We start from the raw sequence: 55,865 nt of genomic DNA, 5'->3' as shown, positions 1-55,865 counted from the left end.
GCGTCGACCCGGCACAGCAGCCGGGCGACGGCATCGGCGAACAGCGGGGAGACGTGCACGGACGTGCGGAAGTGGCCGGCCGGGCCCTCGGGCCGGCGGTAGAAGCCGTCCGGGCCGTAGAGGGCGGCTTCCGTCGCCGTCCGCCAGCCCTGCCACTCGCCTGTCGTCTCACCCGTCACCGGCTCAGGCTAAGCGCACAGAGGAACGGAGCCTCCACCTTGCGGAGTATGCGCGCGGGGTGCGGATCGGTCCTCCGGTTGACCCCTGCACGCATCGCGCTTCCCTACTCTGGGTTACGTGCAGCGCCTCTACGACTTCCTCCGCAGACACCCGACCGGGGTCGACACCTTCTGGGCCGTCATCCTGTTCGGGATCTCGGTCGCCGGAGGCATGGCCGTCCACGGTCAGGACGGCCGGGGTACCGACTCGCCGGCGCTGATCGTTCCGATCGTGCTGCTGCTGTGCCTGGTGATCGCGCTGCGTCGGCGCACGCCGGAGAAGATGCTGCTGCTGACGATCGCGCTGGGCGTGGCGCAGGTGGTGCTGAACGTCGAGACGACGCCCGCCGACTTCGCGATGCTGGTGATCGTCTACACGGTGGCCGCGACCGGCGCCCGCTGGGCCTCCCGGCTCGCCCTGGGCGTGGGCCTGTGCGCGGCACCGGTGGCGCAGCTGCGCTGGCCTGAGCAGCACACGAGCGCCGCGGGCAATGTGGCGATAGTGGTCTTCCAGACGGTCCCGTTCGCGCTCGCCTGGGTGCTCGGCGACTCCATCCGCACCCGCCGCGCCTACTTCGCGCAGCTGGAGGAGCGCAACGCCCGCCTGGAGAAGGAGCGCGAGGCGCAGGCGAAGGTCGCGGTCGCGGCCGAACGCGCCCGGATCGCACGCGAGCTGCACGACGTGGTCGCGCACAACGTGTCGGTGATGGTCGTGCAGGCCGACGGCGCCGCCTACGTCCTCGACACCGCTCCCGACCAGGCGAAGAAGGCCCTGGAGACGATCTCGTCCACCGGCCGTCAGGCCCTCGCCGAGATGCGCCGCCTGCTCGGCGTGCTGCGCACCGGCGAGCACAAGGAGGTCGGCGAGTACGTCCCGCAGCCGGACGTCGAGCAGATCGACGAGCTGATCGAGCAGTGCCGCACCTCGGGGCTGCCCGTCGACTTCAAGGTGGAGGGCACCCCGCGCCCGCTCCCCAGCGGCGTCGAGCTCACCGCGTACCGGATCGTGCAGGAGGCGCTCACCAACACCCGCAAGCACGGCGGGCCCAACACGGGCGCGAGCGTGCGGCTGGTGTACTTCGACGACGGGCTCGGCCTGCTCGTCGAGGACGACGGCAAGGGCGCACCGCACGAGCTGTACGAGGAGGGCGGCATCGACGGCCAGGGGCACGGCCTCATCGGCATGCGCGAGCGGGTCGGTATGGTCGGCGGCACCCTGGACGCGGGTCCGCGCCCCGGCGGAGGATTCCGCATCAGCGCGCTGCTCCCGCTCAAACCGGCGCATTGACGTCGACGCACGCCCCCTGTTGACACCTGTAACACCCCTGTATACGGACGTAGACGGACATGGAAGAGGCCCCGATGACGATCCGCGTGATGCTCGTCGACGACCAGGTGCTGCTGCGCACCGGGTTCCGGATGGTGCTCGCCGCGCAGCCGGACATGGAGGTCGTCGCGGAGGCGGGGGACGGCGTCGAGGCCCTTCAGGTGCTGCGTTCGACGGCCGTCGACGTCGTACTCATGGACGTGCGCATGCCCAAGCTGGACGGCGTGGAGACCACACGGCGCATCTGCCAGGAGCCGAACCCGCCGAAGGTGCTGATCCTGACCACCTTCGACCTCGACGAGTACGCCTTCTCCGGGCTGAAGGCGGGGGCCTCCGGCTTCATGCTCAAGGACGTGCCGCCCGGGGAACTCCTCACCGCCATCCGCTCGGTGCACAGCGGCGACGCCGTGGTGGCCCCGTCGACCACGCGCCGCCTCCTGGACCGGTTCGCGCCGATGCTGCCGAGCGCGGGCAAGGAGCCGCAGCACAAGGAGCTGGAGCGGCTCACCGACCGCGAGCGCGAGGTCATGATCCTCGTCGCGCAGGGCCTGTCGAACGGCGAGATCGCGGCCCGGCTGGTGCTGTCCGAGGCGACGGTGAAGACCCATGTCGGCCGGATCCTCACGAAGCTGGGTCTGCGGGACCGAGTGCAGGTGGTGGTCCTGGCGTACGAGACGGGGCTGGTGCGCGCGGGCGGGCACGGGTGATCCACACGCGCGTGACTCCCGTGTAATCGCCGCCCACTAGGGTCTGCGCATGCTCCTGTGGATCAACGGCCCTTTCGGGGGCGGCAAGACACAGACCGCGCACGAGCTCCAGCGGCGCCTGAGGGGCAGCGTGATCTGCGACCCCGAGCACGCCGGCTTCGGTCTGCGCCGTACGCTCCCGCCCGAACTGCGCGGGAACTTCCAGGACTTGGTCTCCTGGCGGCAGGGTGTGGTCGAGGTGCTCGACCTGGCCCTCACCAAGCACGACGGGGCCGTGATCGTGCCCATGACCATCACGGACTCCGGCTACTTCGAGGAGACCGTCGGCCGGTTGCGGGAACTCGGCCACGACGTACGGCACTTCACGCTCCTCGCCCAGCGCGAGACCGTCCTGCGGCGGCTGCGCGAGCGCGGCTTCGGGCACCTCCTTCGGTACGTCGCCGGGAAGAACGCCGGCCTGGGACGCGAGACCTGGGCCGTGCAGCAGCTCGACCACTGCCTGGAGCGGCTGCAGGAGCCGGAGTTCGCCGAGCACCTGTGGACCGACCACTCGACCGTGCCGAAGACGGCGGACCGCATCGCCGTCCTGGCCGGCCTGACGCTGCGGCCGAACAACGAGGGCGCCCTGCGGACGCGGCTGCGGCAGGCACGGGTGGGCGTCAAGCACATCCGCTTCGACTGAGGCCACTACCGGCGCCGGCTCGGAGCAGGCTCCCGCTCAGCGCAGGATGCCCTCCAGGAAGTCGCTCCCCAGCCGCGCCACCACGGATATGTCCAGCTGGTGCTGGACGTACCGGCCGCGACGGCGTGTGGTGACCAGGCCTGCCTTCTTCAGGACGCCGAGGTGCCGGGATATCTCCGGGGCCGTCATGCCGTGCGCCTGGGCCAGCTCGCTCGTGGTGTAGGCGCTGCGGGCCAGATAGCGGCACATCCGCATCCGGACCGGGTGGGACAGCGCGGTCATCCCGCAGGGCGAGCTGCTCCACGGACGGCGGGGCGGCCAACTCCGGGGAGCCGACCGGGTAGTGCAGCACGGGCTGCCAGCCGGGCCGGTACAGGACGGCGAGGTGGGGCCAGCCGAGACTGGTCGGTACGAGGAGGAGCGCGCCGTCACCCGTGGTGGTGCGGCCCACGCTCAGCTTGTCGACCGTGATCTCGGCGGCGGTTTCGTCGAGTGTGACCGCCGGGGACGCGGCGGACAGCGCCTCGGCCAGGCCCTTGCGGCGCAGGAGCTCGGTCTTGTGGCGGGCGTCCGCCGTGAGCTGGTGGCGCAGCCGGGACCAGGCCTCCGCGAAGAACGCCTCGTCGCAGTCCTCCAGGAACTGCCGCAGCCAGGCCCGGATCCTGGGCGGGTCGGTCAGCAGCAGCTCGGTGAACCGCTCCTGGCGCGGGCCGCGTGCGGCGGCCAGGTCCAGGGCGCGCCGGCCCTGCTCGGCGTCGACGAGCCAGCCCGCCCCGACGCCGTACGACATGGCACAGCTGAACTCCAGTGCCGCGTCGACGAACTGCTCGTCCGTCAGCTTGTCCAGCAGGTCCAGCTCCTCGGCCAGCGTGGCACCGGGCACGGCGCCGCCCGGGAGGCCCGCGTACGGCAGGAACAGGTCCGAGAACGTCGTCCTCCACAGGAAGTCCGCGTCGCACATCCGGTCGGCCAGATGCGGGTCGAGTCCGGCGCTCACGCCCGTCACCCAGCCCTGGAGCCCCGGGTGGTGTCCGGGCTCGGACAGCGCGTGCAGCGCCATGCCGAGCTCGGCCAGGGGTGAGGGGACGATGGCGACCCTCTCCGGCCGCAGCCCCGCGATGTCGATGCGCACGCTCATGACCTCATGGTGCACCCCGCCACTGACAACGCCCTCCCCGATTGACGGCGCCCGTCAATCCACGCGACTTCCCCGTCGTACCGGCGCAACCTGGGATCACCGGGGCAGCCGCGGAGCCCACGAATCCCTGTCGCCACGTCCCGAAACGTCTCGAAAAGGCGAACCGCCATGAGCATCACGCAGCAGTTCCTCCTCGACGCCTACCGCGCCCGGCAGCTGGGCGAGCCCGTGCCGCCCGCGCCCGGCGCGCACGACTGGCAGGTCGCGCGCGAGTGGCGCGACTACCGCCAGTTCCGCGCGGTCGTCGCCGAGCACCCGGCCCACGGGCGGATACGGCAGGCGCTCAGCCGTTGGCTGCATCTGCGGCCGCGCTCAGCCGGCTGACCGGCCTGGCCACCTTCTATGCGCCGCCCGCCTCCTCCATGAGGCGGGCGACGAACTCCGCGACCGCCGCCTTCACGCCGTCGGCGGTCCACTCCAGGGCCTCGGCCCTGACGTACACCTCGGTGAACGCCAGGCCGGGGCCCTTCGCCTCCCAGCCGTTGGTGAACAGGAGCGTCCTTGTCTCCTCGCCCTGCCGGATCGCCGCCTCCGAGACGACGTCGACGTCGTACGGCAGCCAGACCTGGAAGTCGTGCGTGTGCGGCCGCTCCGGGTGGACGCGCACCCAGGGCACCCCGGCCGCGGCGAACCCCTCGCGCAGTGCCTCGGCGACCACGCGCGCGTGGGCGACGTAGTCGGGCAGCCGGGGCAGCTCGCGCTCCAGGCCGGCGAGTGCCGACAGCACCGTCGGGAACTGCTGGAAGACCTGGCCGCCGTACCGGTGCCGCCAGGCCTTCGCCTCGTCGATCAGGGTCCTGGGACCGGCGAGCGCGGCGCCGCCGTAGCCGCCGAGGGACTTGTAGAACGACACGTAGACGCTGTCCGCGAGGCTCGCGATCTCGTCCAGCGGGCGGTCGAAGTGGACGGTGGACTCCCACAGGCGCGCGCCGTCGAAGTGCACCACCGCGTCGCGCTCGTGCGCCGCCTCCACGACCTCGGTGAGCTCCTCCCAGGAAGGCAGCACGAAACCGGCGTCCCGGAGCGGCAGTTCGAGCATCAGGGCGCCGAAGGGCTCGTCGAGGCCGCGTACCTCGTCGGCGGTCGGCATGCGCGGCTCGCCGGTGACTCGCACCGGGCGCAGGCCGCTGACCTGGCTGAAGGCGTCGCGCTCGTGCAGCACGGGGTGGGCCAGCGGGTGCAGGGCGACGGCCGGGTCGCCGGTGCGGCCCGCCCAGCAGCGCAGCGCGACCTGCTGGGCCATCGTGCCGCTCGGGAAGAACGCGGCGGCCTCCATGCCGAGCAGCCCGGCGACCTTCTGCTCCAGGGCCTCGACAATGCCGTTGCCGTAGATGTCCGACGTCTCGTCGAGGTCGTACACCTCGTCGAGGCCGTCCAGCAGCGCCAGGCGCTCCCGGAGCGTGTCCAGGAAGCCGGGGCGCGCGAACACGCGCTCCGCGCCCCGGTGCGCGCTGATGCGCCGCGCGCGACGGCGCTTGAGCCGCTCTTCGTCCGGTACGTCCTCGACTGTCCGCTCGCCCTGCTCCGCCGCATCGCTCATGACCCGGATCATGCCTGGCGCAGGCCGGCGCGGGCACCCGGATTTCCACAGGCTTTCCCGGGCCCCGACGGCGTGCGATAACCCACAGCCTGTGGACAACCGGACGCCCTGTGAATCGATCGCGTTAACATGACGAGAAATCGTCCGGTACCCGGAGCGGACTGGAACGGGAAGGCCGCCGTCGCGTGAGTACAAGCCAACTGCCAGACCCCAAGGACCGTCCCGCGCGGCTCACCGTCGGCGTCGTCGGCGCCGGCCGCGTGGGTCCCGCACTGGCCGCGTCCCTCCAGCTCGCCGGACACCGCCCGGTGGCCGTCTCCGGGGTCTCCGAGGCGTCCAGGAGGCGCGCCGCGCAGCTGCTTCCCGACGTCCCGGTCGTGCCGCCCGCCGAGGTGCTCCGGCGTGCCGACCTGGTCCTGCTGACCGTCCCGGACGACACCCTGCCCGGCCTGGTCGAGGGCCTCGCCGAGACCGGGGCCGTACGGCCGGGGCAGCTGCTCGTGCACACCTCTGGGCGGTACGGCGCCAAGGTCCTGGACCCCGCCCTGCGCGCGGGCGCGCTGCCGCTGGCCCTGCACCCCGCGATGACCTTCACAGGCACGCCTGTGGACGTCCAGCGCCTCGCCGGCTGCTCGTTCGGTGTCACCGCGCCCGACGAACTGCGGCTGGCGGCCGAGGCCCTCGTCATCGAGATGGGCGGCGAACCGGAATGGATCGCCGAGGAGCGCCGCCCGCTCTACCACGCGGCGCTCGCCCTGGGCGCGAACCACCTGGTCACGCTGGTCGCGCAGTCGATGGAGCTGCTGCGCGAGGCCGGCGTGGAGGCGCCCGACCGGATGCTCGGCCCGCTGCTGGGCGCCGCCCTCGACAACGCCCTGCGCTCCGGCGACGCGGCCCTGACCGGCCCGGTCGCGCGCGGGGACGCGGGCACCGTCGCCGCGCACGTCGCGGAGCTGCGCAGGCACGCCCCGCAGACCGTCGCCGGCTATCTGGCGATGGCCCGCGCCACCGCCGACCGCGCGCTCGCCCACGGGCTGCTCAAGCCGGAGCTCGCCGAGGACCTCCTCGGAGTGCTCGCCACCGGGACCAACGGCGCCGAGGGAGACGCCCGATGACCACCACCCTGCTGCGCACCGCCGAGGAACTGCACGCACGCACGCGTACCGGCCGCCGCGCCGTGGTGATGACCATGGGCGCCCTGCACGAGGGCCACGCCACCCTGGTCCGCACCGCGCGCGAGATCGCCGGACCGGACGGCGAGGTCGTCGTCACCGTCTTCGTGAACCCCCTCCAGTTCGGCAAGGGCGAGGACCTCGACCGCTACCCGCGCACCCTGGACGCCGACATCAAGGTCGCCGAAGAGGCAGGCGCGGACGCCGTGTTCGCACCCTCCGTCGACGAGGTCTACCCGGGCGGCGAGCCCCAGGTGCGCATCAGCGCGGGCCCCATGGGGGAGCGCCTGGAGGGCGCCTCGCGCCCCGGGCACTTCGACGGCATGCTCACCGTCGTCGCCAAGCTCCTCCACCTCACCCGCCCCGACATCGCTCTGTACGGCCAGAAGGACGCCCAGCAGCTCGCCCTGATCCGCCGCATGGTGCGCGACCTGAACTTCGGCGTGGAGATCGTCGGCGTCCCCACCGTGCGCGAGGAGGACGGGCTCGCCCTCTCCAGCCGCAACCGCTATCTCTCGCCCGAGGAGCGGCGCACCGCGCTCGCCCTCTCACACGCCCTGTTCGCGGGCCGCGACCGGCACGCCGCCCAGGAGGCGCTGCGCGCGCGGGCGCGCGAGGTGCCCGCCACGCACGCGCGTGCCGAAGCGCTCAGCGCCCTCGGCGAGTCGCGCGCCGCGGCCGACGCGCACGCCGTCGCCAAGTCCCTCCCGGCGTCCACCGCGTCCGTCGGCGCGGATGCCTCGCGGCGCACCTCCTACGGCGCCCCCTTGGCCGTACGCGCCGCGGCCCGCCTGGTGCTCGACGAGGCCGCGCGCCTGTCCCCGCCGCTCGAACTGGACTACCTCGCCCTCGTCGACCCGTCCGACTTCACCGAGATCGAGGACGACTTCACCGGCGAGGCCGTCCTCGCCGTCGCCGCCCGGGTCGGGACGACCCGGCTGATCGACAACCTTCCACTCACTTTCGGAACCCTCGGAGCCGCCTCGTGACCAGCACAGGCATACGACTGCACGCGCCCGCCCCCGGATGGTCCATCAACGCGGACGTCGTGGTCGTCGGCTCCGGCGTCGCCGGACTCACCGCGGCCCTGCGCTGCGAGGCCGCCGGCCTGAAGACCGTCGTCGTCACCAAGGCCCGCCTCGACGACGGCTCCACCCGCTGGGCGCAGGGGGGCATCGCCGCGGCCCTCGGCGACGGCGACACCCCCGAACAGCACCTGGACGACACCCTGGTGGCCGGCGTGGGCCTGTGCGACGAGGAGGCGGTACGGATCCTCGTCACGGAGGGCCCGGACGCCGTACGCCGGCTCATCGCCACCGGCGCGCACTTCGACGAGTCCGAAGAGGGTGCCCTGGAGCTCACCCGAGAGGGCGGCCACCACCGCCGCCGGATCGCACACGCGGGCGGCGACGCGACCGGCGCGGAGATCTCCCGCGCGCTGGTCGAGGCGGCACACGCGCGTGGCGTGCGCACGATCGAGAACGCGCTCGTCCTCGACCTGCTGACCGACACCGACGGCCGTACGGCGGGCGTGAGCCTGCACGTCATGGGCGAGGGCCAGCACGACGGCGTGGGCGCCGTGCACGCGCCCGCGGTCGTCCTCGCGACCGGCGGCATGGGCCAGGTCTTCTCCGCGACCACCAACCCGTCGGTGTCGACCGGCGACGGCGTGGCACTCGCCCTGCGAGCGGGCGCGGAGGTGAGCGACCTGGAGTTCGTGCAGTTCCACCCGACCGTGCTCTTCCTCGGCCCGGACGCCGAGGGCCAGCAGCCGCTCGTCTCCGAGGCCGTGCGCGGCGAGGGCGCGCACCTGGTCGACGCCGACGGCGTTCGCTTCATGGTCGGGCAGCACGAACTGGCCGAGCTCGCGCCCCGGGACATCGTCGCCAAGGGCATCATGCGGCGCATGCAGGAGCAGGACGCCGAGCACATGTTCCTGGACGCCCGGCACTTCGGCGCCGACATGTGGGAGCACCGCTTCCCGACGATCCTCGCCGCCTGCCGCGCCCACGGCATCGACCCGGTCACCGACCCCATACCGATCGCGCCGGCCGCCCACTACGCCTCCGGAGGCGTGCGCACCGACTCCCGGGGCCGTACGACCGTCCCGGGCCTGTACGCGTGCGGTGAGGTCGCCTGCACCGGCGTGCACGGCGCGAACCGGCTCGCTTCCAACTCCCTCCTCGAAGGCCTCGTCTACGCCGAGCGCATCGCCGCCGACATCACGGCGACGCACGCCGAAAGCGGCCTCCACGCGCGCGTGCCCGAGCCCGTCGATCACCCCCAGGTGCCCGCGCACCCGCTGCTGGCCCCCGAGGCCCGGTTCGCGATCCAGCGGATCATGACCGACGGCGCGGGCGTCCTGCGCTCCGCCGACTCCCTCGCCCAGGCCGCCGACCAGCTCCAGCGGCTGCACACCGAGGCCCGCGACGCCCTCGACGAGAACGGCAAGACCGCCGAGCCCGGCGTCGACACCTGGGAGTCCACCAACCTCCTGTGCGTGGCCCGCGTCCTGGTCGCCGCCGCCCGGCTGCGCGAGGAGACCCGGGGCTGCCACTGGCGCGAGGACCACGCCGACCGCGACGACACCGCATGGCGCCGCCACATCGTCGTACGGCTGAATCCGGACCGCACGCTCGCCGTACACACCACCGGTACCCCAGACTTCCCCCCGACACAGCAGCCCCAGCAGCGCCACCAGGAGCAGTGACAGAAGTGAGCACCCCCGACCTTCCCCTCGCGTCGAACGGCGGCTGCGGCGACGGCTGTGCCTGCGGCGCGGACGTCGACGCCGAATACCTGGAGTGCGGGCTCGATCCCGCGCTCGCCGAGCTCCTGGCCGACGCCGGACTCGACCCCGTGGAGGTCGAGGACATCGCCAACGTGGCCATCCAGGAGGACCTGGACGGCGGCCTGGACGTCACGACCGTCTCGACCATCCCCGAGGACGCCGTCGCCACCGCCGACTTCACCGCGCGCGAGGCGGGCGTCGTGGCCGGACTCCGGGTCGCCGAAGCGGTGATCTCCGTGGTCTGCGAGGACGAGTTCGAGGTCGAGCGGCACGTCGAGGACGGCGACCGCGTCGAGGCCGGGCAGAAGCTGCTGTCGGTCACCACGCGCACGCGTGACCTGCTCACCGCCGAGCGCAGCGCCCTCAACCTCCTGTGCCGCCTGTCCGGCATCGCGACCGCCACGCGCGCGTGGGCGGACGCACTGGAGGACACCAAGGCACGCGTGCGTGACACGCGCAAGACCACGCCGGGCCTGAGGTCCCTGGAGAAGTACGCGGTGCGCTGCGGCGGCGGTGTCAACCACCGCATGTCGCTCTCCGACGCGGCCCTGGTCAAGGACAACCACGTGGTCGCCGCCGGCGGCGTCGCGCAGGCCTTCAAGGCCGTACGGGAGGCCTTCCCGGACGTACCGATCGAGGTCGAGGTCGACACCCTGCACCAGCTGCGCGAGGTCGTGGACGCCGGTGCCGACCTGATCCTGCTGGACAACTTCACGCCCGGCGAGTGCGAGGAGGCCGTCGCCCTGGTGCACGGCCGGGCCGCCCTGGAGGCCTCCGGCCGGCTCACCCTCGACAACGCGCGCGCGTACGCCGACACCGGCGTCGACTACCTCGCCGTGGGCGCCCTCACCCACTCCTCGCCGATCCTCGACATCGGTCTCGACCTGCGAGCGGCGGAGTAGGTAATCCCCATGCTGCTGACGATCGACGTAGGGAACACGCACACCGTCCTGGGCCTCTTCGACGGCGACGACATCGTCGAGCACTGGCGCATCTCCACGGACGCGCGCCGCACCGCCGACGAACTGGCCGTGCTGCTGCAGGGCCTGATGGGCATGCACCCGCTGCTCGGCGACGAACTGGGCGACGGCATCGACGGCATCGCCATCTGCGCCACCGTCCCCTCCGTGCTGCACGAACTGCGCGAGGTGACCCGGCGCTACTACGGCGACGTGCCCGCCGTCCTCGTGGAACCGGGCGTGAAGACCGGTGTGCCGATCCTGACCGACAACCCCAAGGAGGTCGGCGCCGACCGCATCATCAACGCGGTGGCGGCCGTCGAGCTCTACGGGGGACCGGCGATCGTCGTGGACTTCGGTACGGCGACCACCTTCGACGCCGTCTCCGCGCGCGGGGAGTACATCGGCGGCGTGATCGCCCCCGGTATCGAGATCTCCGTCGAGGCGCTCGGCGTCCGGGGCGCGCAGCTGCGGAAGATCGAGGTGGCCCGGCCCCGGAGCGTCATCGGCAAGAACACCGTCGAGGCGATGCAGTCCGGCATCATCTACGGTTTCGCCGGCCAGGTCGACGGGGTCGTCAGCCGTATGGCGCGGGAACTCGCGGAGGACCCCGACGACGTCACGGTGATCGCGACCGGCGGCCTCGCGCCGATGGTCCTGGGCGAGTCCTCGGTCATCGACGAGCACGAGCCCTGGCTGACGCTGGTCGGGCTGCGGCTGGTGTACGAGCGGAACGTGTCCCGTATGTGACCGCCACGGGCGAGGGAGCAACCGGGTGGCGCGGCTGCGCCACACCGCCCTCCTATGTCGAGTTTGTCTGATTAGCGCGTATCGTCGCCGCATGCCCACGCCATACGGATCCCGCGGCGGCATGGCGTTCGGCGCGGAGGAGCTGCGTGTGCTCCGCCGCGCGCTCGCCCTCGCCCTCCACCCCAGCCCCGCCTCGGCCGAGGACGTTCAGGACTGCCTCCGCCTAGCCGAGTCCCTCGACGAGGCGATGCGCGAGGGTGCCCGGCTGCGTGCCTTCCTGGTGGCCGACCTCGCCCGCTACCGCGCCGCCCTGCCCGGCACCGCCGCCGGCTACCTCACGCTCCTGGAGGAGGCGCTGGGCGCCGCCTACCGCCCGAACCCGGACGACCTCGCCGCCCTGAGGGCGCTGCGCGGCAACCCGGTCGCGGCGGCCCTCCTCGACCGCTGCCAGATCCTCGCGGAACAGGACGTACGCGCCCGTCTCGCGCGCGGAACGGCCCGCCAGGCCTCAACGGTCGTCCCCGCCTCGCGTACGCGCCTCACGGCCCTTCCCGGCGGCCTCTCGGGCCCCGTGGCCGGGGACGCCGACCAGGACCCCGCCAAGAAGCCGGAGCGCAGACCCGCGGAGAAGCCGGCCGCCCCCAAGCCGGCTCCCGCGCCGCCCGCCCCGAAGCCCGGCCGCCCCATCCCCACCCCGGGCGAGGTCTTCCCGCGCCGCAAGCCGGCCCCGCCACCCGCGCCGAACCCGCCCCAGGAACTCGCCGCGGGCTGAACCGGACGTCCCGGGGGCCGAATGCGCCGAACCCCGCCATCGGCCCCGTTTCGGGGCGTGGCTAACCTGGACGCATGGACTACGTCTCCGCGCTCGTGCCCCCGGTCGTCATGGCCGTGTTCTTCATCGGCGTGATCAGGGTGATCGTGAAGACCCAGGGCGGGGCCAACAAGGCCAAGGAGGACGCGGCCGTCGACGCCGCCATCGCGCGCGCGGAGGGCGTCCACCAGGGCTCCGCCAGGACCGAAGGCTGACCGCGCCCGCCACGGGCGGGGCCGGCAACGGCGTACGGCTCTCGTTTTCCGAGCCGTACGCCCTTTTTGTTGCCGTTTGCCGGTGAAAGTGCACGTCCGGCACGCCAATGCCGAGTTCTCCCACTATTGTGCTGAGCTGTGCCTCGCCCATTGGGAGAACTCGAAGACGCGGTCATGACGCGGGTGTGGAAGTGGAACCGCCCGGTGACCGTTCGAGAAGTCCTGGAAGACCTTCAGCAGGAACGGTCCATCGCGTACACCACGGTGATGACCGTTTTGGACAATCTCCATCAGAAGGGCTGGGTGCGCCGTGAGGCGGAAGGCCGGGCCTATCGATATGAGGCGGTCTCCACCAGGGCCGCCTACGCCGCCGCCCTGATGAACGACGCCTGGTCCCAGAGTGACAACCCGGCGGCCGCTCTCGTCGCGTTCTTCGGGATGATGAGCGAGGAACAGCGACAGGCCCTGCGTGACGCCGTACGGATCGTCCAAGGGCCGGAAGAGGCGGCGGAAACATCCGGGCCCGCGGATGGCGAGGAGAACCCCGGCTCCGCACCGGACGGCGGCGGGCGATAGCGTCCGCTCATGTCAGTGCAGAGCCCCGAAGGCCCCGAAGTCAGCGCTAAAGCCATCACCGTCCGGCGGGCCCGTACCAGCGATGTCCCGGCGGTGCGCCGACTCCTTGACACGTACGTCCGTGAGCGCATCCTGCTCGACAAAGCGACGGTGACGCTTTACGAGGACATCCAGGAGTTCTGGGTCGCCGAACGCGACGACAACGCCGAGGTCGTCGGGTGCGGCGCCCTGCACGTGATGTGGGAAGACCTCGCGGAAGTCCGCACTCTCGCGGTGAAGCCCGGTCTCAAGGGCGCCGGAGTCGGGCACCAGGTTCTGGAGAAGTTGCTGCACACCGCGCGCTGGCTGGGAGTTCGCCGCGTTTTCTGTCTGACCTTCGAAGTGGACTTCTTCGGCAAGCACGGCTTCGTCGAGATCGGTGAGACCCCTGTCGACACCGATGTCTACGCGGAGCTACTGCGTTCCTATGACGAGGGCGTGGCGGAGTTCCTCGGTCTCGAACGGGTGAAACCGAACACCTTGGGCAACAGCCGGATGCTTCTGCATCTGTGATCGCCGATCATCGCTGCGTATTCCGCGCCCCATGCCCAGGCTCCCTATGTCCGAAACGCGCATGTTTCCGGGCCGGAGCCGGGCTGTCGGTCTCTCCCGGGGGTTTGTGTTTTTCCCGCAAAAGCGGTTTGCTTTCCGACGTACTGCAGTACTGCATATAACAGGGGACGGCGAAACGGCGGACGCCGCAGACCCCAGGCCCGCAAGTTATGGATGAAAGGAAATCCGGTGGCACAGAAGGTTCAGGTCCTTCTTGTCGACGACCTCGACGGCGGCGAGGCGGACGAGACCGTTACGTTCGCGTTGGACGGCAAGACGTACGAGATCGATCTCACGACCGCCAATGCGGACAAGCTCCGTGGCCTTCTCGACCCTTACGTGAAGGGCGGTCGTCGCACCGGAGGCCGCGCCTCGGGCGGTCGCGGAAAGGCGCGTGCCGCTTCCGGTGGCAGCCAGGACACCGCGCAGATTCGCGCGTGGGCCAAGGAGAACGGTTTCGAGGTCAACGACCGCGGCCGTGTCCCCGCGTCCATTCGCGAGGCCTACGAGAAGGCCAACGCCTGATCGCTGGCCGGTGGAAAGGCCGGCGGCTGCGCGCATCCGCGCCGCAGCCGCAACCGGTGGCACTGCGTTGCCACCGTGTACACGAGTCGTACGAGATCGGGGGCGCCGACGACGCCCCCCACGGCCGACATCGTCGGCAGCGAGGCCTCGACCTCGCACCCCGGCTCGGGGGGCCGCAGCCATACGGCGGCCCCCTGTGCGGCGTCCGGGCGCCCCGGGGGCAGCGGCGCGTCCATGAGCGCGCCCTCGCCGAGCGCCGTCAGATCGAGCGCCGGCACCCGCCACTCCAGCCACTCCAGCAGCCCCGGCAGCTCCTCCGCGCTGCCCGCGGCCACCAGCAGCCGCATCCGCCCGCCCTGCAGCGCCACCGGAGAGCCCGCCACGAGATGGCGCAGACCCGCACGGCCCGCCTCGGCCGGCACGTCCAGTACGTCGAAACGCTCGCCCACCCGCAGTCGTACCGGAAATCCCGTGTTCTCTCCGGGGTTCTCGCGTGTCGCGGGCACCGTGGCCCAGCCCAGTTCGTTCTCGTACCACCGGCGGACCTGATCGCCGGGCCCGGCGGCCGGATCCAGCGGCCGGCGGGGGAGCGGGACCGTCGTGCGGCCGGCGCCGTGAGGACCGTCGGCGGGGAGAGCGGAGGAGGTGACCGGAGGGTGGCTGCCAACCATGCCAAGTGCAACCGTCCGAAGCACCCGCGAGTTACGCTGGGTGTTCCGGCGAATGCGCAGAGTGCCGAACGAGGGGGCGTGCGGGGGTGCGGGGAGGCGCAACGTTGTTCGCCCATAGCGGAGGGAACCGGTGCGCGCGGCATGGAGTGTCAGTGCCTGCGGGTAAGACATCCCTAGTGGGAGGGGGCGACACGCAGGCAAGGGCGTCTCACGTTCGCCATCGGCGTACTGATGGTGGGGGTAACTGCCTGGCCTGCGGGAACATCGTCTCGCACCATCGGGTTGGAGCAGATGTCGGCGTTCGGGGTCAGGAGGCCAAGGACGGTGTCGGCAGTTGGAATGAGCGGTCCCCGCTTGCGGGACTAAGCTGCGGAAGGACAGGGAGGGGAAGTTCCCCCCACTGCCTGACCGCTCTGAGGAGCGATTAACGATGTTCGAGAGGTTCACCGACCGCGCGCGGCGGGTTGTCGTCCTGGCTCAGGAAGAAGCCCGGATGCTCAACCACAACTACATCGGCACCGAGCACATCCTCCTGGGCCTGATCCACGAGGGTGAGGGTGTCGCCGCCAAGGCCCTTGAGAGCCTCGGGATTTCGCTCGAGGCGGTCCGCCAGCAGGTGGAGGAGATCATCGGGCAGGGGCAGCAGGCCCCGTCCGGGCACATCCCCTTCACCCCCCGTGCCAAGAAGGTCCTGGAGCTGTCGCTCCGCGAGGCCCTTCAGCTCGGCCACAACTACATCGGCACGGAGCACATCCTGCTCGGCCTGATCCGTGAGGGCGAGGGCGTCGCCGCCCAGGTCCTGGTCAAGCTGGGCGCTGATCTCAACCGGGTGCGGCAGCAGGTCATCCAGCTGCTCTCCGGCTACCAGGGCAAGGAGACCGCCACCGCCGGCGGGCCTGCCGAGGGCACCCCCTCGACGTCCCTGGTCCTCGACCAGTTCGGCCGGAACCTCACCCAGGCCGCTCGTGAGTCCAAGCTCGACCCGGTCATCGGGCGCGAGAAGGAGATCGAGCGGGTCATGCAGGTGCTGTCCCGCCGTACCAAGAACAACCCGGTCCTGATCGGTGAGCCCGGCGTCGGCAAGACCGCCGTCGTCGAGGGCCTCGCCCAGGCCATCGTCAAGGGCGAGGTGCCCGAGACCCTCAAGGACAAGCACCTCTACACCCTCGACCTGGGCGCGCTGGTCGCCGGCTCCCGCTACCGCGGTGACTTCGAGGAGCGCCTGAAGAAGGTCCTCAAGGAGATCCGCACCCGCGGCGACATCATCCTGTTCATCGACGAGCTCCACACGCTGGTCGGTGCGGGTGCCGCCGAGGGCGCCATCGACGCGGCTTCCATCCTGAAGCCGATGCTGGCCCGCGGTGAGCTGCAGACCATCGGCGCCACCACGCTGGACGAGTACCGCAAGCACCTGGAGAAGGACGCGGCCCTCGAGCGCCGCTTCCAGCCCATCCAGGTCGCCGAGCCGTCCCTGCCGCACACCATCGAGATCCTCAAGGGTCTCCGTGACCGGTACGAGGCCCACCACCGCGTCTCGATCACGGACGAGGCCCTCGTCCAGGCCGCGACCCTGGCCGACCGCTACATCTCGGACCGCTTCCTGCCGGACAAGGCGATCGACCTGATCGACGAGGCCGGTTCCCGGATGCGCATCCGCCGGATGACGGCTCCGCCGGACCTCCGCGAGTTCGACGAGAAGATCGCGGGCGTGCGCCGCGACAAGGAGTCGGCCATCGACTCCCAGGACTTCGAGAAGGCGGCCTCTCTCCGCGACAAGGAGAAGCAGCTGCTGGCGGCGAAGGCCAAGCGCGAGAAGGAGTGGAAGGCCGGCGACATGGACGTCGTCGCCGAGGTCGACGGCGAGCTGATCGCCGAGGTCCTCGCGACCGCCACCGGCATCCCGGTCTTCAAGCTGACGGAAGAGGAGTCCTCCCGGCTCCTGCGCATGGAGGACGAGCTCCACAAGCGGGTCATCGGCCAGAAGGACGCCGTCAAGGCGCTCTCGAAGGCGATCCGTCGTACGCGCGCGGGCCTCAAGGACCCGAAGCGCCCCGGTGGTTCGTTCATCTTCGCGGGCCCGTCCGGCGTCGGTAAGACCGAGCTGTCCAAGGCCCTCGCCGAGTTCCTCTTCGGTGACGAGGACGCGCTGATCTCCCTCGACATGTCGGAGTTCAGCGAGAAGCACACGGTCTCGCGTCTCTTCGGTTCGCCCCCCGGTTACGTGGGCTACGAAGAGGGCGGCCAGCTGACGGAGAAGGTGCGGCGCAAGCCGTTCTCGGTGGTCCTCTTCGACGAGGTCGAGAAGGCGCACCCGGACATCTTCAACAGCCTGCTCCAGATCCTGGAGGACGGTCGTCTGACCGACTCCCAGGGCCGGGTCGTGGACTTCAAGAACACGGTCATCATCATGACGACCAACCTCGGCACGCGGGACATCTCGAAGGGCTTCAACCTGGGCTTCGCGGCCTCGGGCGACACGAAGTCGAACTACGAGCGCATGAAGAACAAGGTCTCGGACGAGCTCAAGCAGCACTTCCGCCCCGAGTTCCTCAACCGCGTCGACGACGTCGTCGTCTTCCCGCAGCTGACGCAGGAGGACATCCTCGCGATCGTCGACCTGATGATCAGCAAGGTGGACGAGCGCCTCAAGGACCGGGACATGGGCATCGAGCTCTCCCAGTCCGCGAAGGAACTGCTGTCGAAGAAGGGTTACGACCCCGTCCTGGGCGCGCGGCCGCTGCGTCGCACGATCCAGCGCGAGATCGAGGACACGCTGTCGGAGAAGATCCTCTTCGGCGAGCTGCGTCCTGGTCACATCGTGGTCGTCGACACGGAGGGCGAGGGCGAGACCCAGACCTTCACCTTCCGGGGCGAGGAGAAGTCGGCACTGCCGGATGTTCCGCCGATCGAGCAGGCGGCTGGTGGGGCTGGGCCGAATCTGAGCAAGGAGGCGTAGCCCTTCGGGGATACGTCGAAGAGAGGGGCCGGTGCCTTTGGGTGCCGGCCCCTTTTGTTTGGTCAGAAGAAGTAAGGGCGAGAAGGTACGACGGTGATCTCGGCGCCGGGGAAAAGGTGGGCGTAGCGGGCTGCTTCGGTGGGCGTGTACTGCGGCTCGGCGGACAGAGTGACCGCCCTGACGTGTGGGCAGCAGCGGGACAGCGGCATCAGGTCCGTCTCTTCCCTGATGTTCGAGACGTACAGGACCTCGACCGTGGGCAGTTGCGGGGCATCCAGGAGACGCGGGATGAGTCCCACACCGATGGTCAGGCGGGCGAGGTCGGGAAGCTCGGCGACCTCAGACCAGTCGCGAGAGCCAAGTTGCGCGTCGATGTCGTCCCAGAGGTTGAGGTGTTCCAGCGTCGGCCAGCGGCTCAGACCGCGCAGTCCCGCACCTGTGACGGCATTTCCGCCGAGGGTGATCGAGGTCAGCGGCGCGTCCCGGGGCAGGGCGGTCAGCCCGCCGCCAGGCAATGGCGTCACGACAGCCAGCGACTCCAGCGCGTCGAGACGGTTCAGTCCGGGTACGCCGACCAAGTTGAGCAGCATCAGGTCGCGCACGCCCGTCTCAGCCAGGGGAGCGAGATCGCGCTCGGTGGTACCGCGAGACAGGACCAGGTAGTTGAGGGAGCTGAAGGCGACCAGCGGACTCAGATCAGTCACCAGGTCGTTGTCGTAGAGTGCCAGCTGCTTCACGTTCTCGGGCACCATTCTGAGCAGGTCAACGAGGGCGTGATTGCCGGCGATGCCGACACGGTCCCGATGACCGAGTCGTGGCAGGGCGCGCAGGTGCTCGGCCGAGGTGAGGTTGACGAAGAACTCACTGGTCTCTACATGGGCGAGCACCTCGTCGGCGTACGACTCGGCGTCGAAACGCTCCCAGGCACGCAGCAGATTGAGCCGGACCCGCTCCGCCGCATGCTCCCGGAACCGCGCCAGCATCGGCACCGCCGCATCCGTCCCCACCAGTGCCGCCGTCGCCGTAACCGCCTCGGCCTCGTCGTCGGACAGACCTTCTGGACCGGGCAGTAGTTCCAGGACCAGCGGCCCGATCTCCGCCAGCTCCTTGGCCTCCTCCGCCGTCCGGGGCGGCAGCAGGGCGGCCGCCAGTTCCTCGACCCGGCCCCGCACCGCCGGATCCAGTTCCGTCGCGTGTTCCAGACAGGCCATGGCCAGCAGATGGGCGCGTTTGTCCGGGGACGTGGTCAACAGGCCCAACAGCTCCGCCCGTTCCCGGGGCCGGGCCTGGGCCACCGCCATGCGGATCACGTCCGCCCACTGGTCGTCCGTGGCGTGCTCCGCGAGCAGCCCGAAGTCCCCGGCCTCCACCGCGGCCCGCGCACCCAGGTAGTCCTGGAACGTGCGGTGCACGAAGTGGATCGTCTCTGGGGCGGGTGACAGCAGAAGCCCTGTGCGGATCAGGAAATGCCGTAGGACCGCCCCCGCGTCGCCGAGCACCCCCGCCGCCGGCACCGCCGGCAGCACCTCCCCGATGATGCTCTCCGCCCGGCTTCGGTCCATCTCCGTACGGCCGTTGCGGATCAGCCAGTACGCCAGGCGCTGCAACAGCTGCAGCTGAGGTTCCTCGCTGAGTTCCGGCACGGTCATGTCCCGTTCCCGGTCCCTGCGGACCAGCAGCATCGAGAGCGCGGAGTCGTACAACTCCTTGCGGCCGTACGGGAGATAGCCCCGCCGGTCGCGGTGCAGGGCGCAGATCAGGCCGCACATCAGGGGGTTGGTGGCGAGTCGGCCCAGGTCGGGCTTGGTGCGGACGGCGTCGAGGAGTTGGGCCTCGTACACCTTCAGCTGTTCGTCCTCCTCGGGGGTGCCCGTGGCGGCCGCCCCGTGCCAACGCCTGATGAACGACCCCACGTCCCCCGGGCTCATCGCTGACAGGCCCAGCTCCGTGAAGCCGTCCGCCGCGAGCCAGTCCTCGCGGACCGCCGAGGGGCGGGACGTGACCAGCCAGCGGTTGCCGGGGTAGGCCTCGATCAGGTCGCGCAGCCAGGTGCGGGCCCGTTCGCGTTCCGGTTCGGGGACCTCGTCCAGGCCGTCGACCAGGATGAGGGCGCGGCCGCTCGCCAGGACGCGGTTCTCCCAGCCGTCCGGCTGGGTGCCGGCGAGCGGGCAGCCCACGGCCGTGAGGAAGTGCGCCGGGGCCGGGAGGCGTTCGCCGTGGCGGGTGAGGGTGCGGAGGGGGAGGACGAACGGGATGCGGCCGGTGAGGTAGGCCATGCGGTCGGTGGGGTCCGTCGCTGCTGAGACCGCCAGCCACTGGATGAGTGTGGTCTTGCCCGAGCCTGCCGTACCGCGCAGGAGTACGCGGTCGTGGCCGGCCAGGACCTGGTCCGCGGGCGTCGAGACCGGTGCGGCGGGCGGTGGGCCGAAGGCCGGGTCCTCGCCGCGGCCGATCACGTCCAGGCTGAGGTAGGCCGCGTCCAGGGGCCAGCGGTTGTGGGAGTTGGTGAGGTCGATGCCGTAGATCGTGAGCTTGCCGTGCTTTCGGGCGACGTACTCCAGGTAGCCGCGTTCGAAGGTGGTGTCCCGGCCGCCCGGGCGTGGCGTGCGGGCGATCAACTCGTCGACCTTGGCGATGAGTTCGGCCTGCGCCCGGGTCTGTTCGACGAGGGTGCGGGCCACGAAGGTGGAGCGGCGGGTGAAGAACTCCAGGATCTGGAGGCAGGCCCACTCCGTGGCGGAGTCGAGGAAGAGGCAGGCGTCCGCAGAGAGGCCGTCGGTGGACGGAGCGCGCCGTCCCAGCTGCCGCGCCAGCTCCGCGCTGCCCAGCCGCACGGCTTGGACGTCGTCCATGTCCAGCTCGCCGAGGGCCAGCAGCCTGCGGGCCAGGGCATCGGCCACGGCGGTCTGCTCTCGGGCCCGGAACGGTGCCTCGCCGGGCGAGTCGAAGGCCTGCCGGACCAGATGGTCCGCGAGCTTCTGTACGTCCTTGCCGTCGAGCGTGCGCTTCTCGCCCCGGAACGACACCAGATCCTTCAGCCGCACCGGCTTGTCGACCAGGCCCGCGCCCGGTCCGTCCGTCACGAACAGCTTCTTCACCAGCGGGCCGACGACGCTCGACGCCAGCTTGCCGCCCAGTACCGCAGGCTCCATCCGCCACCCCCGTGACTCGCGCCAACGGATGGAGCCTAACCGTCGGCTACGACAACTGGCCGTCGTAGTCCGGCAGTTTGAACGTCTTGTCGGCGTGGCCGCCCGACAGGTCCGTCGTGCTGTTGCCGATGTTCGCGATGATGTCGTAACCCTTGTTCTCGATGTCGACGCGCTGGGCGGTCTTGTACGCGGCGACGTCCTTGAAGAGGTCGAAGAGGCCGCGGACGTAGAGGCCGGAGACCTTGTAGCCGTCGTATTCGAGGTTGTACTCGGTCGGCAGGTAGATGATGCCGGGGCGGGCCGTGACGAAGAAGAGGGAGACGCCGTGCTCCTGGGCGTAGCGAGCGACGTTCAGGACCGGCTTGTTGGCCGGCTGGGGGTAGCTGAAGCCGAAGTCGGTCTCCAGCGTGGTGTTGTCGATGTCGAAGACGATCGCCTGCTTGGCGCCCGGCTTGGCGGAGGCGATGCGCTGCTTCAGGTAGGGGAGGGCCTGGTCCATCACCGACTGGCAGTCCTTCTGCCAGGTCGCGTAGTCGACGTCCCCGGAGGCGGAGGCGGAGGCGGAGGCGGTGGTGGTCGTCGCCGCTTCGGCGGGGGCCGCCAGGGCCAGGAAGGCTGAGGCGGTGACGGCGGTGACGGCCAGGCGGCTCACCAGCGGGCGTCGGCTTCTCATGGGGGGTCCTCTCACATCCGTATGCCGTTGTCTGGTGCATGTTCAGGGGCGAGGGTGGCGTGAGGGGAACCGTAGGGTTACTGGCGGGTAAGTGGCCAGAGATGTGCGTCACATGGGGCGGGTGGTTGCTCGCGGTCCCCGGTGACATGCCGCACAGGGGGTTCGGGTCCTACTAGGCCGGATAGTGGGCTGTTTGGGCTCGAAGTAACGGGCATTCCGGGCGGAAGTTTTGTCGTCAAGTACTAGATTTCATCGTAGATGGGTGTTTTGGGGGTTTGTGGAGGTCGGGGTTACCAAGGGATGGCCCATCCGGCGGCCGCCCGTGCGCCGGGTGGTTTTTCTGTCCCCGTCCCCATGAGGTTCCGATGTCTTCGCGAGTCACGTCCCGTTCTTCCCGTACGTCGCTGCTCCGCACCCGCGCGGCCGTCCTGGCCGTCGGGCTCGGCGCGTCGGTCGTGCTGGGCGCCGGGGTCGCGGCCGCCGCCGATGCCACCGCCGCCTCCAGCACCGCGAGCGCCGTCCAGGCGCAGGCCGCGGCGCAGGCCAAGGCCGCGCAGGCCGCCAAGAGCGCCGCCGCCGCGAAGGCGAAGGCCGCGAGCGCGAAGAAGGCGGCCGCCAAGAAGGCCGCTGCCAAGAAGGCGGCCTCCTGGGTCCACCCGGTGGCGAAGTACACGCTCTCCGCGAGCTTCGCGCAGGCCGGCAGCATGTGGCAGTCCACCCACAGCGGGCAGGACTTCGCCGTCGCGAGCGGCACCGAGGTCGTGGCCGCGCACGGCGGAACCGTCGTCAAGGCCGGCGGCAACGGCGCCGGTGACGGCTCCGCGTACGGCAACGCGATCGTCATCAAGCACGGCAACGGGACCTACTCGCAGTACGCGCACCTGTCCCGCATCGACGTCAGGGTCGGACAGGTCGTGACCACCGGCCAGCACATCGCGCTGTCCGGCAACACCGGCAACTCCAGTGGCCCGCACCTGCACTTCGAGATCCGTACGACCGCGAACTACGGTTCGGCGATCGACCCCGTCGCCTTCCTGCGCGGCAAGGGCCTCAGCCTCTGAGCAGAAGCGGAGCGAAGGGTTACGACGCGGTCATGCCCTCGTGCGCCTGTGCCACGAGGGACATCGCGACCTCCAGGACCGCCGCCCGCTTCTCCTCGTCCGTGCCCGGCAGGTCGTTCAGCGCGAACATCCCGGCATGCATCGCGAAGACCGCGCTGACGCAGCGGACCTGGTCGACCAGGGTCGCCTTCGGGTCGATGAGGATGTCGCGCATGCCCATCATGCGCTTGCGGAACAGCTCGCCGATGCGCAGTTCCTTCACCGCCGCCTGGTTCTCCTGCATGAAGCGGAAGAGCGGGAGCGCCTCGGAGAGCGCCTCGTTGTAGCGGCGGATGATCTCCTGCTTGGTCTCCAGGGAGTGGGGCTGAGCCTTGCCCCACTCGATCAGTTCCTCGATCGGCTGGGAGAGGTCCTCGAAGATGCTGACGAGGATCTCTTCCTTCGTCTTGAAGTGGTAGTAGAGCGCCGCCTTGGTGACGTCCAGGCTCTCGGCGATCTCTCGCAGCGAGGTCTTCTCGTACCCCTGCTCGGCGAAGAGTTCGAGCGCCACGTCCTGGATGCGCTGGCGAGTGTTTCCGCGGCGCTGCCGCTTGGTGCCGTCCATCGTGCCGCCCATTCTCGCGCTCCTCACGCCCCTGTGAACTTACTTGCCGCCCGACTAGAAAACTTACTTGACGCCCGGCTAGTTACGGGGCTACCTTCCTCAGTGTAGTCAACTAGCCGGGCGGCAAGTAAGTGGTCGGCCGGGGGGAAGTACCAGTCAGTTCCTTGGGGAGTGGAAACGATGGCGGACACACAGACGGTCGAGACCAAACCGGACGGACTACCGGACGGACAGTCCGGAAAGCAGCCGAAGAGCGTACGGGTCGTGCTGCTCGCGCTCATGATCACCATGATGCTCGCGATGCTCGACAACATGATCGTGGGTACGGCGATGCCAACGATCGTCGGTGAGCTCGGCGGCCTCGAGCACCTCTCCTGGGTGGTCACGGCGTACACGCTCGCCACCGCCGCCGCGACCCCCGTCTGGGGCAAGCTCGGCGACATGTTCGGGCGCAAGACCACGTTCATGACCTCGATCGTGATCTTCCTGATCGGCTCCGCGCTCAGCGGCATGGCACAGAACATGGGCGAGCTGATCGGCTTCCGGGCCGTCCAGGGCCTCGGCGCGGGCGGTCTGATGGTCGGCGTCATGGCGATCATCGGCGACCTCGTCCCGCCGCGTGAGCGGGGCAAGTACCAGGGCATGATGGCCGGCGTCATGGCGATCGCGATGATCGGCGGACCGCTGGTCGGCGGCACCATCACCGACAACTGGGGCTGGCGCTGGGCCTTCTACATCAACCTGCCGCTCGGCGTCGTCGCGCTCGGTCTGATCAGCGCCGTACTCCACCTGCCGAAGAAGCGGGCCAAGGCCGGCATCGACTACCTCGGCGTCGTCCTGCTGACCGTCGGCATCACCTCGATCGTGCTGGTCACCACGTGGGGCGGTTCGGAGTACGCCTGGACGTCCGCGCGGATCATGGAGCTCATCGGCATCGGCGTGGCCGCGCTGATCGGGTTCGTGTTCTGGCAGACCAAGGCCGCGGAGCCGGTCGTACCGCTGCACATCTTCCGCAGCCGCAACTTCACCCTGATGTCGATCATCGGCTTCATCACCGGGTTCGTGATGTTCGGCGCGACCCTCTTCCTGCCGCTGTACCAGCAGTCCGTGCAGGGCGCGTCCGCGACCAACTCCGGGCTGCTGCTCCTGCCGATGCTCGGCGCGATGCTGGTGACCTCGATGGTGGCCGGGCGGGTGACCACGAACACCGGCAAGTACAAGGTGTTCCCGGTCCTCGGCAGCGTCCTGATGATCGTCGGCCTGTACCTGCTGTCGACCATGGACACCGGGACCTCGCGCTTCACGTCCGGTGTGTTCATGGCGGTCGTCGGTCTGGGCATGGGCTGCCTGATGCAGATCACCATGCTGGTCGCGCAGAACAGCGTCGAGATGAAGGACATGGGCGTCGCCTCCTCGTCGGCCACCCTGTTCCGTACCCTCGGCTCGTCCTTCGGTGTCGCGATCATGGGCGCGCTGTTCAACAACCGGGTGCAGCACGTCATGGCCGAGCGGGCCGGTTCCCTGGGCTCGAAGATCACCGAGAAGTCGGCGCAGCTGGACGCGGCGAGCCTGGCGAAGCTGCCGGCGGCGGCGCGCGAGGCCTACCAGCACGCGGTGTCCGCGGGCACGCACTCCGCCTTCCTGCTGGGCGCGGTGGTGGCGGTCGTCTCGCTGGTGGCGGCGGTGTTCGTGAAGGAGGTCGCGCTGCGGGGGGCGGGGCCGAAGCCGGAGGACGGATCGGCGGAGGGCGCGGCCGTGCAGGCGCCGGTTGTGGAAGCCGTCTGATCCGACGATGAGCCGAAGACCCCCGGAAGGTGTCCGCCCCGGGGGTCTTCGTCGTGTTCGGCTGCGGGCCGTTGCCGGGGGCTGCGCCCCCGGACCCCCCTTCGGCCCGAAGGGCCTCGTCCTCAAACGCCGGACAGGCTGGTCTGTCACCATCGGCCCTATGAACAAGTTGCGGCAGTTGCGGCTTGCCAAGGACGCCATGGACCGGGACTGGGCCGATCCTGAGCTGGACCTGGACGTCGTCGCCGCGCATGCCGGGTACTCGCGGTATCACTTCCTGCGGGCCTTCAAGGAGGCGTACGGCGAGACGCCCGGGCAGTATCTGACGCACCGCCGCATCGAGCGCGCCGAGGAGATGCTCCGCAGCGCCGATCTGAGCGTCACCGAGATCTGCAACCTGGTCGGCTTCAGCAGCCTCGGGACCTTCTCGTCCCGCTTCAAGGCGCGGACCGGGCTCACGCCGAGCGAGTACCGGACCAAGCACGTCGGCCGCGGGGCCGCACTCATACCCGGGTGTTACGCGATGCTCTGGGCCGGCGGTTTCCCCACCGCAAGTTTGAAGAAGCGCCCCGGGGCGCGCGCTGCCTACGGTGACGGACAGGACATCACCGACGAGCCAGGGAGAGCGGAGCCATGATCCTGGGGCTGGGCATCACCACCGTATGGACCTTCGACCAGCAGCGCACCAAGGCCTTCTTCACCGAGAAGCTGGACTTCGAGGTGCGGGACGAGGTGTCGATGGGCGACATGAAGTGGATCACCGTCGGGGCCAAGGAGCAGGCCGGGGTGGAGCTGGCGCTGATGAGCCTGGACGGGCCGGGACTGGACCCCGAGTCCGCGGAGGCGCTGAAGAAGCTGGTGAGCAAAGGGGTGCTGGGGGCGGGGGCGTTCCGTACGGACGACTGCCGGGGTGACTACGAGACGTTCAGGGCACGCGGGGTCGAGTTCCTGCAGGCGCCGCAGGAGCGGCCGTACGGCATCGAGGCGATCTTCCGCGACGACAACGGCAACTGGTACTCGCTGACCGAGCGGAGCGAGGAGCTGGACTTCTCGAAGGACTTCGGGTGACGGGGAGGCGGGTGACGGGGGAGTACGTGAGCGGAGAGGTGGTCGCGGCGGAGCACACTGCCGTGCGAGTCGCGCTGTGGCGGGCCCTGCACCTGCTCGCCGACGCGCCGCCGCATGTGGCCGAGGACGAGGTCGGGCTGCGGATCGCGGAGCCGGGGGAGGGGTGGCGGGAGCGGCCCGACATGGACGTCGAGGCCACGCGGCGCACTCGGGCGTCGATCGTCGCGCGGGCCCGGTTCGTCGAGGATCTGGTGGCGGAGCGGGTGGGGGAAGGGGTGGATCAGTACGTCGTTCTCGGCGCCGGGCTGGACACGTTCGCCCAGCGGCGGGGGGATGTCGCGGCGCGGGGGCTGCGGGTCTTCGAGGTCGATCGGCCGGGGCCGCAGGAGTGGAAGAGACGGCGGCTGGAGGAACTCGGACTCGGTGTTCCGGAGTGGCTGCGGCTGGTGCCGGTCGACTTCGAGGGTGACTGGTGGGGGCAGTTGCTCGCGGCAGGGCTGGATCCCGGGCGGCCGGCGGTCGTGTCCTCGACGGGCGTCACGATGTACCTCACGGAGGAGGCGATCAGGGCCACGTTCCGGCTGGTCGCCACGCTCGCCCCGGGATCGACGCTGGTCACGACCTTCATGCGCCCGATCGAGGACGTCGAGCCGGAGCAACGGGCCCAGCTCAGGGCCGCGATGAACGGCGCACGGGCAGCGGGCACACCGTTCCTCAGCTTCCACCGCCCGGAACAGCTGCTGGCCCTGGCTCGGGAAGCGGGTTTCCGCGAGGCGCGTCATGTGTCGGCGGGGGAGCTGGAGGAGCGGTACTTCTCGGGGCGGACGGATGGATTGCGGCCGTCGAGGGGGGAGGAGCTGGTGGTGGCTCGGGCTTGAGGGCGGGGGTTCCGACGCCGGACGCCGGCCCGCACGCCCCACACCACCCCGCACGCCCCTACGGCAACGCCGGATAGCTCCCCGTATTGGTCGGTGCGTGTTCCGGTAGCCAAAGCACTGCTACCGCGCCCTCCGCCGGGACGTGGTCCGGGGCGCCTGCCGGGCGGACGTTGCGGAAGGTCAGGCGGGCGCCCAGGACTCGGGCCTGGCCTGCCGCGATCGTGAGGCCCAGGCCGTGGCCGTGGCCGGCGCGGTCCGTGCTGCCCGTGCGGAAGCGGCTCGGGCCCTCCGCGAGGAGGTCGGACGGGAAGCCGGGGCCGTGGTCGCGGACGCGGATCACGCGGCCCTCGACCGTGACCTGGATCGGCGGCCTGCCGTGCTTCGCCGCGTTGGCGAGGAGGTTGAAGAGGACGCGTTCGAGGCGGCGCGGGTCGGTTGTGACCATCGACTCGTGCACCACGCGGACCTCGATCGTCGGGTCCTTCGCCGCCACCCGCCTGCTGACGAACTCGCCCAGCAGGATGTCCTGCAGCTCGGCCCGCTCCGAGGCGCCGTCGAGGCGGGCGACCTCCAGCACGTCCTCGACCAGCGTGCGCATGGCCTTCGCGCGGTCCAGGACCAGCTCGGTGGGCCGCCCGGGGGGCAGCAGTTCCGCCGCCGTGAGCAATCCCGTGACAGGCGTGCGGAGTTCGTGCGCGATGTCCGCCGTGACCCTGCGCTCCGCCTCCAGCCGCTGCTGCAGCGCGTCCGCCATCGCGTCCACCGCGCTCGCCAGGTCGTCCGTCTCGTCCCGCACGACCCCGCCGATCGCGTCCCGCACCCGTACGTCCGGCTCCCCCTTCGCCACCTGGTTCGCCGCGGCCGCCGCCTTCCGCAGCCGGCGCGACAGCTGGCCGCCGATCAGCACCCCCAGCGCGCTGCCGCCCAGCACGACCGCGATGGAGCCGATCACCAGTGCCTGGTCGAGGTCGTTGAGGATGTCCGTGCTGCGGTCGGTCCAGTTGGTGTGCAGGGACAGGACATGCCCGTCCTTGACCGGTACGGCGGCCCAGATGTCCGGCGCGCCGTTCGGCCGGTCGGTGATGTACGTCGCCCGCCGCCCCTCGGCGACCTTCTCCCGCAGCGCCTGCGGCAGATCGGGCGCGTCCTTCTCGATGTCCGGGAAGTTCGCCCGCCCGGACAGCTCGTAGTTGCGCTGGGCGATCCGCATCCGCTCGTCCGCGAGCTCGCGCGCGTTGTCCAGCATCGAGACCCGCGCCGCGTTGTGCACGACCAGGCTCAACGCGATCGCCACCAGCGCGCCCACCAGCGCGATGGCCGCGCTGAGCTTCCAGCGCAGCCCCGTACGGATACCGCCCGTGTCGCCTGTCACCGGGTTCCGGAAGATCCCCCGCATGTCCCTGCTGTCCCCGCTCAGGCCTTCAACTTGTAGCCGAAGCCGCGGACCGTCTCGATCCGGTCCTGGCCGATCTTCGTACGCAGTCGCTGCACATGGACGTCCACCACGCGCGTGTCCCCGCCCCAGCCGTAGTCCCACACGCGCTCCAGCAGCTTGTCCCGCGACAGCACCGTGCCCGGCGCCGAGGAGAACTCCAGGAGCAGCCGCATCTCGGTCGGCGTGAGCGCCACCGGCTGCCCGGCCCGGCGCACCTCCATGCCCTCGGTGTCGATCTCCAGCTCGCCGAAGGTCAGCACCCCGCCGGAGACCTCGGGGGCGTGGTCCTCGCCCTTGTCCCCGCCGCTCGCGTGACCGAAGCGCCGTAGCACCGCACGGATCCGTGCCACCAGCACCGCGCCGTCGAACGGCTTGGTCACGTAGTCGTCCGCGCCGGCCTCCAGGCCCAGCACCACGTCGATCGAGTCGGCCCGCGCCGACAGCATGATCACCGGCACGGTCGACTCGTCACGGATCCGGCGGCACAGGCTCACCCCGTCGAGACCCGGCACCATGACGTCGAGCAGCGCGATGTCGGGGCGGTTCGCGCGGAACGCGTCCAGGCCCGACAGACCGTCGGGCATCGCGGTGACCGCGAAGCCGTCCCGCTCCAGGGCGAGCTGGGTGGCCTCGCGGATGACGTCGTCGTCCTCGACGAACAGGACATGGGTCTGGTCTGCCATCCCGGTGCTCTCAGTTCTCGTGGGGGTGCGTGTCTCGTGGGGGTGCGTGCCGATCGCTTCACTCTTACGAGGGTGACCCTACGAGGGCGACGACGCGTCGCCTCCCACGGCGTTGCTGTAGTCGTTGTGCGTGCGGTACTCCTCGGTGAAGTGGTCCGTGACCCAGCGGTACGTGATCACGTTCTCGCCGGACGGACTCGACACCGGGTCGCCCTTCTCGTACACCTGCTTGGTCACCACCAGGTCGCCGCGGTCTATCTCCGCGTACACCGGAGGTGCCTCGGCCTGGAACACGTTCTCGTACCGGCCGCCCTCCTCGCGATACACGTACGAGCCGACGCCGACCGCGTCTCCGCAGGTCAGCACGTTCACGACGACGTCGTCGTCGGATCCGCCGGTCAGGTCGCCGTACGACACGTCGACGGGGTACTCGTCGGCGACGCACGGCTTCAGCTCGCTCTTGACCTCCGCCGAGACCGCGGGGTCGTCCTTGACGAGCTTGACCGCGTCCACGCGGGTCGTCTTCGAGGGGCTGGGCGTGATGGTGGGGGTGACCGCGGCACCGGCCACCGATTCGGCGTGCGCCGGGCCCTCGTCACGGGCGCCGGTGCCGCCGGTCGCGCAGGCGGAGACGAACAGGGCGAGGGCGGCGAGCACGGCCACCGCCGTGAACGCCGCCTGCAGGGTCCCTCGGCCCGAGTCCGTCAGACCGCGCACCGCTCCCGCTCCTCACGCTCCAGCGCGCGTGCGTCCAGATCGCGGCTCTCCAGCTCCTCGCGGAGCCGGGCGAGCGCCCGGTGCAGCGTGCTCTTGACCGTTCCGGCCGACATACCGAGGGCGGCGGCCGTCTCCTCCGTGGACATCTGCTCCCAGTGTCGCAGTACGACCACACTGCGCTGCTTCGGTGCGAGAACTTTCATGATGTCCATAAGAAGCGCCCGGTCCGCGTGCTGCTCGGTCGAGTCGTCGACGCTCGCGTCCGGCAGCTGCTCGGTGGGGACCTCTTCGAGCTTGCGGGCCCGCCACCACTCGGTCCGCGTGTTGATCATGACCCGGCGCAGGTAGGCGTCCGCGAGCCGCTTGTCCGCGATGCCCTCCCAGCGGCCGTACGTCCGTACCAGCGCCGTCTGGAGGAGGTCCTGCGCGTCCACCGGGTCCGGGACCAGTCGGCGGGCACTGCGCAGCAGCGCGTCCTGCCGGGTGCGGACGTACTCCTCGAACTCGAGCACCTCGCCCTGCGCCATGTCGAACCGCCTCCCGTTCCCCGTTCCCGGCCGGCCCTTTCGCCGTCGGTGTCTTCCGTGGGAATGAAGCTACGGAGGCTTTGTGACGGCGCTGTCCGAAGCAGCGCTCGGCTGGCACTCGGCTGTCCGTCGGTTGTGTAACGGACGTAGGCGCGGGGTAAAGAGGCGTACCGGATCGCGGTGGTATGGGGCGATTTGGCGAGGTGGTGGTGGGTGACGGGGCGGCCGTTTATGTCAGCGGGAGGCGATACAGACCACCCGGCAGGGGCTCCACGAGGCCGTCCGACACAAGGCCGTCAAGGGCCCGCGCGCGCTGCACCGGCTCGTGCCACACACGGTCCAGGACGGGCTGCGGGACCGGCGCGTGGGCTTCACGGAGTACGGCGAGCAGCTTGCCGCGGACCTGGCGGTCGGTGCCGGCGTACGTCTGGCCCTTGCGCGGCGGGCCGTCGTGCCCGGGCTTGCCCGCGGCGCGCCAGGCGCAGCTCGACGCGATCGGGCAGCGGTGGCAGGACTCGTTCTTCGCGGTGCAGATGAGCGCGCCGAGCTCCATGGAGGCCGCGGCCCAGCGGGAGGCCGTGCGGTCGTCCTCGGGCAACAGGGCGCGGGCCAGCCTGCGTTCGGCGGCCGTGGTGGCGTTCGGGGGGTACTGGACGCCGGTGACGGCCCGGGCGAGGACCCGGCGGACGTTGGTGTCCAGGACGGGGTGGCGCTGGCCGTAGGCGAAGGAGGCGACCGCCGCCGCGGTGTACTCGCCGATGCCGGGGAGGGCGAGGAGCTGGGCGTGGTCGGTGGGGACGTCGCCGCCGTGCCGTTCCGTTATGGCCAGGGCCGCGCCGTGCAGGCGCAGGGCGCGGCGGGGGTAGCCGAGGCGGCCCCAGGCCCGGACGGCCTCGCCGGGGGGCTCCTTGGCCAGGTCGGCGGGGCGGGGCCAGCGGGAGAGCCACTGCTCGTAGACCGGCAGGACGCGGGCGACCGGCGTCTGCTGGAGCATGAACTCGCTGACCATCACGCCCCAGGGGCCCGCGTCCGGGTGGCGCCATGGCAGGTCGCGGGCGTTGTCCTCGAACCAGTCGATGACGGGGGAGTGGAGGGCCGGGGTCGGGGCTGGGGCTGGGGCCGGGACCGGGGCCTGGGTGGGGGCGGCGGCTTCGGGGGTGTTCGTGAGCGCAGTCATGGCATTCCGATCCTGCCATGGGCGGGGGTGGTTGGGCCGCGGTTGCGGGTGCGGTGCGTCGTGGGTCGGGGTCGGGGCGGTACGGCGAATCCGCCGCCTTCGGTGTCGCCGTTCGTCGAGAGGCGGGCGGGCCCGTGTGGCCTCGTACGCGGCGGGTTGCGCCGTACCGCCCCGACCCGCTCCCGTGCGTGGGCGGCCGCGGGCGGTGGCTCCGGCCGGCTTCCGCTGTTGCGCTGCTGCGGGAGGGGGCGTGTCCGGGATGATGATCCGGAAAAGTTGACGTACGGGCGGCGGGTGGGGCAAGCGAACGCGCCGATCTCTCGTACAGTTTGCGCCGTGGGATCTCTGCGCAATCCTGTCGGGCCGCTTCCCTCCTCCATCTACTGGCGCCGGAGGGTCGTACTGCTGTCTGTCCTGGGCGTGTTGGCGCTGCTGATCGTCTGGATCGTGGCGTCGGGCGGCGGTGGCGGCAAGAAGGACGACGGGGCCAACGGCAAGACTCCCGCGCCCACCATCACTGCGGGGCCGTCGAGTTCGGGGCCCGCGATCAGTCAAGCGCCGGGCGGGCGCGACGAGTCGAGCGGCGGCGGCACGGGCGGGGCGTCCGGCGGTGACTCCAGCGGGTCGGATTCCGGGGGCGGTTCGGGGTCTTCGGGTGCGTCCGGGTCCGGTGGGTCGGAGGGCGCCGGTTCGGGTGGGGCCGTGGGGGGTGGCTCGGGGAGTGGGGTCGGGCAGAACGACACGATTCCCGCGGGGACCGCGTTGCCCAATTGCACCGCTGGCGCTGTGAAGTTGAGCGTGCGGAGCCTCCACAACACCTACGGGCCCGAGGACACGCCCACGCTGTTGGTGACCGCGACCAACTCGTCCGCGAGTGACTGCAAGGTCGATCTCGGGCCCAAGAGCGCGGTGTTGACGATCTCGCTGTCGAACAGCAGCGACGATGTGTATTGGTCGTCCGCCGACTGCCCGAAGACTGCCGGGAGTCTGCTGTTCCGGGCGCCTGCCGGGAGCAGCATCACCTACACCGTGAAGTGGGACCGCAAGCCGAGTGCCCCGGAGTGCGCCACGCCGCCGGCCGGGTCGGCCGCGGCGGGCACCTATCTGGTGGAGCTGACGGCCTCCGGGTTCGCCAAGGGCCAGACCTCGTTCGTACTGGACGACGACTGAGGCCGCTTCGGTCAGTTGAGGGCGGCCGGGGCCGGGGTGCCGTAGAACGTGATCGCGGGCCAGCCGCGGGCGGCCAGGAAAGCGTTGAGGGCGTTCGCCACGTCGATCGGGTCGACCTTGCTGTCGGCGACGCTTGTGTCGCAGGTCACGCGGAAGTGGATGCTCACGTTTCCGGCGCCCTCGCTGTAGACGGGGTCCGGGAGGGTGGAGGTGCCGCTGAACTCGGTGTCCGGAGGGAAGTCGGGCGTCGAGGTCTCGTCGTCCGCCGCCTGCGCGGAGGTGGCGGTGCCTAGCGCTGCGGCCGCCGCCGTCGATCCGGAGTATCCGAGCAGCGCGCGTCTGGACATGCTGGTCAAGGTGCCCCCTCGTGTGTCGCCTTGCCGTGTCGCGTTCGAGCGTATGCGCGGTTTTGGGGCGAGTGGGGCTGAACGGCGGCGTCCGCAAGTGGAGGGGGTACGGGGGCGGCTATACGTAGCGTTCCAGGATTGAGCTCTCTGCCAGGCGGGAGAGGCCCTCGCGGACGCTTCGGGCTCGGGCCTCGCCCACGCCGTCGACCGTCTGGAGGTCGTCGACGCTTGCCGCGAGGAGCTTCTGGAGGCCGCCGAAGTGTTCCACCAGGCGGTCGATGATGGCGCCGGGGAGGCGGGGGACCTTGGCCAGGAGGCGGAAGCCGCGGGGGGAGACCGCCGAGTCCAGGGCCTCCGGGGAGCCCGTGTAGCCCAACGCCCGGGCCACCGTGGGGAGTTCGAGGAGTTCCGCGTGGGTGAGCGCGTCGAGTTCGTAGAGCGCCTCGTCGACCGTGCGGGAGCGCTTGGCCGTGGGCTCGGGGACGTAGTCGCGGACCACCAGTTCGCGCTCGGGTTCCACGCCCGCGATCAGCTCGTCCAGCTGGAGGGCCAGGAGGCGGCCGTCCGTGCCCAGTTCCACGACGTACTCGGCGATCTCCGTCGCGATCCGGCGGACCATCTCCAGGCGCTGGGCCACGGCCGACACGTCCCGCACCGTCACCAGGTCCTCGATCTCGAGCGCCGAGAGGGTGCCCGCCACCTCGTCCAGGCGGAGCTTGTAGCGCTCCAGGGTGGCCAGGGCCTGGTTGGCCCGGGAGAGGATCGCGGCCGAGTCCTCCAGGACGCGGCGCTGGCCGTCCACGTAGAGCGCGATCAGGCGCATCGACTGGGAGACGGAGACCACCGGGAAGCCGACCTGTTTGGAGATGCGGTCGGCCGTGCGGTGCCGGGTGCCCGTCTCCTCCGTCGGGATCGTCGCGTCCGGGACGAACTGGACGCCCGCGCGGAGGATCTTCGAGAGGTCGGAGGAGACCACGATGCCGCCGTCGAGCTTGCACAGCTCGCGCAGACGGGTCGCCGTGAACTCCACGTCCAGCACGAAACCGCCCGTGGACATGGACTCGACCGTCTTGTCGAAACCGAGGACCACGAGTCCGCCGGTGTTGCCGCGGAGCACTCGCTCCAGGCCGTCACGCATCGCCGTGCCGGGAGCCACGGCGCTCAGTGAGGCGCGCATCAGGCCATCGGCACCGGAACTCCCGCCGGACTTTCCGGGAGCTGCCGCCCGGTCGTTGGCTGCCACTGCACTCCTCCGGTCGCAGGTTCTGGGGCGCCCCCGTGTCGCGTGATTTCTTCGCACGGACGGGCGAGACCAGGGCAAAGTCTACCGGCGGTCCTCCTCGTCCCGTGGGGCCTCTCGGCGACGGGAGCGTGGAAGGACTCTCAGGGCGTCCCCTATGTCGGCGACTTCCAGGACCTTCATGCCGGGAGGGATCTTGCCGGGATCGCCCGGAACGAGCGCGTGCGTGAAGCCCAGACGGTGCGCTTCGGAGAGCCTGCGCTGGACGCCCGTGACCCGTCTGACCTCGCCCGCGAGGCCTACTTCGCCGATCGCGACCAGGTTCTTCGGCAGGGGGGTGTCGCTCGCCGCGGAGGCCAGGGCGAGGGCGATCGCGAGGTCCGCGGCCGGCTCGGAGAGCTTCACTCCGCCCACGGTCGCGGAGTAGATGTCCCGCTTGCCGAGGGCGCTGATCCGGCCGCGCTGCTCCAGGACCGCGAGCATCATCGAGACGCGCGAGGTCTCCAGGCCGGAGGTGGTGCGGCGGGGGGACGGGATCTGTGAGTCGACCGTGAGCGCCTGGACTTCGGCGACGAGGGGGCGGCGGCCCTCCAGGGTGACCGTCAGGCAGGTGCCGGGGACCGGTTCGTCACGTCGTGTCAGGAAAAGTCCGCTCGGGTCCGCGAGGCCCGTGATGCCCTCGTCGTGCAGTTCGAAGCAGCCGACCTCGTCCGTGGCGCCGTAGCGGTTCTTGACGCCCCGGACCAGGCGCAGGCGGGCGTGCCGGTCGCCCTCGAAGTGCAGGACCACGTCCACGAGGTGTTCCAGGAGGCGGGGGCCCGCGATCGCGCCGTCCTTGGTGACATGGCCCACCAGGAGGGTGGACATGCCGCGCTCCTTGGAGGCGCGGATGAGCGCGCCGGCGACCTCGCGGACCTGGGCCATGCCGCCGGGGGCGCCGTCGATCTCCGGGGACGCGACGGTCTGCACGGAGTCGAGGATGAGGAGCGACGGCTTCACGGCGTCCAAGTGGCCGAGCACCGCGGCCAGATCGGTCTCGGCCGCGAGGTAGAGGTGGTCGTCGAGGGCCTTGATGCGGTCGGCGCGGAGGCGGACCTGGCTCGCCGACTCCTCGCCGGTGACGTAGAGCGTGGGGTGCTCGTCGCTCGCCGACTTCGCGGCCACGTCGAGCAGGAGGGTCGACTTGCCCACGCCGGGCTCGCCCGCGAGCAGCACGACCGCGCCGGGGACCAGGCCGCCGCCGAGCACGCGGTCCAGCTCGGCGACCCCGGTGGAGCGGGCGGTGGCCTGGCGGCCGTCCACCTGGCCGATGGGCACGGCCGAGGTGGTGACGCGGCCCGGTGTCGTCGTACGGACCGCGGGCGCGCCGTACTCCTCGATCGTCCCCCAGGCCTGGCACTCGGGGCAGCGGCCGAGCCACTTGGCCGTCTGCCAGCCGCACTCCGTGCAGCGGTAGGAGGGCCGGTCCTTGGTGGTCTTGGTACGGGCAGCCATGCCGAGAACCGTAACCGGGGGCACTGACAATCGGGCGCCGGGTCCGTGCGGGTGGGTGGGGGTGCGATCGGCGCCCATGGGAGTGCGACCGGCGCTAACAAGCCACTCCCGCCCCGAACCGGCCATGGAATGAAGGTTCCTGTCCCCTTATGAGGGATCGTTTCACCCGTACGGAGTAAATGTGCTCAAGGGGGCAGAAGGGCCTGCTCTCCGGCGCCTACGGTCCACGGATGATGAGCAGCAGTCCGGAGACCTCGACCCGCACCACCGGCGCACACCGGGCGCGCCGGGAGGCGCGTGACCGTGCCGCGGCGCACACGCTGGCGCAGCGGCCGCCCGCGCGCTACGAGCCGTATCTCGACGGCCTGTTCACCTACTGCCTGTCCGTGCTGTGCGACCACGACGCCGCCACCGAGGCCCTCGGCGACGTCCTCGCGCTCGCCGAGAAGCGCGGCGGTCCGGAGGCCTCCGGCGACCGGCGGGCCTGGCTGTACGCGCTGGCCCGCTGGGCCTGTCTGCGGGGGCTCGCCGAGGCCAAGCAGAAACGTCAGGCCACGCACGCGGCGGGCCGGCACGGCCCCCGGGCCCGTCCCGCGGCCCCGTCCGTCTCCGAGGAGGTCCAGGAGGAGCGGCGCCGCGAACTCGCCCTGCTCGCCTGGCCGGAGGCCGCCGGCACCACCCCGGAGCAGCGCGAGGCACTGGAGTTGGCCGTACGGCATCATCTCGCCGCCCATGAAGTCGCCGCCGTCCTCGGCATGGACCTCGCCAATGCGCGCGAGCTGCTCGCCTCCGCCGCCTGCGAGGTCGAGCGCACCCGCGCGGCCCTCGCCGTCGTGGAGAGCGGCGGCTGCCCGAGCGTCGCCCGGCTCACCGGCGACAACCAGCTGGTCCTCGGCTCGGCCCTGCGCAAGGAACTCGTCCGGCACGTCGACGACTGCCCGCGCTGCCGCCGCAGCGCCGAGCGCGCGATCCCCGGCCGCTGGCCCGGCGCGATGGTCACCCCGGCGGAGCTGCCCGTCCTGGAGGCGCCCCGCGCGGCCCTGCACGTGGCGATGGCGCACCATCCACGCGCGCGTGGCGCGGCGGCGCCGAGGTTCGACCGGCGCGGCTTCCCCATGGATCCCAAGGACCGTGCGGCCCGGCGCGACCGGCTACGCGCGCGTGCCGTGACGACCACCGTCGTGGCGACCGTCGTGGCCGCCCCGGTGCTCGCGCTCTGGGCCGCCTACCGGGGCGGGCCCGCCGGGGAGGGAGTCGACGGGCGTTCCGCCACCGCCAGCGAGGCGCACGGGCCCGGCAGCCTCGACGGCGAGGCGGCCGGCGGCAGCTACGAGAACGCCGGGAACGCCAGCACCAGGCCCGGCGGCCGCTTCGGCAAGGGCGACCGGCCCGACGTCTCCGTGGAGGTCATCAGCGTCACCGGCGTCGGCCGCAAGAGCGCCGGCCACCTCGACGTCTCGGCCGGCAACAGCGGCGACACCACACTGATCACCCTGACCGCGACCGGCTCCGAGCCCGTGCGCTGGTCCGCGACGACCGGCGCCGCCTGGCTCTACCTGAGCCAGGCCTCGGGAACCCTCGCGCCGGGCGAAGCGTTGACGATCAAGGTGTACGTCGACCATCTGCGCGAGCCCTCCGGCCACTGGCACGCGAAGGTGGCGATCTCACCGTCCGGCGCCGTCGTCACCATCGACGGTTACGGCACCGCGCCCAGCCCCACCGACCCCTCGGACCCGGACCCCGGCCCGACCCGCCCCGGTGACCCGCCGCCGTCCCACCCCGACCCGACGCCCACGACCTCGGCACCCTCGGACCCGACCCCGAGCGACCCGCCCTCGTCGCCCGACCCCACCCCGACGCCCACCGACCCCACCCCGTCCGACCCGGGAGGCTCGTCGCCGCCGCCCGGCAGCGGCGACGACCCGAGCCCGTCGGCCGGCTAGCCGCAAGCGTCGTACAGCCCGATGACCTCAGTCGACGGGGTCCGCCGGATGCGGGGCCAGCAGGGGCAGCTGGGCTGCCAGTCGCTGCTCGCACAGCTCCACGAGACGGTCGTAGCCGGCCTTGCCCATCAGCTCGGTCAGCTCCGCCCGGTAGGACACGTACACGGGGTCGCCCGCGCCGTGCGCCGAGGTGGCCGACGTGCACCACCAGTGCAGGTCGTGGCCGCCCGGACCCCAGCCCCGGCGGTCGTACTCACCGATCGAGACCTGGAGCACCCGGGTGTCGTCGGGGCGGTCGATCCAGTCGTAGGTGCGCCGCACCGGGAGCTGCCAGCACACGTCCGGCTTGGTCTCCAGCGGCTCGCGGCCCTCCTTCAGGGCCAGGATGTGCAGCGAGCAGCCCGCGCCGCCCGCGAACCCGGGCCGGTTCTGGAAGATGCACGAGCCCTTGTACGGACGCGTCTGGCGGTCGCCGTCCTCGTCCTCCGAGACCCAGCCGTGTTCCACGCCCTCGTCGTGGTGCTGCCAGATCTCCGGCGTGAGCCTCGCCACGAACCCGGCGACCCGCTTCTCGTCGTCCTCGTCGGAGAAGTGGGCGCCCAGCGTGCAGCACCCGTCGTCCGCGCGGCCCGCCTGGATGCCCTGGCAGCCGCTGCCGAAGATGCAGTTCCAGCGAGAGGTCAGCCATGTCAGATCGCACCGGAAGACCTGCTCGTCGTCCGCCGGATCAGGGAACTCCACCCATGCGCGCGCGAAGTCGAGGCCCTTCTCGTCCGCTTCCCGGGCCTTCTTCGACATCAGCTTGGCCGGCTTGGGCACCTTCACCTGCGCGGCGTCCTTCGCAGGACCCGAGGCGGACTTGGTGGACTCTGCCGACTTGTCGGCCTTCGCCGTTTTCGTCTTTGGCACAGGACCAGCGTAAGGCTCCCGCAGCCCCATCGAATACGGAGGACCGTCCAGGTGGCAGTAGCGTTCCGTACATGAGACTCGGTGTCCTCGACGTTGGATCGAACACGGTGCATCTGCTGGTGGTGGATGCGCACCCCGGCGCACGCCCGCTGCCCGCGCACTCGCACAAGGCGGAGTTGCGCCTTGCCCAACTCCTCGACGAGGACGGGGCCGTCGGCCCCGAAGGGGTCCAGAAACTGATCGACGTCGTCCAGGAGTGCCTGCAGGCCGCCGAGGACAAGGGCGTCGAGGACTTCCTCCCCTTCGCGACCTCCGCCGTGCGCGAGGCCAGCAACGCCGACGACGTCCTCGCGCGCGTGCAGGCCGAGACCGGCGTCGAGCTCCAGGTCCTCACCGGCGAGGAGGAGGCCCGGCTCACCTTCCTCGCGGCCCGCCGCTGGTTCGGCTGGTCCGCGGGCAAGCTGCTCGTCCTGGACATCGGCGGCGGCTCCCTGGAGATCGCGTACGGCATCGACGAGGAACCCGACGCAGCGGTGTCCCTGCCCCTCGGCGCCGGCCGCCTCACCGCCGGCTGGCTCCCCGGCGACCCCCCGGCCCCGGAGTCCATAAGGGCCCTCCGCCGCCATGTCCGCGCCCAGATCGCCCGCACGGTGGGCGAGTTCACCCGCTTCGGCGCCCCGGACCACGTGGTGGCGACCTCGAAGACCTTCAAGCAGCTCGCAAGGATCGCGGGCGCGGCCCGCTCGACGGAGGGCCTGTACGTCCAGCGAGAACTGAAGCGCGAGTCCCTGGAGGCATGGGTCCCGAAGCTGGCAGGCATGTCGACGGCGCAGCGGTCCGAGTTGCCGGGCGTGAGCGAGGGACGGGCCGGCCAGTTGCTGGCCGGCGCCCTGGTGGCAGAGGGCGCGATGGACTTGTTCGGCGTGGAGAGCCTGGAAGTCTGCCCATGGGCACTCAGGGAAGGCGTGATCCTGCGTCGCCTTGACCACATGGGTTCCGTGTAGCGCCCCTTCAGGGGCGCGGGGCTGTATCGATTTGCGGCTCCGCCGCGGGGCGCGAGCAACCACAAATCACCCGCACCCGCCTATGGCGAATCCCACAACGGCGAATAGGCACGCGCACCCCAACCCACGGCAACCCGTAACCTGTCGGCATGGCGGAGCCAGTCGTACGCATCCCGGATGCGAAGGTCGCGCTGTCCACGGCCTCCGTGTACCCGGAGTCCACGGCGACGGCCTTCGAGATCGCCGCGCGCCTCGGGTACGACGGTGTCGAGGTCATGGTGTGGACCGACCCGGTCAGCCAGGACATCGAGGCGCTGCGCAGACTGAGCGACTACCACCGCATCCCGATCCTCGCGGTCCACGCCCCCTGCCTCCTGATCACCCAGCGGGTCTGGTCGACGGACCCCTGGATCAAGCTCCAGCGCGCCCAGGCCGCGGCGGAGAAGCTGGGGGCGACCACGGTCGTCGTACACCCCCCGTTCCGCTGGCAGCGCCAGTACGCCCGTGACTTCGTCACCGGGATCTGGCGGATGGCGAACGAGACGGACGTGCGGTTCGCCGTCGAGAACATGTACCCGTGGCGCTACCGGGACCGCGAGATGCTCGCGTACGCCCCCGACTGGGACGTGACGAAGGAGGACTACCGTCACTTCACGATCGACCTCAGTCACTCCGCGACGGCCCGTTCCGACGCGATGCACATGGTCGACCGCATGGGCGACCGGCTCGGCCACGTGCACCTCGCGGACGGAAAGGGTTCGGCCAAGGACGAGCACCTCGTCCCGGGCCGCGGCAGCCAGCCCTGCGCCGAACTGCTGGAACGCCTCGCCCTGACCGGTTTCGACGGCCATGTCGTCATCGAGGTCAACACCCGGCGCGCGATGTCCAGCGCCGAACGCGAGGCCGATCTGGCGGAGGCGCTCGCCTTCACCCGGCTCCACCTCGCCTCCGCCGTGAAGGTGCCCCGGCCGTGACCGACACCGCCGCCCGGCGCCGCGGCCGCCGTACCCGGGTCGAGTCCGCGGACACCCGGGACCGGATCCTGACCGTGGCCCGCGAGGAGTTCTCCGAACGCGGGTACGAGAAGACGTCCGTGCGGGGCATCGCGAAGGCGGCCGGCGTGGACTCCGCGCTGGTGCACCACTACTTCGGCACCAAGGAACAGGTCTTCGAGGCGGCCATCGAGGTCGCCTTCGCGCCCGCGCTGAACGCGCCGGAGGCGGTCGCCGAGGGCCCGCTGGACGGCGTCGGCGAGCGACTGACCCGCTTCATCTTCGGCGTCTGGGAGAACCCCACCACCCGTACGCCCCTACTGGCGATCGTCCGCTCTGCCGTCAACAACGAGGCCGCGGCCGCCGTCTTCCGCCGCCTGGTCGCCTCCCAGCTGCTGCGCCGGATCGCCGCGCAGCTCGACCACCCGGACGCCGAGCTGCGCGCCGAGCTGGCGGCGGCGCAGCTGGTGGGGTGCGCGATGCTGCGGTACGTCATCAAGATCGAGCCGCTGGCCTCGGCGGACGTGGAGCAGGTGATCGCGCGGGTCGCGCCGGTGGTGCAGGGGCATCTGACCGGGCCCTGAGCCCTGTCCTCCGAGATGGACGTCCCGTATTCCGGACAGCGCGTCCCGACCCCTGGATGACGGGCGTAACCTCGGTAGCAGCCCTATCTGTCTGAAGGAGCGAGCGACGATGCCCGAGCTGAGGTCCCGCACAGTCACCCACGGCCGCAACATGGCGGGCGCCCGCGCCCTTATGCGCGCCTCCGGTGTACCCGGTGCGGACATCGGACGGAAGCCGATCATCGCGGTCGCCAACTCCTTCACGGAGTTCGTGCCGGGCCACACCCATCTGCAGCCGGTCGGCCGGATCGTCTCCGAGGCGATCGTCGAGGCGGGCGGCATCCCGCGCGAGTTCAACACGATCGCGGTCGACGACGGCATCGCGATGGGCCACGGCGGAATGCTGTACTCCCTCCCCTCCCGCGACCTGATCGCGGACTCGGTCGAGTACATGGTCGAGGCCCACTGCGCGGACGCCCTGATCTGCATCTCCAACTGCGACAAGATCACGCCGGGCATGCTGAACGCGGCCCTGCGCCTGAACATCCCGACGGTCTTCGTCTCCGGCGGCCCGATGGAGTCCGGCCGCGCGACGCTCGTCGACGGCACGGTCCGTACGCTCGACCTGGTCGACGCGATCTCCGACGCCGTGAACGACAAGATCTCGGACGAGGACATCCTCCGTATCGAGGAGAACGCCTGTCCGACCTGCGGCTCCTGCTCCGGCATGTTCACCGCCAACTCGATGAACTGCCTGACCGAGGCGATCGGCCTCTCCCTCCCCGGCAACGGCTCGGTCCTGGCCACGCACACGGCCCGCAGGGGCCTGTACGAGGCCGCCGCCCGCACCGTGATGGACATCACGCGGCGCTACTACGAGCAGGACGACGAGACGGTCCTGCCGCGCTCGATCGCGTCCTTCTCGGCGTTCGAGAACGCGATGGCCCTGGACATCGCGATGGGCGGCTCGACCAACACGATCCTGCACCTGCTGGCCGCGGCCCAGGAGGCGGGCGTCCCGTTCGGCCTGGAGGAGATCAACGAGGTCTCGCGCCGGGTGCCGTGCCTGGCGAAGGTCGCCCCGAACGTCGCCAAGAACCGCACGTACTACATGGAGGACGTGCACCGCGCCGGCGGCATCCCCGCCCTGCTCGGCGAACTGCACCGCGCGGGTCTGCTCAACGAGGACGTCCACTCGGTCCACAGCCCGTCCCTCGCGGACTGGCTGAAGACGTGGGACGTGCGCGGCGGCTCCCCGTCGCCCGAGGCGGTGGAACTGTGGCACGCGGCGCCCGGCTGCGTCCGCTCCGCCGAGGCGTTCTCGCAGTCCGAGCGCTGGGCGGCGCTGGACGAGGACGCGGCCGAGGGCTGCATCCGCTCCGTCGAACACGCGTACTCGAAGGACGGCGGCCTCGCGGTCCTCAAGGGCAACCTGGCCGTCGACGGCTGCGTCGTGAAGACGGCCGGCGTGGACGAGTCGATCTGGACCTTCGAGGGCCCGGCGGTCGTCTGCGAGTCGCAGGAGGAGGCCGTCGAGAAGATCCTCAACAAACAGGTCACGGACGGCGACGTGGTCGTGATCCGTTACGAGGGTCCCAAGGGCGGCCCGGGCATGCAGGAGATGCTCTACCCGACGTCCTTCCTCAAGGGCCGGGGCCTGGGCAAGACCTGCGCCCTGATCACCGACGGCCGCTTCTCGGGCGGCACGTCGGGCCTGTCCATCGGCCACGCGTCCCCGGAGGCGGCGTCCGGCGGCACGATCGCCCTCGTCGAGGACGGCGACCGCATCCGCATCGACATCCCGAACCGCACGATCGAGCTGCTGGTCGACGAGGCGGAACTGACCCGCCGCGAGGCCGCGTTGGGCGGCGTGTACGCCCCGAAGTCCCGGGAGCGGAAGGTGTCGGCGGCGCTGCGGGCGTACGCGGCGATGGCGACCAGCGCGGACAAGGGCGCGGTGCGGGACGTTTCCAAGCTGGGCTGACCGGGCCGGGCTGACGACGCCGCGAGCTTTCAGGGGCCGTCCCTTCGGGGGCGGCCCCTTCGCCGTACTCGCTCCCCGCTACCAGTCCGCCGGGTTGCGGGCGTCCACGGCGAAGACGGTGCCGTCGGGGGCGGTGGCGTAGACGTGGGTGTTGGCGACGACCGGTTGGGGGAGGGTGGAGGTCACGGTCTGGCCGGCGTCCGTGCCGAGGCGTGCCGGGGTCTGTCCGGCGAGGGTGCCCTTGCGGGCGTCCACGGCGAGCAGCCGCCCGTCGGCGGCGCTGAAGTACACGTAACGGTCGTCGACGACCGGCGCGGAGCCCCGGCTCACCGAGGTCTCGATGTTCCACAGCTGCTTGCCCGACGTCGTGTCCACGGCCTCCAGGGAGCCCCCGGCGGCCAGCAGATAGACGACGTCGCCGTGCACGGTGGCGTGGGCGCTCGGGCGGCGGACCGGCAGGGTCACCCGGTGCGTCGACCCGGACCGGGGGTCGTAGCGGACCACCGCCTGCGTGTCCCCGTAGACCAGGTCGTTCGCGAGGAAGAAGACCGAGCCCCCGGCGCTGCCGACCGACTGCAGGGAGCCGTCCAGCCGGACGTCCCAGCGCACGTCCCCCGTGACGGGATCCACCGCGACGACCCGCGTGCTCGCCCCGTCGGTGGAGACGTTCGTGACGTAGGCCAAGGGGTCACCCGCGAACGAGGAGAAGACCGGCGGCCCGTCGCCCGGCATGGACCGGGACCACTTCGTGTCGCCGGACGCGCTGTCGACGCCGGTGACCTTGCCGTCCGCGTGGGTCAGCAGGAGCATGCCGCCGACCTGCTGCAACGACTCGTAGGCGGGCACGTCCCGCGACCAACGTGCCTTGCCCGAGGCCGGGTCGAGCGCCTCCAGACGCCGGCCGTGGTCGGCCAGGGGCTGCACCAGACCGCCCGACACGACCGGGGCGGCGCTGTATTGCGTGGTGCCGGCCGAGTGCCGCCACAGCAGCTCGCCGTCGGAGGGATCGAGGGCGAACACCGTGCCGGGCCGGGCGCAGAGCAGCTTCCCCGCGGCGTACGAGCAGCGCGCCTGCCCCTTGTTGTCGGACACGGGCTTCGCCGACCACGCGCGGAACGCGGTGGGGGAGGTGTGCGGCGCCGTGCCCTTCGCGGCGGAAGGATCCCCTCCGCCGAGCAGCTGCACCGAGGCGAGCACACCGCCCACGACGAGGACGAGGGCCGCAGCGGCGACGAGCAGCGCCTTGGCGGGCGGGCGGCGCCGCTTGGGCCGTCGCCCCGTTTCCTCGGCTTCCTCGACTGCCTCGACGCGAGGTTCCGGGAACAGCGGCGGCGCATCGCCCGTCCGCTGTGCCGGTATGAACGCCTGGGTGTCGTACGAGGCCGCGCGCGAGCGCAGTTCCCGCATCAGCTCGTCGGGGGTGGGCCGCTCCTCGGGCTCCTTGGCGAGGCAGCGCAGCACCAGCGGAGCGAGGTCTTCCGGTACGCCGGTGAGGTCCGGCTCGTCATGAACGACCTGGTAGGCGACCACGTACGGGCTGTCGGAGTCGAACGGGCCCCGCCCGGTCGCCGCGTGCACCAGTACGGAGCCGAGGGCGAAGACGTCGGCGGCGGGCCCGACCTCCCGGGGCCGCCGGAACTGCTCGGGCGCCATGAAGGGCGGGGTGCCGATCAACTTCCCCGTCTCGGTGCGCAGTTCGCTGTCCTTTGGCCGAGAAATGCCGAAGTCGATGACCTTCGGACCGTCCTCGGCGAGCAGCACATTGCTGGGCTTCAGATCGCGGTGCACGACGCCGACGCGGTGGATGTCGCGCATGGCCTCGGCCAGTCCCGCCATCAGCCGGCGCAACTGCTCCGGGGGCATCGGTCCGTTCCGCTTCACATGGTCGGAGAGGGTCGGGCCGGGGATGAACAGGGTGGCCATCCAAGGCCGTTCGGCCTCGGGATCGGCGTCGACGACGGATGCGGTGAAGGCGCCGCTGACCCGCCGAGCGGCCGCGACCTCCTGCCGGAAACGCCCTCTGAACTCGGGGTCCTTGGCGAATTCGGCATGTACGACCTTCACCGCGAGCTTCATGCCGGAGGTGCTCCGGGCCAGGTGCACGACGCCCATGCCACCGGAGCCCAGGCATGACTCAAGGCGGTAGTGACCGGCGTATTCAGGAAGTTCCGCTTCCGCGCCAGCTCCGCTGTTGTGCTGTGGCGCCATGGAACCACCCCCGTGCTGTTCGTCCGCGCGCGCGACGCACGGAGCCTAGTCGATTACTCGTACGAGACCGAGGCGGCTTGCTAGCGTTCGCGTGCGAGTTGCGTACATGTGTTTCATGGCGTGTTTTAGGGGAATCAACGGGACCCCATGGCATTCATGGGGTCCAACGGGGGAGGTTTTTCATGTCTGTTGACCACGTCGACGAGGCCGGAAGCAGCGAGGGCGAGAGCGTCGCGGCGGCTGCCGTCACCGCGGAGGCCCTGCACTACTACCCGGTCGCACCGGGCGTCCGTCTCAACGTCCGCCGCGGCCCCGGCACCCAGTACGGCGTCGTCCGCGTCCTGCCGGAAGGCGCGAAGGTCCCGATCTTCTGCCAGACGCCGGGCACGACGATCTCGGGCCCGTACGGCACCTCGAACATCTGGGACAACATCGACGACGGCGAGTTCGTCTCGGACGCGTACGTCCTCACGGGAAGCGACGGCTACGTGGCCTCCCGCTGCAGCTGACCTCGACCGAAGGGCACTGATGAATCCTCGGAGACGCAGATCCTTCCTGCTCGGCGGTGCCGCCGGAGCCCTGCTCATGGTGCTGGGCTCGGCGGCGACGGCGAGCGCGGCGACCGTGCAGGTCTATCCGATCGCACCCGGAGTGCAGCTCAACGTCCGCAGCGGGCCCGGCACGAACTACACGATCGTCCGGGTCCTGCCGACGGGTTCGAAGGTCCCGATCTTCTGCCAGGCGCCTGGTACGACGGTCTCCGGCTACTACGGAACGTCGAACATCTGGGACAACATCGACGACGGCGAATACGTCTCCGACGCCTACGTCAACACGGGCAGCGATGGCTACGTGGCCTCCCGCTGCGCCGTCTGACCCGCCCGACCCGGAGGGAGCCCGCCCCCGCCCCGGAGCCATAATCGTCCCGTGAGCGACGAAAACGGCACCCCGGCGGCCCCGGTGGGCTCCACCGGCCCCCGCCCGGAACCGATCCGGTTCTTCGGTACCACGTGGGTGGACCACGACAACGGCTACACCGCCCGCCGCATCGGCGCCGCCGCCGGCTCCCTCGCCGCAGCCGCGGCCTCCTGCCTCGTCCTCCGTTTCGCCTACGAGGGCCTCCAGATCGCCGACACCGGCGCCTTCGTGAACATCCTCGTCGTCGCCATGTTCACGATCTGCAGCGCGCTCGCCTTCCGCAACACGTGGGACTCCTTCACCAAGCGCCCCGACCCCGCCCGCCAGGCCTCCCTCCGCGGCCTCCTCGCAATCGGCTTCGTCGGCTCCCTCCTCGCCTACTTCTTCCGCACCCTCACGGAGGCGCCCGGCGAGAAACTCCACCGCGAGGAATACGAGGCGGCCACGAAACAACACGAGAAGCGCACCACCCGCCGCACGGGCAACCCGTCGAGGAAACGCCGCCGCGCTTAGCGTCACCTACGGGACTTTGCGGCCTGAGCGGGGCGATGCCGCGGGGGCGGGAGCCTGCTGGGGCTGAGGCCGTGAACCTGCTGCCGGGAGCCGGGAGCCGGGAGCGTGCCGCGAGGCGTGAGGCATGCCGTGAGGTGTGAAGCGAGGCGCGGACTGTGGGCTATGGACAGTGAGGTGTGAGTGCCGTAGGCCCGGGTTGCCGGTTGCCGGTTGCCGGTTGCCGGGCTCCCGGGCTCCCGGGCTGCGGGCCGTGAGGCGGAGCCATGACCGCGCTATGAATCGGTGCACCCCACTCGCCTGCCCTGCTCACCCCACCCGCCGCCGCACACCCCACGCCTCGTCCCCGCCGGACAGCCCCCGTAGGCCCCCCACCACCCCTCACCCCTCCCGCCCCCTCTCACCAAAAACTCACTGCCCCCTGCACCCAACTGCGCCACCATGGCCCTATGACGGCCCCCTCCGACACCACCCGCGCCCACTCCTTCAACGCCGCCGCGGCCCAGTACGCCGCCAACCGCCCCTCCTACCCGCCCGCCCTCTTCGACGCGATCGACGAGCTCGCCGGGCGTCCCCTCGCCGGTGCCCGGGTCGCGGATGTCGGGGCCGGTACCGGGATCGCCACCGCGCTGCTGCACGGCCGAGGCGCGGAGGTGGTCGCCGTGGAGCCCGGTGACGGCATGGCGGCCCAGTTCCGTCGCGCCCTCCCCGACGTCCCGATCATCCGAGGCGACGGCAACGCCCTCCCCCTCGCCGACGCCTCCGTCGACTTCGTCACCTACGCCCAGGCGTGGCACTGGACCGAACCGGCCCGAGCCGTGCCGGAGGCGCGGCGGGTGCTTCGCCCGGGCGGGGCGCTGGCCCTGTGGTGGAACCGCGACCCGGCCGACATCCCGTGGATCACCGAGCAGTCGGACCGCATCCGCGTCCACTTCCGCGGCGAGTACAGCAACAAGCAGGGCGCCCGGGAGATCCGCACCACGCAGGCCTTCCCCGGCGTCGCGGACATCCCCGAGCACGCCAGCCGCATCGTCCGCTGGAGCCGCCGCGTCCCCATCGATACGCACCTCGCCAACCTCGGCAGCCACTCGATCTTCCTGGTCCAGGACGAGGAGGCGACGAGCGCCTTCCTCGCCGAGGAGCGCGAACGCCTGCTGCAGACCTTCCCCGACGGCACGGTCGAGGAGGTCTACGACGTCCTACTGATCGTCGCCACCCCATGACCCCCGTGCCCGGCCGCCCACCCCTCCAGGGCCGCCGCGCACGCATGGTCCACATGTCGCAGCCCTTCCAGTTCCAGCCGTACCGCCCGGTCCCGCGGCAGTGCCTCCAGCGCGTCCAGCAGCTTGGGCAGCCGTAGGAACGTCGCATGGCCGAGGACGCGGACCACGATCCCGGCCTCTCCCCGGTCCTCCGTCTCGACGTGCACATGGCTGGCCTCCCACGCCGTCTTGGCCACCGCCAGCCCCAGCCCCACCAGCACCCCCTCCAGCAGATTCCCGACGACGATCGCGCCCGCGGTCACCACCAGCACGGCCACCTCCCCGCGATGCCCACGCCACAGCACCCGCACCTCCCGTACCGGCACGAGCTTGCAGCCGGCGTGCACCAGCAGCCCGGCCAGCGCCGCCACCGGGATCAGCCCGAGCACCCCGGGCACGACGGCCGTGAACAGCAGCAGCCACACCCCGTGCAGCACCCGGGACGCCTTCGTACGCGCCCCCGCCTGCACGTTCGCCGCACTCCGCACGATCACCGCCGTCATCGGCAGCGCACCCAGCACCCCGCACACCGCGTTCCCCGCGCCCTGCGCCAACAGCTCCCGGTCGTAGTCCGTCCGCCGTCCCCGGTGCAGCCGGTCCACCGCCGCCGCGCTGAACAACGACTCCGCCGACGCGATCAACGCGAAGGCCACGACGGTCCCGATCACCCCCACTTCCGTCAGCCGCCCGAAGTCCGCCGTCTCCGGGAGTCGTACCGCATCGGCCAGACCATGCACCTCGACCCGTCGCACCCCCAGGTCGAACAGCCCGGTCACCGCCGACACCACCGCCACCGCCACCAGCGGCGCAGGCACCACCCGCGCCCCCCTGCGCCAACGCGGCCACAGCAGCAGTACGGCAATAGTGGCACCCCCCACTGACAACGCCACGGGATCGGCCCTCCCCGGCAACGACACCAGCCCGGCGAGCTTCCCGAGCCCGCTCGTCGGCGCGCTCGCGTCGCCCAGCGCGTACACCTGACCGGCGACCAGCACCAGCCCGATCCCGGCGAGCATCCCCTGCACGACGGCCGCCGACACGGCCCTGAACCACCGCCCGAGCCGCAGCGCCCCGAGCCCGAGCTGCACCAGACCGGCCCCGAACACCAGCACCCCGAGCGCCTCGACGCCGTACGAGTCCACGGCCTCGTAGACGAGCACGGTCAGGCCGGCGGCCGGTCCGCTGACCTGGAGGCTGCTGCCGGGCAGCGCCCCGGCGACCAGCCCGCCCACGATCCCGGTGACCAGGCCCAGCTCGGCCGGCACCCCGGAGGCGATGGCGACGCCGACACACAGCGGCAGCGCGACGAGAAACACGACGAGAGAAGCGAGCAGATCGGCCTTGCGTACGTCACTGCGCATGCGCATGACGGGTGCACCTCCTGTGAGCAGCTGAGCTGTGGGAGATGCGTGGGCGCCGCACCGGGGGAGGGCACGGCGGACGAACGTGCGCGGCATATGACCTCGCACTGAAATCCATTGTCGGGAAAGGGAGTTGATCGCGCACCGGGTTCGTGTTTCGCCGCGATGACGGCGGATGCGTACCAACCGGACCGCCCTCCTCCGTTCACGCCGACACGCGCCTGCGCCGCCGAACGCACCCCCGCTTGACACGGCCCGCCGAGAAGAGGAATGTTCCGCACATGATGAATATAAATCGGGGTGCCACAGGGGCGCCCGACCCCGAGTCGGCATCCGGCCCGGAGCAGGTGTCCGGCACTCCCGCCGTCCGTGCCGAAGCCCTCACCGTCGTCCGCGGCCCCCGCACCGTCCTGCGCGCCCTCGACTTCACCGTCCCGCGCGGCCAGATCACCGGCCTGCTCGGCCCCTCCGGCTGCGGCAAGTCGACCCTCATGCGCTCGATCGTCGGCACCCAGGCCAAGGTCACCGGCACCCTCGAAGTCCTCGGCCGCCCCGCCGGCCACCCCACCCTGCGCACCCGCATCGGCTACGTCACCCAGGCCCCCTCCGTCTACGACGACCTGACCATCCGTCAGAACCTCGACTACTTCACCGCGATCCTCGCCCCCGGCCGCCCCACCGCCGAGCGCCGCCAGGACGTCGACCGCGTCCTCACCGACGTCGACCTCACCTCCCACGCCGACTCGCTCGCCGGCAACCTCTCCGGCGGCCAGCGCAGCCGCGTCTCCCTCGCCGTCGCCCTCCTCGGCAGCCCCGAACTCCTCGTCCTCGACGAACCCACCGTCGGCCTCGACCCCGTCCTGCGCCGAGACCTGTGGAACCTCTTCCACGACATCGCCGCCACCCGCGGCGCCACCCTCCTCATCTCCTCCCACGTCATGGACGAGGCCGAACGCTGCCACCGCCTCCTGCTCATGCGCGAGGGCGAGATCCTCGCCGACGACACCCCCGACGCACTGCGCACGAACACCGGCTCCGACACGGTCGAGGCCGCCTTCCTGCACCTGGTCGACCAGGCCACCGCGGCCGCCCGCGAGAAGGAGACGACCCGATGAGTACGACGACCCCGTCCGGCACGGCGATCCCGCCCGCGCCCACCAGCCCGCTGAACCTCTCCCGCACCACCGCCACCGCCGCCCGCGTCCTGCGCCAGCTCCGCCACGACCCGCGCACCATCGCGCTGCTGATCCTGGTCCCGTGCCTGCTGCTGGTCCTGCTGCGCTATGTCTTCGACGGCAGCCCGCAGACCTTCGACAACATCGGCGCCTCGCTCCTCGGGATCTTCCCCCTGATCACGATGTTCCTGGTGACCTCCATCGCCACCCTGCGCGAACGCACCTCCGGCACCCTCGAACGCCTCCTCGCCATGCCGCTCGGCAAGGGCGACCTGATCGCCGGCTACGCCCTCGCCTTCGGCGCCCTCGCGATCATCCAGTCCGCCCTCGCCACCGGCCTCGCGCTCTGGACCCTCGGCCTCGACGTCACCGGCAGCCCCTGGCTCCTCCTCCTGGTCGCCCTCCTCGACGCCCTCCTCGGCACCGCCCTCGGCCTCTTCGTCTCCGCGTTCGCGGCCTCCGAGTTCCAGGCCGTCCAGTTCATGCCGGCCGTGATCTTCCCCCAGATCCTCCTGTGCGGCCTGTTCACCCCGCGCGACAACATGCACCCCGTCCTGGAGGCCATCTCCGACGTCCTGCCCATGTCCTACGCCGTCGACGGCATGAACGAGGTCCTCAAGCACACCGACATGACGGCCACCTTCGTCCGCGACGTCCTCATCGTCGCGGGCTGCGCCCTGCTGGTGCTCTGCCTGGGCGCGGCCACCCTCCGGAGGCGCACCGCATGACCGCGTTCCGCCAGCCGGACGGCCACCCCCGGCCGTGCACCGCCAGTGCGAGGATGGGCCCATGACCCAGAAAGTCGCAGTCCTCGGCACGGGCAAGATCGGCGAAGCCCTGCTCAGCGGAATGATCCGCGGCGGCTGGGCGCCCGCAGACCTCCTCGTCACCGCCCGCCGCCCAGATCGAGCCGAAGAACTCCGCACCCGTTACGGAGTCACCCCGGTCACCAACCCGGAAGCCGCCAAGACCGCCGACACCCTGATCCTCACGGTCAAACCGCAGGACATGGGCACCCTCCTGACCGAGCTCGCCCCGCACGTCCCCGCCGACCGCCTGGTCATCAGCGGCGCCGCAGGCATCCCCACCTCCTTCTTCGAGGAGCGCCTGGCCGAAGGCACCCCGGTCGTCCGCGTCATGACGAACACGCCCGCCCTCGTCGACGAGGCCATGTCCGTCATCTCCGCCGGCACCCACGCCACCGCCGACCACCTCGCCCACGCCGAGGAGATCTTCGGCGCCGTCGGCAAGACGCTCCGCGTCCCCGAGTCCCAGCAGGACGCCTGCACGGCACTGTCCGGCTCGGGCCCGGCGTACTTCTTCTATCTCGTCGAAGCCATGACCGACGCCGGCATCCTGCTCGGCCTGCCCCGCGACAAGGCCCACGACCTGATCGTCCAGTCCGCGATCGGCGCCGCGACCATGCTCCGCGACAGTGGCGAACATCCGGTCAAGCTCCGCGAGAACGTCACGTCCCCCGCCGGCACGACCATCAACGCCATCCGCGAACTCGAGAACCACGGCGTACGAGCCGCCCTCATCGCCGCCCTCGAAGCCGCCCGCGACCGCAGCCGCGCCCTGGCCTCCGGCAACAGCTGACCCGCCGCACCGCCCCGGGGGCGGTCACTGCGCCGCTTCCACCACCTCCTTCGTGGTCACCACCCACGCGAACCCGCCCCCGTGCAGCGACACCGCCGAGGCCTGCGCGACCTCGTCAGCACTCCGCCGCCAGCCGAACGGCCCCGCCAGATCGAAGGTGTACGTCGCGTCGTACGCCACCACCACGTCGTACCCGAGATTCCCGCCCATCCGGGCCGTCGTCTCCACACACATGTTGGTCTGGATCCCGGCCAGGACGAACTGCGAGATCTCCTCCGCCTCCAGCCATGCGTCCAGATCCGGGGAACCGTAGAAGGCGGAGTTCACGGCCTTCGTGACAAACAGCTCGGGCCCGCTTCCCTTTCCGATCCGCTCCCGCACATACGCCTTCAGATCATTTCCCTCGTACCCCGGACGCAGCGGTGACTCCGGCTTGACCGAGTCGTGCCGCACGAACACGACCGGCCGCCCCGTCGACTGCCATACGTCGATGAGCTCCGCGATGTTGTCATCGGCCTCCGGGTTGTTCCGCGGCCCCCAGAAGTCGCCCTCGTCGAAGCCCTTCTGCACGTCCACGACCACCAGCGCTGCGTTCTCTGCGATCTCCATGCCCCCAATCCTGTAGGCGCGGCCACCAGCGCCCCAGAGGCACAGAAGCCATCGATCGATGGTTTACTGCCAACCGTGGCCACCCCCTACCGCATCGCCCTCCTCGCCTTCCCCGGCATCCGCGCCTTCGACGTCTCCGTCATCACCGAGGTCTGGGGCACCGACCGCACCGACCGCGGCGCCCCCGCCTTCGACCTCCGCCGCGTCGCCACCGACACCACCACCCCCGTCCCCATGCGCGGCGGCATGGCCCTCCTGCCCGACCGCACCCTCACCTGGCTGCCCCGCGCCGACCTGATCGTCGTCCCCGGCCTCGACGACCACCTCACCCCGGCACCCAACCCCGTCCTCGACGCCCTGCGCCGTGCCCACGCCCGCGGCACCACCATCGCCGCCCTCTGCGGCGGAGCTTTCACCCTCGCCCAGGCCGGCCTTCTCGACGGCCGCCGCGCCATCACCCACTGGAACCTGATCAACCTCCTCCGCACACACCACCCCCAGGTCACCGTCGTCCCCGACGCCCTCTTCATCGAGGACCACAACATCTGGACCGCCGCCGGTACTGCGGCCGGCATCGACCTCTGCCTCCACCTCGTCCGCCGCTCCCACGGCGCCGAAGCCGCCGCCACCATCGCCCGCTCGATGGTCACCGCGCCCTTCCGCACCGGCACCCAGGCACAGTTCATCGAGCACCCCACACCACGAGCCGACCGCGACGCCGACACCCTCGCCGCCGTACGCGAACACGCCCTGCGCCACCTGCACGAGCCGCTCACCGTCGCCGTCCTGGCCGCCCACGCCGGCATGTCCGCACGCAGCTTCGCCCGCCACTTCACGGCAGAGACCGGCACGACCCCGCTCCGCTGGCTCCTCGACCAGCGCATCGCCGCCGCCCAGAAACTCCTCGAACGCACCGACCTGCCCATGCCCGAGGTCGCCCGACGCGCCGGCTTCGGCAGCGAGGTCACGATGCGCCAGCACTTCGCGTCGCGCCTCGCCACCAGCCCGCGCGCCTACCGCGCAGCGTTCAGCACCACACCCGCGCCCGTATCAGAAACGGCCGGCAACAGCCCGATCGCGCGATAGGCGGCATCCACGGTCGGCCGGGCCATCGCCCGAGCCCTCTCCGCACCATCCCGCAGCACCCCCTCCACATAGCCCGGATCCGCGCACAGCGCCCTGTGCCTCTCCTGTACGGGCCTGAGGAGCTCGACCACGGCCTCTGCGGTGTCCTTCTTCAAGGAGCCGTACGACTCATATACACCGCTCAAGGCCTCCGGGTTCCCACCCGTGCACGCGGCGAGGATCTCCAGCAGATTCGCCAGCCCGGGCCGCTCCTCCCGGTCGTAGACGACCTCCCGCCCACTGTCGGTCACGGCCCGCATCACCTTCTTCCGCACGACATCCGGTTCGTCGAGCAGATAGACGATCCCGGGCCCGGCGTCGTCCGACTTCCCCATCTTCGAGCCCGGATCCTGCAGATTCATGACTCGCGCGGCCACAGACGGCAATGTCGCCCGCGGCACCACGAACGTATGCCCGTACCGCTGGTTGAACCGCACCGCCAGATCCCGCGTCAGCTCCACGTGCTGCGCCTGGTCGTCCCCGACCGGCACCTCGTCCGCCCCGTACGCCAGGATGTCCGCCGCCATCAACACGGGATACGTCAGCAGCGACAGCCGCACGCTGCCCCCACGCTCCCGCTCCCGCGTGGCCTTCTCCTTGTACTGGACCATCCGCCGCATCTCGCCGTCGGTCGCCACGCACTCCAGCACGTACGACAGCCGGGCGTGCTCGTCCACATGACTCTGTACGAACACGGTGCACAGCTCCGGATCCAGCCCCACCGCCAGCAACAAGGTTGCCGCCTGCCGACTGAGCCTGCGCACCCGCGCCGGATCGTGGTCCACGGTCAGCGCGTGCAGATCCACCACACAGAACAACGACTCGGCCCGGTACTGATCCACCGCGGCCCACTGCCGCATGGCCCCCAGGTAGTTCCCCAGCGTCAGGTGCCCGGTCGGCTTGACCCCGCTGAAAACCCGCGTCATCTCGTCTCCACCTCCTGGTCGAGGCCGCCGTCCCGGGCGGCCGCCCCTCAGGACCGCTGGAGGGAGAAACGAGAACGGCCGCCGAGGCGGCGGCCGTTGAGTGCATACGTGCGTACGGCCGCCGTCAGGCGGCCCACCACAGCTGGGTGCACGTACGCGTAGTCATGGGGCCCAGGGTACGCCTCCGGGGTACCGCTCCGCCGCGAGTTGACACACCTCAGGGCGGTACGTAAGGTTCTTCGAGTTGTCCGACGTGAGAGCCGACTCCGGTCGGTCCCCGGGCAGCCATTCCGTAGGTACCAACAACTACTCGACTGCCGTCGATCAGGCTGCCGTCGCGTAATTGGCATGCGTATTTGCGAAATGAGGAATCCGCGTTCGAAAGGACGCGGCCCCCGATTAGCGCGGGGGCCGGGAATCCGCTAAAGTCTCACTCGTCGGAACGGCCCAACGGCCGGGAAGGCAACCCCCTACTGACTGGGAATCAGACGCCGAAAGGATCTGATAGAGTCGGAAACGCAAGACCGAAGGGAAGCCCGGAGGAAAGCCCGAGAGGGTGAGTACAAAGGAAGCGACCGTTCCTTGAGAACTCAACAGCGTGCCAAAAATCAACGCCAGATATGTTGATACCCCGTCTCTCTGAGACGAGGTTCCTTTGAAATACACAGCGAGGACGCTGTGAACGGTCGGATCATTCCTCCGACTGTTCCGCTCCCGTGAAAAGCATTCACGGAGAGTTTGATCCTGGCTCAGGACGAACGCTGGCGGCGTGCTTAACACATGCAAGTCGAACGATGAACCACTTCGGTGGGGATTAGTGGCGAACGGGTGAGTAACACGTGGGCAATCTGCCCTTCACTCTGGGACAAGCCCTGGAAACGGGGTCTAATACCGGATAGCACTTCCACTCGCATGGGTGGGGGTTGAAAGCTCCGGCGGTGAAGGATGAGCCCGCGGCCTATCAGCTTGTTGGTGAGGTAATGGCTCACCAAGGCGACGACGGGTAGCCGGCCTGAGAGGGCGACCGGCCACACTGGGACTGAGACACGGCCCAGACTCCTACGGGAGGCAGCAGTG

53 protein-coding genes, 1 rRNA gene and 1 pseudogene (1 of these 55 running past the window's edge) are annotated in these 55,865 nt (G+C 70.9%); 35 read left to right on the top strand and 20 right to left on the bottom strand.

All coding sequences use genetic code 11. The features are described 5' to 3' along the window. Nucleotides 1-179, bottom strand: the start of a protein-coding gene (locus ABZ848_RS05975) for an SAM-dependent methyltransferase (protein WP_360825980.1). The gene continues 835 nt to the left of window position 1, outside the view; 179 of the gene's 1,014 nt are visible here — the first part of the coding sequence; it begins with the start codon at nt 177-179; its stop codon lies beyond the left edge, outside the window. A 118-nt stretch (nt 180-297) separates the two neighbouring features. Here ABZ848_RS05975 and ABZ848_RS05970 point away from each other — a divergent pair, with 118 nt between their 5' ends. From ABZ848_RS05970 to ABZ848_RS05960, 3 genes are all read left to right on the top strand, one after another. Continuing rightward, nucleotides 298-1,506, top strand: coding sequence for a sensor histidine kinase (locus tag ABZ848_RS05970; protein ID WP_360825977.1), 1,209 nt, complete (start codon nt 298-300; stop codon nt 1,504-1,506). Between the two features lie 74 nt (nt 1,507-1,580). Continuing rightward, nucleotides 1,581-2,252 carry a response regulator transcription factor gene (locus ABZ848_RS05965; protein ID WP_360825974.1) on the top strand — a complete coding sequence of 224 codons (672 nt, stop codon included), beginning with the start codon at nt 1,581-1,583 and terminating at the stop codon, nt 2,250-2,252. Between the two features lie 49 nt (nt 2,253-2,301). Next, the gene (locus tag ABZ848_RS05960; RefSeq protein WP_360825971.1) at nt 2,302-2,934 is read left to right on the top strand and encodes an AAA family ATPase; all 633 of its coding nucleotides are present in this window, start codon (nt 2,302-2,304) and stop codon (nt 2,932-2,934) included. Between the two features lie 36 nt (nt 2,935-2,970). Here ABZ848_RS05960 and ABZ848_RS05955 read toward each other — a convergent pair. Beyond that, a pseudogene (locus tag ABZ848_RS05955) lies at nt 2,971-4,072 on the bottom strand (DUF5937 family protein). 168 nt (nt 4,073-4,240) lie between these two features. On the opposite strand from ABZ848_RS05955, the gene ABZ848_RS05950 reads away from it, so the two are divergent. Continuing rightward, complete coding sequence (locus ABZ848_RS05950) at nt 4,241-4,456, top strand: hypothetical protein (RefSeq protein WP_360825968.1); 216 nt, start codon at nt 4,241-4,243, stop codon at nt 4,454-4,456. Between the two features lie 16 nt (nt 4,457-4,472). Here the strand turns inward: ABZ848_RS05950 and ABZ848_RS05945 are convergent, their stop codons facing one another. Further along, a complete protein-coding gene (locus ABZ848_RS05945; RefSeq protein ID WP_360825966.1) occupies nt 4,473-5,672 on the bottom strand; it encodes a beta-eliminating lyase-related protein in 1,200 nt (399 codons plus the stop codon). Nucleotides 5,673-5,857: 185 nt separating this feature from the next. Here ABZ848_RS05945 and ABZ848_RS05940 point away from each other — a divergent pair, with 185 nt between their 5' ends. From ABZ848_RS05940 to ABZ848_RS05895, 10 genes are all read left to right on the top strand, one after another. Further along, the gene (locus ABZ848_RS05940; protein WP_360825963.1) at nt 5,858-6,787 is read left to right on the top strand and encodes a DUF2520 domain-containing protein; all 930 of its coding nucleotides are present in this window, start codon (nt 5,858-5,860) and stop codon (nt 6,785-6,787) included. Continuing rightward, nucleotides 6,784-7,833, top strand: a complete 1,050-nt coding sequence (panC, locus tag ABZ848_RS05935) for a pantoate--beta-alanine ligase (protein ID WP_360825960.1) — start codon at nt 6,784-6,786, stop codon at nt 7,831-7,833. Before ABZ848_RS05940 ends, panC begins: the two co-directional genes overlap by 4 nt. Beyond that, nucleotides 7,830-9,554, top strand: a complete 1,725-nt coding sequence (locus ABZ848_RS05930; protein ID WP_360825957.1) for an L-aspartate oxidase — start codon at nt 7,830-7,832, stop codon at nt 9,552-9,554. Before panC ends, ABZ848_RS05930 begins: the two co-directional genes overlap by 4 nt. 5 nt (nt 9,555-9,559) lie before the next feature. Then, nucleotides 9,560-10,537 carry a carboxylating nicotinate-nucleotide diphosphorylase gene (gene nadC, locus ABZ848_RS05925; RefSeq protein WP_360825955.1) on the top strand — a complete coding sequence of 326 codons (978 nt, stop codon included), beginning with the start codon at nt 9,560-9,562 and terminating at the stop codon, nt 10,535-10,537. Nucleotides 10,538-10,546: 9 nt separating this feature from the next. Next, on the top strand, nt 10,547-11,344 hold the full coding sequence (locus tag ABZ848_RS05920; RefSeq protein WP_275777748.1) for a type III pantothenate kinase: 798 nt from the start codon (nt 10,547-10,549) through the stop codon (nt 11,342-11,344). Between the two features lie 121 nt (nt 11,345-11,465). After that, nucleotides 11,466-12,116: a hypothetical protein gene (locus ABZ848_RS05915; RefSeq protein WP_360827133.1), complete on the top strand. Its 651-nt coding sequence runs from the start codon at nt 11,466-11,468 to the stop codon at nt 12,114-12,116. Nucleotides 12,117-12,190: 74 nt separating this feature from the next. After that, on the top strand, nt 12,191-12,370 hold the full coding sequence (locus ABZ848_RS05910; protein WP_360825951.1) for a hypothetical protein: 180 nt from the start codon (nt 12,191-12,193) through the stop codon (nt 12,368-12,370). 150 nt (nt 12,371-12,520) lie between these two features. Beyond that, on the top strand, nt 12,521-12,946 hold the full coding sequence (locus tag ABZ848_RS05905) for a BlaI/MecI/CopY family transcriptional regulator (RefSeq protein WP_278197421.1): 426 nt from the start codon (nt 12,521-12,523) through the stop codon (nt 12,944-12,946). 9 nt (nt 12,947-12,955) lie between these two features. Then, nucleotides 12,956-13,498 (top strand): amino-acid N-acetyltransferase, encoded by a 543-nt coding sequence (locus ABZ848_RS05900; RefSeq protein WP_360825947.1) that lies wholly within the window; start codon nt 12,956-12,958, stop codon nt 13,496-13,498. A 228-nt stretch (nt 13,499-13,726) separates the two neighbouring features. Further along, a complete protein-coding gene (locus tag ABZ848_RS05895; protein WP_360825944.1) occupies nt 13,727-14,062 on the top strand; it encodes an Lsr2 family protein in 336 nt (111 codons plus the stop codon). Here ABZ848_RS05895 and ABZ848_RS05890 read toward each other — a convergent pair. Continuing rightward, on the bottom strand, nt 14,041-14,733 hold the full coding sequence (locus ABZ848_RS05890) for an SCO3374 family protein (RefSeq protein WP_360825941.1): 693 nt from the start codon (nt 14,731-14,733) through the stop codon (nt 14,041-14,043). The two genes, ABZ848_RS05895 and ABZ848_RS05890, sit on opposite strands and share 22 nt — an antisense overlap. A 430-nt stretch (nt 14,734-15,163) precedes the next feature. Between ABZ848_RS05890 and ABZ848_RS05885 the strand changes: the two genes are divergently transcribed. Continuing rightward, entirely contained in the window at nt 15,164-17,689 is a 2,526-nt protein-coding gene (locus tag ABZ848_RS05885) for an ATP-dependent Clp protease ATP-binding subunit (protein WP_360825939.1), read from the top strand. Between the two features lie 62 nt (nt 17,690-17,751). Here ABZ848_RS05885 and ABZ848_RS05880 read toward each other — a convergent pair whose 3' ends face one another. Then, on the bottom strand, nt 17,752-20,841 hold the full coding sequence (locus ABZ848_RS05880) for an NACHT domain-containing protein (protein WP_360825936.1): 3,090 nt from the start codon (nt 20,839-20,841) through the stop codon (nt 17,752-17,754). A gap of 46 nt (nt 20,842-20,887) precedes the next feature. Beyond that, nucleotides 20,888-21,514: an HAD family acid phosphatase gene (locus ABZ848_RS05875; RefSeq protein ID WP_360825933.1), complete on the bottom strand. Its 627-nt coding sequence runs from the start codon at nt 21,512-21,514 to the stop codon at nt 20,888-20,890. 365 nt (nt 21,515-21,879) lie between these two features. Between ABZ848_RS05875 and ABZ848_RS05870 the strand changes: the two genes are divergently transcribed. Further along, a complete protein-coding gene (locus ABZ848_RS05870) occupies nt 21,880-22,575 on the top strand; it encodes a M23 family metallopeptidase (protein WP_360825931.1) in 696 nt (231 codons plus the stop codon). A gap of 19 nt (nt 22,576-22,594) precedes the next feature. Here ABZ848_RS05870 and ABZ848_RS05865 read toward each other — a convergent pair whose 3' ends face one another. Further along, the gene (locus ABZ848_RS05865) at nt 22,595-23,191 is read right to left on the bottom strand and encodes a TetR/AcrR family transcriptional regulator (protein ID WP_360825928.1); all 597 of its coding nucleotides are present in this window, start codon (nt 23,189-23,191) and stop codon (nt 22,595-22,597) included. Nucleotides 23,192-23,359: 168 nt separating this feature from the next. On the opposite strand from ABZ848_RS05865, the gene ABZ848_RS05860 reads away from it, so the two are divergent. From ABZ848_RS05860 to ABZ848_RS05845, 4 genes are all read left to right on the top strand, one after another. Further along, entirely contained in the window at nt 23,360-24,964 is a 1,605-nt protein-coding gene (locus ABZ848_RS05860; protein ID WP_360825924.1) for an MDR family MFS transporter, read from the top strand. Nucleotides 24,965-25,124: 160 nt separating this feature from the next. Beyond that, entirely contained in the window at nt 25,125-25,601 is a 477-nt protein-coding gene (locus ABZ848_RS05855; protein WP_360825921.1) for a helix-turn-helix transcriptional regulator, read from the top strand. Next, nucleotides 25,598-26,032 carry a VOC family protein gene (locus ABZ848_RS05850; protein WP_360825918.1) on the top strand — a complete coding sequence of 145 codons (435 nt, stop codon included), beginning with the start codon at nt 25,598-25,600 and terminating at the stop codon, nt 26,030-26,032. The genes ABZ848_RS05855 and ABZ848_RS05850 overlap by 4 nt, the downstream gene beginning before the upstream one ends. 26 nt (nt 26,033-26,058) lie before the next feature. After that, nucleotides 26,059-26,910, top strand: coding sequence for a class I SAM-dependent methyltransferase (locus tag ABZ848_RS05845; protein ID WP_360825915.1), 852 nt, complete (start codon nt 26,059-26,061; stop codon nt 26,908-26,910). A 58-nt stretch (nt 26,911-26,968) separates the two neighbouring features. Here ABZ848_RS05845 and cseC read toward each other — a convergent pair whose 3' ends face one another. The 5 genes from cseC to ABZ848_RS05820 form a co-directional block, all read right to left on the bottom strand. Continuing rightward, nucleotides 26,969-28,306, bottom strand: a complete 1,338-nt coding sequence (cseC, locus tag ABZ848_RS05840) for a two-component system sensor histidine kinase CseC (RefSeq protein WP_360825913.1) — start codon at nt 28,304-28,306, stop codon at nt 26,969-26,971. Between the two features lie 17 nt (nt 28,307-28,323). Next, nucleotides 28,324-29,028: a two-component system response regulator CseB gene (gene cseB / locus ABZ848_RS05835; protein ID WP_360825910.1), complete on the bottom strand. Its 705-nt coding sequence runs from the start codon at nt 29,026-29,028 to the stop codon at nt 28,324-28,326. A gap of 78 nt (nt 29,029-29,106) precedes the next feature. Further along, a complete protein-coding gene (locus ABZ848_RS05830; protein WP_360825907.1) occupies nt 29,107-29,745 on the bottom strand; it encodes a hypothetical protein in 639 nt (212 codons plus the stop codon). Then, the gene (locus ABZ848_RS05825; protein ID WP_360825904.1) at nt 29,733-30,272 is read right to left on the bottom strand and encodes a SigE family RNA polymerase sigma factor; all 540 of its coding nucleotides are present in this window, start codon (nt 30,270-30,272) and stop codon (nt 29,733-29,735) included. Before ABZ848_RS05825 ends, ABZ848_RS05830 begins: the two co-directional genes overlap by 13 nt. 229 nt (nt 30,273-30,501) lie before the next feature. Beyond that, nucleotides 30,502-31,449: an A/G-specific adenine glycosylase gene (locus ABZ848_RS05820; RefSeq protein ID WP_360825902.1), complete on the bottom strand. Its 948-nt coding sequence runs from the start codon at nt 31,447-31,449 to the stop codon at nt 30,502-30,504. Between the two features lie 336 nt (nt 31,450-31,785). Here ABZ848_RS05820 and ABZ848_RS05815 point away from each other — a divergent pair, with 336 nt between their 5' ends. Continuing rightward, nucleotides 31,786-32,619 carry a hypothetical protein gene (locus ABZ848_RS05815; protein WP_360825899.1) on the top strand — a complete coding sequence of 278 codons (834 nt, stop codon included), beginning with the start codon at nt 31,786-31,788 and terminating at the stop codon, nt 32,617-32,619. 11 nt (nt 32,620-32,630) lie between these two features. Here the strand turns inward: ABZ848_RS05815 and ABZ848_RS05810 are convergent, their stop codons facing one another. The 3 genes from ABZ848_RS05810 to radA all read right to left on the bottom strand — a co-directional run bounded on the left by ABZ848_RS05810 (nt 32,631) and on the right by radA (nt 35,700). Further along, nucleotides 32,631-32,966: a hypothetical protein gene (locus ABZ848_RS05810; RefSeq protein ID WP_360825897.1), complete on the bottom strand. Its 336-nt coding sequence runs from the start codon at nt 32,964-32,966 to the stop codon at nt 32,631-32,633. A 118-nt stretch (nt 32,967-33,084) separates the two neighbouring features. Beyond that, complete coding sequence (disA, locus tag ABZ848_RS05805; protein WP_360825894.1) at nt 33,085-34,209, bottom strand: DNA integrity scanning diadenylate cyclase DisA; 1,125 nt, start codon at nt 34,207-34,209, stop codon at nt 33,085-33,087. An 81-nt stretch (nt 34,210-34,290) separates the two neighbouring features. Then, nucleotides 34,291-35,700: a DNA repair protein RadA gene (radA, locus tag ABZ848_RS05800; protein WP_360825891.1), complete on the bottom strand. Its 1,410-nt coding sequence runs from the start codon at nt 35,698-35,700 to the stop codon at nt 34,291-34,293. A gap of 230 nt (nt 35,701-35,930) precedes the next feature. On the opposite strand from radA, the gene ABZ848_RS05795 reads away from it, so the two are divergent. Further along, nucleotides 35,931-37,643 carry a hypothetical protein gene (locus ABZ848_RS05795; protein ID WP_360825888.1) on the top strand — a complete coding sequence of 571 codons (1,713 nt, stop codon included), beginning with the start codon at nt 35,931-35,933 and terminating at the stop codon, nt 37,641-37,643. 27 nt (nt 37,644-37,670) lie between these two features. Here ABZ848_RS05795 and ABZ848_RS05790 read toward each other — a convergent pair whose 3' ends face one another. Next, nucleotides 37,671-38,552, bottom strand: coding sequence for a hypothetical protein (locus ABZ848_RS05790; protein WP_360825885.1), 882 nt, complete (start codon nt 38,550-38,552; stop codon nt 37,671-37,673). Between the two features lie 71 nt (nt 38,553-38,623). Between ABZ848_RS05790 and ABZ848_RS05785 the strand changes: the two genes are divergently transcribed. The 4 genes from ABZ848_RS05785 (at nt 38,624) to ilvD (ending at nt 43,095) form a co-directional block, all read left to right on the top strand. Next, nucleotides 38,624-39,556, top strand: a complete 933-nt coding sequence (locus ABZ848_RS05785; protein ID WP_360825883.1) for a Ppx/GppA phosphatase family protein — start codon at nt 38,624-38,626, stop codon at nt 39,554-39,556. A 149-nt stretch (nt 39,557-39,705) separates the two neighbouring features. Continuing rightward, nucleotides 39,706-40,530 (top strand): sugar phosphate isomerase/epimerase, encoded by an 825-nt coding sequence (locus ABZ848_RS05780; protein ID WP_360825880.1) that lies wholly within the window; start codon nt 39,706-39,708, stop codon nt 40,528-40,530. Continuing rightward, on the top strand, nt 40,527-41,132 hold the full coding sequence (locus ABZ848_RS05775) for a TetR family transcriptional regulator (protein ID WP_360825877.1): 606 nt from the start codon (nt 40,527-40,529) through the stop codon (nt 41,130-41,132). Before ABZ848_RS05780 ends, ABZ848_RS05775 begins: the two co-directional genes overlap by 4 nt. 109 nt (nt 41,133-41,241) lie before the next feature. Next, nucleotides 41,242-43,095: a dihydroxy-acid dehydratase gene (ilvD, locus tag ABZ848_RS05770; RefSeq protein ID WP_360825874.1), complete on the top strand. Its 1,854-nt coding sequence runs from the start codon at nt 41,242-41,244 to the stop codon at nt 43,093-43,095. A gap of 78 nt (nt 43,096-43,173) precedes the next feature. Here the strand turns inward: ilvD and ABZ848_RS05765 are convergent, their stop codons facing one another. Further along, nucleotides 43,174-45,303: a serine/threonine-protein kinase gene (locus ABZ848_RS05765; protein ID WP_360825872.1), complete on the bottom strand. Its 2,130-nt coding sequence runs from the start codon at nt 45,301-45,303 to the stop codon at nt 43,174-43,176. A 182-nt stretch (nt 45,304-45,485) separates the two neighbouring features. Here ABZ848_RS05765 and ABZ848_RS05760 point away from each other — a divergent pair, with 182 nt between their 5' ends. From ABZ848_RS05760 to ABZ848_RS05745, 4 genes are all read left to right on the top strand, one after another. Next, nucleotides 45,486-45,812 carry an SH3 domain-containing protein gene (locus tag ABZ848_RS05760; RefSeq protein WP_360825869.1) on the top strand — a complete coding sequence of 109 codons (327 nt, stop codon included), beginning with the start codon at nt 45,486-45,488 and terminating at the stop codon, nt 45,810-45,812. A gap of 19 nt (nt 45,813-45,831) precedes the next feature. Next, on the top strand, nt 45,832-46,179 hold the full coding sequence (locus ABZ848_RS05755) for an SH3 domain-containing protein (protein WP_360825866.1): 348 nt from the start codon (nt 45,832-45,834) through the stop codon (nt 46,177-46,179). 51 nt (nt 46,180-46,230) lie between these two features. Then, on the top strand, nt 46,231-46,734 hold the full coding sequence (locus tag ABZ848_RS05750) for an EamA/RhaT family transporter (RefSeq protein ID WP_360825863.1): 504 nt from the start codon (nt 46,231-46,233) through the stop codon (nt 46,732-46,734). A 446-nt stretch (nt 46,735-47,180) separates the two neighbouring features. Beyond that, on the top strand, nt 47,181-47,954 hold the full coding sequence (locus ABZ848_RS05745) for a methyltransferase domain-containing protein (RefSeq protein WP_360825860.1): 774 nt from the start codon (nt 47,181-47,183) through the stop codon (nt 47,952-47,954). Here ABZ848_RS05745 and ABZ848_RS05740 read toward each other — a convergent pair. Next, complete coding sequence (locus ABZ848_RS05740; RefSeq protein WP_360827130.1) at nt 47,921-49,354, bottom strand: SulP family inorganic anion transporter; 1,434 nt, start codon at nt 49,352-49,354, stop codon at nt 47,921-47,923. The genes ABZ848_RS05745 and ABZ848_RS05740 overlap by 34 nt on opposite strands. 281 nt (nt 49,355-49,635) lie before the next feature. On the opposite strand from ABZ848_RS05740, the gene ABZ848_RS05735 reads away from it, so the two are divergent. From ABZ848_RS05735 to proC, 3 genes are all read left to right on the top strand, one after another. Then, complete coding sequence (locus ABZ848_RS05735; RefSeq protein ID WP_360825857.1) at nt 49,636-50,469, top strand: ABC transporter ATP-binding protein; 834 nt, start codon at nt 49,636-49,638, stop codon at nt 50,467-50,469. Then, nucleotides 50,466-51,257 (top strand): ABC transporter permease, encoded by a 792-nt coding sequence (locus tag ABZ848_RS05730; protein ID WP_360825855.1) that lies wholly within the window; start codon nt 50,466-50,468, stop codon nt 51,255-51,257. Before ABZ848_RS05735 ends, ABZ848_RS05730 begins: the two co-directional genes overlap by 4 nt. A 61-nt stretch (nt 51,258-51,318) precedes the next feature. Beyond that, nucleotides 51,319-52,128 carry a pyrroline-5-carboxylate reductase gene (gene proC, locus ABZ848_RS05725; RefSeq protein ID WP_360825852.1) on the top strand — a complete coding sequence of 270 codons (810 nt, stop codon included), beginning with the start codon at nt 51,319-51,321 and terminating at the stop codon, nt 52,126-52,128. A 24-nt stretch (nt 52,129-52,152) separates the two neighbouring features. Here proC and ABZ848_RS05720 read toward each other — a convergent pair whose 3' ends face one another. Beyond that, the gene (locus ABZ848_RS05720; RefSeq protein WP_360825849.1) at nt 52,153-52,737 is read right to left on the bottom strand and encodes a cysteine hydrolase family protein; all 585 of its coding nucleotides are present in this window, start codon (nt 52,735-52,737) and stop codon (nt 52,153-52,155) included. A gap of 75 nt (nt 52,738-52,812) precedes the next feature. Here ABZ848_RS05720 and ABZ848_RS05715 point away from each other — a divergent pair, with 75 nt between their 5' ends. Next, nucleotides 52,813-53,823 carry a helix-turn-helix domain-containing protein gene (locus ABZ848_RS05715; protein WP_360825846.1) on the top strand — a complete coding sequence of 337 codons (1,011 nt, stop codon included), beginning with the start codon at nt 52,813-52,815 and terminating at the stop codon, nt 53,821-53,823. Here the strand turns inward: ABZ848_RS05715 and trpS are convergent. After that, nucleotides 53,751-54,788 carry a tryptophan--tRNA ligase gene (gene trpS / locus ABZ848_RS05710; RefSeq protein WP_360825843.1) on the bottom strand — a complete coding sequence of 346 codons (1,038 nt, stop codon included), beginning with the start codon at nt 54,786-54,788 and terminating at the stop codon, nt 53,751-53,753. The genes ABZ848_RS05715 and trpS overlap by 73 nt on opposite strands. 726 nt (nt 54,789-55,514) lie before the next feature. On the opposite strand from trpS, the gene ABZ848_RS05705 reads away from it, so the two are divergent. Continuing rightward, a 16S ribosomal RNA gene (locus ABZ848_RS05705) occupies nt 55,515-55,865 on the top strand; the annotation flags it as partial.

It is taken from the genome of Streptomyces sp. NPDC047081, from assembly GCF_040643775.1.
In the GTDB taxonomy this organism is placed as follows: Bacteria; Actinomycetota; Actinomycetes; order Streptomycetales; family Streptomycetaceae; genus Streptomyces.
The sequence above is the reverse complement of the archived record's forward strand: the minus strand, read 5'-3'. Positions and strand labels throughout refer to the sequence as shown.

What these genes read in the sequence shown, in the direction of transcription:
- ABZ848_RS05965 (WP_360825974.1), top strand. Translation starts at nt 1,581, where the DNA reads ATGACGATCCGCGTGATGCTCGTCGACGACCAGGTGCTGCTGCGCACC.
- ABZ848_RS05960 (WP_360825971.1), top strand. Translation starts at nt 2,302, where the DNA reads ATGCTCCTGTGGATCAACGGCCCTTTCGGGGGCGGCAAGACACAGACC.
- ABZ848_RS05950 (WP_360825968.1), top strand. Translation starts at nt 4,241, where the DNA reads ATGAGCATCACGCAGCAGTTCCTCCTCGACGCCTACCGCGCCCGGCAG.
- ABZ848_RS05945 (WP_360825966.1), bottom strand. Translation starts at nt 5,672, where the DNA reads ATGAGCGATGCGGCGGAGCAGGGCGAGCGGACAGTCGAGGACGTACCG.
- panC (WP_360825960.1), top strand. Translation starts at nt 6,784, where the DNA reads ATGACCACCACCCTGCTGCGCACCGCCGAGGAACTGCACGCACGCACG.
- ABZ848_RS05920 (WP_275777748.1), top strand. Translation starts at nt 10,547, where the DNA reads ATGCTGCTGACGATCGACGTAGGGAACACGCACACCGTCCTGGGCCTC.
- ABZ848_RS05915 (WP_360827133.1), top strand. Translation starts at nt 11,466, where the DNA reads ATGGCGTTCGGCGCGGAGGAGCTGCGTGTGCTCCGCCGCGCGCTCGCC.
- ABZ848_RS05910 (WP_360825951.1), top strand. Translation starts at nt 12,191, where the DNA reads ATGGACTACGTCTCCGCGCTCGTGCCCCCGGTCGTCATGGCCGTGTTC.
- ABZ848_RS05900 (WP_360825947.1), top strand. Translation starts at nt 12,956, where the DNA reads ATGTCAGTGCAGAGCCCCGAAGGCCCCGAAGTCAGCGCTAAAGCCATC.
- ABZ848_RS05890 (WP_360825941.1), bottom strand. Translation starts at nt 14,733, where the DNA reads ATGGTTGGCAGCCACCCTCCGGTCACCTCCTCCGCTCTCCCCGCCGAC.
- ABZ848_RS05885 (WP_360825939.1), top strand. Translation starts at nt 15,164, where the DNA reads ATGTTCGAGAGGTTCACCGACCGCGCGCGGCGGGTTGTCGTCCTGGCT.
- ABZ848_RS05880 (WP_360825936.1), bottom strand. Translation starts at nt 20,841, where the DNA reads ATGGAGCCTGCGGTACTGGGCGGCAAGCTGGCGTCGAGCGTCGTCGGC.
- ABZ848_RS05875 (WP_360825933.1), bottom strand. Translation starts at nt 21,514, where the DNA reads ATGAGAAGCCGACGCCCGCTGGTGAGCCGCCTGGCCGTCACCGCCGTC.
- ABZ848_RS05870 (WP_360825931.1), top strand. Translation starts at nt 21,880, where the DNA reads ATGTCTTCGCGAGTCACGTCCCGTTCTTCCCGTACGTCGCTGCTCCGC.
- ABZ848_RS05865 (WP_360825928.1), bottom strand. Translation starts at nt 23,191, where the DNA reads ATGGGCGGCACGATGGACGGCACCAAGCGGCAGCGCCGCGGAAACACT.
- ABZ848_RS05860 (WP_360825924.1), top strand. Translation starts at nt 23,360, where the DNA reads ATGGCGGACACACAGACGGTCGAGACCAAACCGGACGGACTACCGGAC.
- ABZ848_RS05855 (WP_360825921.1), top strand. Translation starts at nt 25,125, where the DNA reads ATGAACAAGTTGCGGCAGTTGCGGCTTGCCAAGGACGCCATGGACCGG.
- ABZ848_RS05850 (WP_360825918.1), top strand. Translation starts at nt 25,598, where the DNA reads ATGATCCTGGGGCTGGGCATCACCACCGTATGGACCTTCGACCAGCAG.
- cseC (WP_360825913.1), bottom strand. Translation starts at nt 28,306, where the DNA reads ATGCGGGGGATCTTCCGGAACCCGGTGACAGGCGACACGGGCGGTATC.
- cseB (WP_360825910.1), bottom strand. Translation starts at nt 29,028, where the DNA reads ATGGCAGACCAGACCCATGTCCTGTTCGTCGAGGACGACGACGTCATC.
- ABZ848_RS05825 (WP_360825904.1), bottom strand. Translation starts at nt 30,272, where the DNA reads ATGGCGCAGGGCGAGGTGCTCGAGTTCGAGGAGTACGTCCGCACCCGG.
- ABZ848_RS05820 (WP_360825902.1), bottom strand. Translation starts at nt 31,449, where the DNA reads ATGACTGCGCTCACGAACACCCCCGAAGCCGCCGCCCCCACCCAGGCC.
- ABZ848_RS05810 (WP_360825897.1), bottom strand. Translation starts at nt 32,966, where the DNA reads ATGTCCAGACGCGCGCTGCTCGGATACTCCGGATCGACGGCGGCGGCC.
- radA (WP_360825891.1), bottom strand. Translation starts at nt 35,700, where the DNA reads ATGGCTGCCCGTACCAAGACCACCAAGGACCGGCCCTCCTACCGCTGC.
- ABZ848_RS05795 (WP_360825888.1), top strand. Translation starts at nt 35,931, where the DNA reads ATGATGAGCAGCAGTCCGGAGACCTCGACCCGCACCACCGGCGCACAC.
- ABZ848_RS05785 (WP_360825883.1), top strand. Translation starts at nt 38,624, where the DNA reads ATGAGACTCGGTGTCCTCGACGTTGGATCGAACACGGTGCATCTGCTG.
- ABZ848_RS05780 (WP_360825880.1), top strand. Translation starts at nt 39,706, where the DNA reads ATGGCGGAGCCAGTCGTACGCATCCCGGATGCGAAGGTCGCGCTGTCC.
- ilvD (WP_360825874.1), top strand. Translation starts at nt 41,242, where the DNA reads ATGCCCGAGCTGAGGTCCCGCACAGTCACCCACGGCCGCAACATGGCG.
- ABZ848_RS05765 (WP_360825872.1), bottom strand. Translation starts at nt 45,303, where the DNA reads ATGGCGCCACAGCACAACAGCGGAGCTGGCGCGGAAGCGGAACTTCCT.
- ABZ848_RS05760 (WP_360825869.1), top strand. Translation starts at nt 45,486, where the DNA reads ATGTCTGTTGACCACGTCGACGAGGCCGGAAGCAGCGAGGGCGAGAGC.
- ABZ848_RS05755 (WP_360825866.1), top strand. Translation starts at nt 45,832, where the DNA reads ATGAATCCTCGGAGACGCAGATCCTTCCTGCTCGGCGGTGCCGCCGGA.
- ABZ848_RS05745 (WP_360825860.1), top strand. Translation starts at nt 47,181, where the DNA reads ATGACGGCCCCCTCCGACACCACCCGCGCCCACTCCTTCAACGCCGCC.
- ABZ848_RS05740 (WP_360827130.1), bottom strand. Translation starts at nt 49,354, where the DNA reads ATGCGCAGTGACGTACGCAAGGCCGATCTGCTCGCTTCTCTCGTCGTG.
- ABZ848_RS05735 (WP_360825857.1), top strand. Translation starts at nt 49,636, where the DNA reads ATGATGAATATAAATCGGGGTGCCACAGGGGCGCCCGACCCCGAGTCG.
- ABZ848_RS05730 (WP_360825855.1), top strand. Translation starts at nt 50,466, where the DNA reads ATGAGTACGACGACCCCGTCCGGCACGGCGATCCCGCCCGCGCCCACC.
- proC (WP_360825852.1), top strand. Translation starts at nt 51,319, where the DNA reads ATGACCCAGAAAGTCGCAGTCCTCGGCACGGGCAAGATCGGCGAAGCC.
- ABZ848_RS05720 (WP_360825849.1), bottom strand. Translation starts at nt 52,737, where the DNA reads ATGGAGATCGCAGAGAACGCAGCGCTGGTGGTCGTGGACGTGCAGAAG.
- trpS (WP_360825843.1), bottom strand. Translation starts at nt 54,788, where the DNA reads ATGACGCGGGTTTTCAGCGGGGTCAAGCCGACCGGGCACCTGACGCTG.